This window comes from Pseudonocardia spirodelae (assembly GCF_037727765.1).
GTDB classification, from domain to species: Bacteria; Actinomycetota; Actinomycetes; order Mycobacteriales; family Pseudonocardiaceae; genus Pseudonocardia; species Pseudonocardia spirodelae.
In genome coordinates this window covers 1-56926 of record NZ_JBBJUP010000014.1, presented here as the reverse complement: position 1 = coordinate 56926, position 56926 = coordinate 1, and the positions used below count along the sequence as shown (strand labels likewise).

Here is a 56926-nt window from a genome sequence, read left to right as displayed (position 1 = left end):
GCCTGGCTCGACGACGGCGGTCTGGACACCCCCGGCCCCGGCCGCGGGTGGATCCGGATGCGGGTGCCGCTCGTCGAGGGCGAGGAGCCCAGTCCCGCGCAGCGCCTGATGGTCGCCGCGGACTGCGCGAACGGGCTCGCCGCCCCGCTGGACGTCACCCGCTGGCTGTTCGTCAACACCGAGCTCACCGTGCACCTGCACCGCGCGCCCGCCGGGGAGTGGGTCGGCGTCGACGCCGCCACCGTGATCGGGCCGGACGGGCTCGGGACGTGCTCGGCGACCCTGTTCGACGACGCCGGCCACACCGGCCGCGTCGCCCAGGCCCTCACCGTCCGCGCCCGCTGACCCCGGACCGCACACGACGGCGGCCCGCCACCCGGGTGTCCGGGGGCGGGCCGCCGTGTGGGGAACGGACGCTCGTCAGTGGCCGTGGCCGTTGACCGTCATCGCGCGGCAGGAGCGGATCTCCGAGGTCAGGATCGCGGTCGCGCCGATCTCGGCGAGCCGGTCCATGACCCGGTTGGTCTCCTTGGTGCGCACCATGGTCCGCACCGCGACCCAGCCCTTCTTCGACAGCGGCGACACCGTGGGCGCCTGCAGGCCCGGTGCGACCTTCTCCGCCGCCGGGAGCAGCTCCTCGGGGCAGTCGAAGTCCATCATCAGGTACTCGCGGGCCACGACGACGCCCTGCAGCCGGTCGGCGAAGACCTTCTTGACGCGGGTGGTCTCGGCGTCCTCGGTGCGGTCGTGACGCTTCTCCCGCTCGATCAGGGTGGCCTGCGAGGTCGCGATGGCCTCCCCGATGATCTGCAGGCCGTGCTGGCGCAGGGTGCGCCCGGAGGACACGACGTCGGCGATGGCGTCGGCCAGACCGAGCTGGATCGAGATCTCCACGGCGCCGTCGAGCTTCACGATCTCGGCGCCGATCCGCTTGCCGGACAGGTAGGACCGGACCAGCCGCGGGTAGGAGGTCGCGATCTTGCGGCCGTCGAGGTCCTCGAGCTTCCAGTCGGCGTCGGACGGGGCCGCGAAGTGGAACCGGGAGCGCCCGAAGCCCAGCGGGATGACCTCCTGGGTCTGGCTGCCCGACTCCTCCATGAGGTCGAAGCCGGTCACGCCCAGGTGCAGGTCGCCCTTGCCGACGTAGGTCGCGATGTCCTTGGGCCGCAGGTAGAAGAACTCGATCTCGTTCTCCTCGTCGACCACGCTGAGGTCGCGCGAGTCGGTCCGCTGGCGGTACCCGGCCTCGCGCATCATCGTCGCGGCGGGCTCGGCCAGGGTGCCCTTGTTCGGGAGTGCCACGCGGAGCATTTCCGCTCTCCTTGACGGTCGTCGTTCGGCGGTGGTGGTGGGCAGGTCGGCGGTGGCCGGCCTACAGGTGCTTGTACACGTCCTCGAGGGTGAGCCCGCGCTGGAGCATGATCACCTGCAGCCGGTACAGCAGCTGGGAGATCTCCTCCGCGAGCTCGTCGTCGCCCTGGTACTCGGCGGCGATCCAGACCTCACCGGCCTCCTCCAGGACCTTCTTGCCCTGGGCGTGGACCCCGGCGTCGAGCGCGGCGACGGTCCCCGAACCGGCGGGCCGCTCCTGGGCCTTGGCCTGCAGCTCGGCGAACAAGTCGTCGAATGTCTTCACGGGTACCAGTGTGAACGGTGACCCCCGCCGCACGTCGGCCGCACCCCGGCCCGTAAGCCGTGTGGGCAACCGACCGCGCCGGGTGGTTCACCCGGAGTGAGCAGGACCGGCGGGCGGTGCCGCTCGTCGCCGCGAAATGCCCGCTCACGCGCGAGTCAGCGGGCCCGTACCTCGGCGAGGACCGCGCCGAGCTCGGCCGGCCCGATCCCGGACAGCGTCGTGCGCTGCACCCGGCGCGGGCCGTCGGGCACCTCCAGCTCGCACGGCACGACCAGCACCGCGCAGCCGGCGCGCTCGGCCGACAGCGCACCCGTCGGCGAGTCCTCGACGGCGACGCAGTCGGCCGGGTCGACCCCGAGCAGCTCCGCGCCGCGCCGGTAGGGCTCCGGTCCCGGCTTCGGGTCGGCGACCTCGTCGCCGGGCACGACGGCGGTGAAGTGCTCGCGGCCCAGGGTCTCCAGCGCGCGCTCGACCAGCACCCGGATGGTGTTGGTGACCAGCGCGGCCGGGATCCCGGCCGCCCGCAGCGCGCCGAGCAGTTCGCGCGCCCCCGGACGCCACGGCACGCCGTGGGAGAACAGCTCCCCCGCGCGGTCGTAGAGCCACTCGCCGGTCTCGCGGTACTCGTCGGCCGGGACGTCGGCCGGGTCGCGCCCGGCCTCGCGGAAGCAGATCCGCAGCGAGGAGTCCAGCGACCCGCCGACGGACTCCCGCCGGGCGGCCGTGGACAGGGCGGGCGCCCCGAGGTGCTTCATGAGGTCGTTGAGCGCGACCTCCCACACCTTCTCCGAGTCGATGAGCGTGCCGTCCATGTCGAGCAGCACGCCGGCGGGCAGCGGTGCGGTCACGGGCTCAGGCATCGGGGGTGTACCCCAGGTTCGGGCGCAGCCACTTCTCGGCGACGGCGACCTCGACGCCGAGCCGCGACGCGTAGTCGCCGACCTGGTCGGGCCCGATCCGCCCGACGGTGAAGTACCGCGACGCGGGGTGGGCGAACATCATGCCGCTCACCGCCGCGGCCGGGGTCATGGCGTAGGACTCGGTGAGGCCCACGCCGGTCTCCTCGGCGCCCAGCAGGTCGAACAGCGGCCGCTTGAGCGTGTGGTCCGGGCAGGCCGGGTAGCCGAACGCCGGGCGGATGCCGCGGAACTTCTCCGCGAGCAGCTCCTCCAGCGGCTGCTCGGCACCGGGCTCGAACCACTCGGCGCGGGCCCGGCGGTGCGCGTACTCGGCGAAGGCCTCGGCGAGCCGGTCGGCCAGCGCCTTCACCATGATCGCGCGGTAGTCGTCGAGGGCGTCCTCGAACTCCTTCGCCATGTCCTCGGCGCCGTGGATCGACACCGCGAACGCGCCGAGGTGGTCGCCCTCGGGGGCGACGTAGTCGGCGAGGCTGCGGTTGGCGCGGCCCTCGGGCTTGCGGGTCTGCTGGCGCAGCATCGGCAGCCGGACGTCCCCGGCGGTGCCGTCCTCCCCGCCCGCCGTGATCACGATGTCCTCGCCGTCGGCGCGGGCCGGCCAGAAGCCGTAGACGCCCTTCGCGGTGAAGCGGTCCTCGGCGATGATCCGGTCGAGCATCGCGTTGGCGTCGTCGTAGAGCTCGCGGGCGACCGGGGAGTTGAGGATCTGCGGGTACTTGCCCTTCAGCTCCCAGGCCAGGAACAGGAACTGCCAGTCGATGAGCTCGCGCAGCTCGGCGATCGTCGGGGTGCAGGCGCGCACCCCGGTGAACTCCGGGACGGGCAGGTCGGTGAACTCGACGACCTCGCGGTTGGCGACGGCCTCGGCGAAGGGCAGCAGGGGCTTCGACTCGCGCCCGGCGTGCTGCTCGCGCAGCCGCTCCTGGTCGTCGTCGTTGCGCTTGGCCAGTGCCTCGGCGCGGTCGTCGTCGAGCAGGTCGGAGACCACCCCGACGACCCGGGAGGCGTCGAGGACGTGCAGCACGTTCCCCTGGTACTCCGGGGCGATCTTGACCGCGGTGTGCTGGCGGGAGGTCGTGGCCCCGCCGATGAGCAGCGGCAGCTTCAGCCCGCGGCGCTCCATCTCCGCGGCCACGCCGACCATCTCGTCGAGCGAGGGGGTGATGAGCCCGGACAGCCCGACGACGTCGGCGCCCTCGGCGACGGCGGTGTCGAGGATCGTCTGCGCGGGCACCATCACGCCGAGGTCGATGACCTCGTAGCTGTTGCAGCCGAGCACGACGCCGACGATGTTCTTGCCGATGTCGTGGACGTCGCCCTTCACCGTGGCCATGACGACCTTGCCGTTGCCGCGGGTGTCGATCTCGCCGCGCGCCTTGGCCTCGGCCTTCTCCTTCTCCATGAAGGGTTCGAGGTAGGCCACCGCGCGCTTCATCACGCGGGCGGACTTCACGACCTGGGGCAGGAACATCTTGCCGTCGCCGAACAGGTCGCCGACGACCTTCATGCCGTCCATCAGCGGGCCCTCGATGACGTCGAGGGGCCGGGCGGCCTGCGCGCGCGCCTCCTCGGTGTCGGCCTCGACGAAGTCGACGATGCCGTGCACCAGTGCGTGCGAGAGCCGGGCGCGCACGTCGTTCTCCCGCCAGGACAGGTCGACCTTGCGCCGGGTGCCCTCGCCCTTGAACCGGTCGGCGTTGTCCACGAGCCGGTCGGTGGCGTCGGGCCGGCGGTTGAACAGGACGTCCTCGACCATCTCCAGCAGGTCCGCGGGGATGTCCTGGTAGACCGCGAGCTGGCCGGCGTTGACGATGCCCATGTCCAGGCCGGCCCTGACGGCGTGGAACAGGAAGGCCGAGTCCATCGCCTCGCGCACGACGTTGTTGCCGCGGAAGGCGAAGGACAGGTTCGACACGCCACCGGAGATGTGCGCGCCCGGGCAGCGCTCCTTGATCCGCGGGCAGGCGTCGATGAACGCCCTGGCGTAGTCGGCGTGCTCCTCCATGCCGGTGGCGACGGCGAGGATGTTCGGGTCGAAGATGATGTCGTGCGGGTCGAGCCCGGCCTGCCCGACGAGCAGGTCGTAGGCGCGCCCGCAGATCTCGACCTTGCGGTCGGCGGTGTCGGCCTGCCCGGTCTCGTCGAACGCCATCACGACCACGCCCGCGCCGTAGGCCTTGACCATGCGGGCCTGCTCCAGGAAGGGCTCCTCGCCCTCCTTGAGGCTGATCGAGTTCACGACTCCCTTGCCCTGCACGCACTGCAGGCCGGCCTCGATCACCGACCAGCGCGAGCTGTCGATCATGATCGGCAGCCGGGCGACCTCGGGCTCGGTGGCGAGCAGGTTGAGGAAGGTGCGCATCTCGTCGGCGGACTCGAGCAGGTCGGCGTCCATGTTGACGTCGAGCATGTTCGCGCCGCCGCGGACCATGTCCAGCGCGACCTCGAGCGCGCCGTTGTAGTCCTTCGACTCGATGAGCCGGCGGAACCGCTTGGACCCGGTGACGTTGGTCCGCTCGCCGATCATCACGAACCCGGTGTCCGGGCCGATCTCGAAGCGCTCCAGGCCGGAGAAGCGGGTGCGGGTCGGCGCCGGCGCGGGCACGCGGGGCGCCAGCCCGGCGACCCGGTCGGCGATGTGGCGGATGTGCTCCGGCCCGGTGCCGCAGCAGCCGCCGACGATGTTGACGAGCCCGGACTCGGCGAACTCCTTGAGGAAGTCCGCGGTCTGCTCGGGCGTCTCGTCGTAGCCGCCGAAGGCGTTGGGCAGCCCGGCGTTGGGGTAGGTCGCGACGAAGGCGTCGCTGATCTCGGCGAGCGCGACGGCGTGCGGGCGCATCTCGTCGGCGCCCAGCGCGCAGTTGAGCCCGACGACCAGCGGCGCGGCGTGGCGCACCGAGGTCCAGAACGCGTCGACGGTCTGGCCGGACAGGGTGCGCCCGGAGCGGTCGACGATCGTCACCGAGATCCACACCGGCAGGTGCGGCGCGACGTCGTGCGCGGCCTGCAGCGCGGCCTTCGAGTTCAGCGTGTCGAAGATCGTCTCGATGAGCAGGATGTCGACGCCGCCCTCGTCGAGCGCGGCGATCTGCTCGGCGTAGGAGTCGTAGACCTGCCGGTAGGACACGGCGCGGTAGGCCGGGTCCTCGACCTTCGGCGACAGCGACAGCGTCACGTTCAGCGGGCCGATCGAGCCGGCGACCCACCTGGGCTCGCCGGTGGCGGCCTCCGCCTCGTCGGCGGCCTCGCGGGCCAGCCGCGCGGCGGCGGTGTTCATCTCGACGACCTTCGACTCGAGGCCGTAGTCGGCCTGGCCGATCGTGGTCGCGGTGAAGGTGTTGGTGGTGGTGAGGTCGGCGCCCGCGTCGAAGTAGTTGCGGTGCGCCTGCAGGATCAGGTCCGGACGGGTGAGGTTGAGCAGGTCCGGGTCGCCCGTGGTGTCCTTGTGGTGGCCCTCGAGCCAGTCCGCGGAGTAGTCGGCCGGGGTGAGGCCGAGGCCCTGGATGACGGTGCCCCACGCCCCGTCGATGACGCCGATGCGCCGGCCCAGCAGCTCCGTCAGCTGCTCGGTCCGCCGGGCCGCGCGCTCGACCCGGTCGGGGTCGACCGGGCGGGTCGTGCTGTCGTCGTCCGCAGAGGTGCCCACCGAGTGATCCGCTCCCGTCGTAGCTGACACGATCAACCACGGTACCTGGTGACGGGGAGGGAACCCGGCCGTGCGCCCGCGGGGTCGTAGGCTGGGGCGATGACCGACCGAGAGCCGAGCACCACGGGCGGCGACAGCACTCCGCACCTGGTCGACCCGGTCCTCATCGCGGCGTTCGAGGGCTGGAACGACGCCGGTGAGGCCGCGAGCACCGCGCTGGAGCACCTCGAGCTCAGCTGGGACGCGAAGCCGCTGACCTCGATCGATCCCGAGGAGTACTACGACTTCCAGGTCACCCGGCCGCACGTCAAGCTGGCCGACGGCGTCACGCGGCGCATCGAGTGGCAGACCACGCGGCTGTCGTGGGCGACGCTGCCGGGCACCGACCGGCATGTCGTGCTGGTGAACGGGATCGAGCCGAACCTGCGCTGGAAGACGTTCTGCGCGGAACTGGTGGGCCACGCCGAGCGGCTCGGAGTGACGAAGGTCATCACATTGGGGGCCCTGCTCACCGAGGTGCCCCACACCCGTCCGACCCCGGTGAACGGCACCTCCTGGGACGCGGAGTCGCAGAAGGCGATGGGCACCGAGCCGTCGAACTACGAGGGCCCCACCGGGATCGTCGCGGTGTTCCAGCAGGCCTGCGTGCAGGCCGGGATCCCGGCCGTCTCCTACTGGGCCGAGGTGCCGCACTACGTGTCGCAGGCCCAGGTGCCCAAGGCGGCGGTCGCGCTGCTGCACCGCATCGAGGAGTCCCTCGACGTCGAGGTGCCGCTCGGGGTGCTGCCCGAGAAGGCCGAGGAGTGGGAGCGGACGGTCTCGGAGATGGCCGACGCCGACGACGAGGTCCGCGAGTACGTGCGCCAGCTGGAGGAGCAGGCCTCGGAGACCGAGGACGAGGAGGCCCGCACCGAGCTGCGCGAGACCTCCGGGGACTCGATCGCCGCCGACTTCGAGCGCTACCTGCGCCGTCGCGGCCCGAACTCCTGACCGGCGGCGGCACGGTGGCGGCCCTGCGCCGCGCGGCGCTGTTCCTCGGCGCGTTCCTGGGCCCGTTCGGCGGGGGCCTGACGGCGGCGATGCTGCCCGAGCTCGGCGCCGACTTCGGCGTCCCGACGGCGACGGCGGCGGTGTCGATCACGGCCTACCTGCTGCCGTTCGCCGGACTGATGCTGGTGTCGGGCACCCTGGGCGACCGCTGGGGCCGGGCCCGCACCGTCGTGGCGGGGTACGGGCTCTACGTCGTCGCGTCGCTGGCCTGCGTGCTCGCGACGGCCTGGCCGGTGTTCCTGGCCGGGCGGGCGCTGCAGGGCGCCGCGAACGCCTTCACGACCCCGCTGCTGCTCGCGGCGCTGGCCGCCGCGGTCGAGCCGGACCGGCTGGGCCGCGCGCTGGGCTGGTTCGGGTCGCTGCAGGCGGCCGGGCAGACCTCGGCGCCGCTGTTCGGCGGGCTGGCCGCCGAGGTCGACTGGCGGTGGGCGTTCTGGGGCGCGGCCGGCGTCGCGCTGCTGCTCGGCCTCGTCGGGGTCCCCGGCGGGTCGGTCCGGGCCACCGGCGACGCCCGGCCCCGGCTGCGCTCGGCGTGGACCGGGCCGGTGCTGCGGCTCGGGCTGGTCGCGGCGATCGGCTGGGGCTGCCTGGCCGGGCTGAACTTCCTGCTCGCCCTGCGCTTGGAGGAGGAGTTCGGGCTGGGCGCGGGCCCGCGCGGGCTGGTGCTGACCGCGCTCGGCGTGGCCGGGATCCTCACCGCCCGCCTCATCGGCGGCGCGGTGGACCGGCTCGGGGCGCGTCGCTGCGTGCTGGCCGGCGCCGTCGGGGGCGGTGTGCTCGTCGCCCTGATCGGCGTGGTGCCGGTGCTGGGCGTCGTCGTCGGGCTGTGGGCGGTCGGCGGGGTGTGCAGCCAGCTGATCCTGGTCGGGGTGAACGCGCTGGTCCTGGGCCCGGCCGGTGGCGGGGGCGGCGGTGCGGTGTCGGTGGTGCAGGCCGTGCGCTTCGCCGGGACCGCGGCGTCGCCGGTCGCGCTGACACCGGTCTACCACGCCGACCCGCTGGCGGCGTTCCTCGCGCCGGCGGCGCTGCTGGCCGCGGGCGTCCCCGCCGTGCTGGCGCTGGACCGGCCCCGCGCGCGGCCCTGGACCTGAAGCCGGGTCCAGGGTGCACGCTCGTCGCGGGTGACCGGGAGGAGCGGACGATGCAGGCGATCGTGGTGGAGCGGCTCGGCGGGCCGGAGGTGCTGGCGCTGCGGGACGTGCCGGACCCGGTGCCGGGCGACGGCGAGGTGCTGGTCGACGTCGAGGCGGCCGGGGTCTTCTGGCTGGACACCCGGATCCGGCGCGGCCAGGGTCCGCCCCGGCACGCGGCGGCGCCGCCGTACGTCCCGGGCGGCACGGTCGCCGGGACGGTGACGGCGATCGGCGCGCACGTCGACCCGGCGCTGCTGGGGACCCGGGTCGCGGGCCGCGGCCGCGACGGCGGCTACGCCGAGCGGGTCGCGGCGGCCGCGGCCGACCTGGTGCCGGTGCCCGACGGGCTCGACGCGGGCGCCGCCGTCGCCCTGTTCGGGGACGGCAACACCGCACTCGCGCTGCTGGAGTCCACCCCGGTGCGACGCGGCGAGCACGTGCTGGTCCTGCCGGCCGCCGGTGGCGCGGGGAGCCTGCTGGTGCAGCTCGTGGCGGCGGCGGGCGGCCGGGTGACCGGCCTCGTGCGCGGCGCGGAGCGCGGGGCGCTGGTGCTCGGGCTGGGCGCCGAACACGTCGTCGACCACGTCGTCGAACACGGGGCCGACCACGGGGCCGGCCACGGGTCCGACGGGTGGGTCGAGCAGGTGCACGCGCTGGTCCCGGCCGGCCCGGCGGTGGTGTTCGACGGCGTCGGTGGCCCGGCCGGGCGGTCCGCGGCCTGGCTCGTCGCCGACGGCGGCCGCTACACCTCCTACGGCGTGGCCGGCGGCCCGCCGCCGCTGCTGGGCGCCGTCGAGGCCCGGGCGCGGCGGCTGACGGTGACCGGGATGGACCGCCTCGCCGGGTTCGCCGCGGACCGGCCCCGGCGGGCGCGCGAGCTGTTCGCCCGCGCCGCCGCCGGGGAGCTGCGGCCGCTGATCGGCGCCGAGTACCCGCTGCCGGATGCGGCCCGGGCGCACGCCGACCTGGAGCGGCGCCGGTCGACCGGCACGCTCGTCCTCAGACCCTGACGGGGCCGGGGGCCGAGCTCAGAGCCGGACGCCGAGCAGCGCGTCCAGCGCGGTGCGGACCTGCTGCGGCGCCCCGGGGTCGGTGCCGCGGCGGGTCAGCGCCTCGCCGGCCCAGGCGTCGACGGCCGCCAGCGCACCGGGGGTGTCGAGGTCGTCGGCCAGGTGGGCGCGCAGCTTCGCGACCAGCTCGGCCGCGTCTGGGCCGGTGTCGAGGCCGACGGCCTCGCGCCAGCGCGCGACCCGCTCCTCCCCCGTCGCGTGCACCTCGTCGGTCCACGCGCGGTCGGTGCGGTAGTGCCCGTCGAGCAGCGCGACCCGGACGACGTTCGGGTCCACGCCGGCGTTGCGCAGCTTGGAGACGAAGACCAGGTTGCCCTTGGACTTCGACATCTTCTCGCCGTCGAGCCCGATCATCCCGGTGTGCACGTAGTGCCGGGCGAACGGGTGCTCGCCGGTCAGGGACTCCGCGTGCAGGGCGCCGCACTCGTGGTGCGGGAAGATCAGGTCCGAACCGCCGCCGTTGAGGTCGATCTGCGGGCCCAGCCGGTTGAGGCCGATCGCGGCGCACTCGACGTGCCAGCCGGGGCGGCCGCGACCGAGACCGGAGTCCCAGGCCGGCTCGCCCGGCCGGGCCGTGCGCCACAGCAGCGGGTCGAGGCGGTTGCGCTTGCCGGGGCGGTCCGGGTCCCCGCCGCGCTCGGCGGAGAAGCGCAGCATCGTCTCGAGGTCGTAGTTCGACTCGTAGCCGAAGTGCCCGGTGGCGGTGACGTCGTGGTAGACGTCGGGGTGCTCCGGGTCGTCGATCCGGTACGCCGCCCCGGACGCGACGAGCTTCTCCACGAGCTCGGCGATCTCCGGGATCGCCTCGACCGCGCCGACGAACTGGCGCGGCGGCAGGACCCGCAGCGCCTCCATGTCCTCGCGGAACAGCGCGGTCTCGCGCAGGCCGAGCACGACCCAGTCGTCCTGGTCGCGCTCGGCCCGCTCGAGCAGCGGCTCGTCGATGTCGGTCACGTTCTGCACGTAGTGCACGTCGTGGCCGAGGTCGCGCCAGTAGCGGTTCACCAGGTCGAACGCCAGGTACGTGGCCGCGTGGCCGAGGTGCGTGGCGTCGTAGGGGGTGATGCCGCAGACGTACATCGTCGCGACCGGACCGGGCGCGGTGGGCCGGACCCGGCCGGTGGCGGTGTCGTAGAGGCGCAGCGGCGGGCCGCTGCCCTCCAGTGCCGGGACGTCGGTCGGGGCCCAGGTCTCCATGGGTGTCGAACCTACCTGTGTGTCGGGGATGCTCACGCACCCGAACGCGCGGCGTCCGCCGCGGATTCCGGCGCGGGAGCGGCCGGGTGCCGCAGCGAGAGCAGCAGGCCGAGCACCACGGTGATGACCAGCCCGATCGCGGTGTACCAGGTGAACCCGACCAGCTTCGGCGCGAGCAGGAACAGCGAGGCCATCACCGCGACCGCGACCGCGAACCCGATGATCGCGTCGGTCTGGCGGGCCCGGCGCACGAACAGCCCGAGCGCGAAGGCGCCGAGCAGGCCGCCGTAGGTGATCCCGGCGACGGACAGGCCGAGCTCGACGACCGGGTTGTCGGTGGAGGTGAACAGGTTCGCGAACACGATGAACACCAGGCCCCAGACCAGGGTGGTGAACCGCGACAGCCGCATGCCCTGCGCGCCGGTGAGCTCCCGGCCGGACACGGTCTGCACCAGGTCCACGACGGTCGAGGACGACAGGGCCGACAGCGACGAGCTCAGCGTGGACATCGCCGCCGCGAGGATGCCGGCGAGCAGCAGCCCCGAGACCCCGGCGGGCAGGCCCTCGACGATGAAGCGCGGGAAGATCTCGTCGCCGGTCTGCAGGCCCATCTCCTGCGGGCTGCGTCCCCGGTAGTAGCCCCACAGGAACAGCCCGACCACCAGGAACAGCGCGAACTGCACGCCGACGACGACCGCGGAGAAGATGAGCGCCTTCTGGCCGTCGCGCACCGACCGGCAGGAGAGCAGGCGCTGGACGATGATCTGGTCGACCCCGTGGCTGGCCATCGACAGCAGCGCGCCGCCGACGACGGCGGTCACGAACGCGTAGGGGGCGGAGATCGGGCTGGAGGTGAAGTCCAGCAGCTGGGTCTTGCCCGCGGCGGCGGCGTCGGCCCAGAAGCCGGGCGGCAGCTGCGGGCCGATGACGGCCAGCGCCACGATCCCGCCGGCGAGGTAGAGCCCCATCTGCATGACGTCGGTCCACACGACGGCCTTGATCCCGCCGACGTAGGTGTAGGCCACGGTCACCAGCGACAGCACGACGATGATCCAGAAGAACGACACGTCGATGCCGAGCCCGGCCAGGATGACCTTGACCGGGATGGCGGCGGCGAACATCCGCACGCCGTCGGCGAGCAGGCGGGTCAGCAGGAACGCGACCGAGGCGGTGCCCTGCATCCCCCGGCCGAACCGCTGCCCCAGGAAGCCGTAGGCGGTCGTGAGCCGGCCCGCGGCGTAGCGCGGCAGCAGCACGAACGCGACGACGATCCGGCCGAGCAGGTAGCCCAGCGCCAGCTGCAGGTAGGTCAGCGACCCGAGGTAGGCGACGGTGGGCACGCTGATCACCGTCAGCGCCGAGGTCTCGGTCGCGACGACCGACAGCGAGATCGCCCACCACGGCATCTCGCGGCCACCGAGGAAGTAGTCCTCGTTCGATCTCTGCCGTCCGGACATCCACAGTCCGATGCCCAGTGAGACCACCAGGTAGGCGACGATGACGATCAGGTCGAGGGTGCGCAGCACGGCGGCTCCCGGGGTGTTCTGGCCGGCGGCTCTGCCGGCCGGGGTGGGGGTGGGTGGGTCGGGTCAGGCGACGACGCGCAGCCGCGAGGGCGGCGGTGCGGGGTCGGGCAGGCGCAGCGGGCCTTCGCCGGGGGTGATGCGCCCGGCGAGGGTGGGCCGGCGGGCCCCGGTGCAGGACGGCAGGGTGGCGGGCACGCCGTGCCAGGTGAGCAGCCCGAGCAGCGCGAACAGCAGGGCCTCCTTGCCGTCCGGCGGGAGACCGGCCGCCCCGACCCCGACCGGCGGGGCGGAGAGCCGGCGGCCCAGCGCCGCGACCAGCGCCGGGTTGCGGGCACCGCCGCCGGACACGAGGACCTCGCCCGGCGCGTAGGGGGCCAGCGCGTCGGCGACGGTGACGGCGGTGAGCTCGACCAGGGTGGCGAGCAGGTCGTCGAGGCGGCCGAGCAGCGGGTGCCCGGCGCCCAGCACGCGGGCGACGTGGTGGGCGTCGAACAGCTCCTTGCCGGTGCTCTTGGGCGCGGGCGCCGCGTAGTACGGCTCGGCGAGCAGCCGCGCCAGCGCCGCCTCGTCGACCGTGCCGCGGGCGGCCCGGACGCCGCCCGTGTCGGCGTGCCCGCCGGTGGCGGCGCGGACGGCCGCGTCGAGCAGGGCGTTGGCCGGGCCGGTGTCGAAGGCGACCGGGTCGCCGTCGGCGGGCACCACGGTCACGTTCGCGATCCCGCCGAGGTTGAGCGCGGCCGCCGCGGTCCCGGGGGCGGTGCGCCCGCGCAGCAGCAGGACGTCCAGGACGCAGGCCAGCGGCGCGCCCTGCCCGCCCGCGGCGACGTCGCGGGCACGCAGGTCCGACACGACCGGCAGCCCGGTGGCCTCGGCGATCCAGGCGGGCTGGCCGAGCTGCAGGGTGCCGTGCACGCGGCCGTCCTCGACCCAGTGGAACAGGGTCTGCCCGTGCGAGGCGACGAGGTCGGCGCGGCCCCCGGCCAGCTCCACCCCGGTGCGGGCCGCGTCGGCGAAGGCCCGGCCGAGACCGGTGTCGATGCGCGCGACCGCCTCCAGGGTGGTGGGTGCGGGCGGCAGGGCGTCGAGGACGGCGGCGCGCAGGCCCGGCTCGAACGCGACCTCGGTGTGGCCCAGCGTCCGCAGCACGACCTCGGGTCCGTCGAGGGTCAGCTCGGCGGCGGCGACGTCGATGCCGTCGACCGAGGTCCCCGACGAGAGCCCGACGACGATCACCGTGCCGCTCCGGCGGCTCCGGCGGCTCCGGCGGCTCCGGCAGCGACGGCGGCCGACACCCGGCCGTCCGCGGCGGTGAGCAGGGCGCTCGCGCCGGCGGCGTCGACCCCGGCGAGCAGCGCGACGATCGCGGTCTTGGCGTGCCCGCCGGCGTCGGTGAGCGCGGCCCGCACGGCGTCCGGGGTGGCACCGGTGGCCTCACCGACGATCCGTTCCGCGCGTACCCGCAACTTCAGGTTGGTGGCGGCGACGTCGACCATGAGGTTGCCGTGCACCTTGCCCAGCCGGACCATCACCGCCGTCGACAGCGCGGTCAGGGTCATCTTCTGGCTGGTCCCGGCCTTCATCCGGGTCGAGCCCGCGACGATCTCCGGGCCGGTGCGCAGGGTGATCGCGACGTCGGCGAGCGCGGCGACCGGGCCACCGGGGTTGTTGACGACGCAGGCCGTGGCCGCCCCGGCCGCCCGGGCCGCCTCCAGCAGCGCGCGGGCCCAGGGGGTGCGGCCCGAGGCGCTGATCGCGACGACGACGTCGTCCGGGCCGGGGCGCAGCGCGGCCAGGTCGGCGCGGGCGGCGGCCGTGTCGTCCTCGGCGCCCTCGACCGCCTCGGTCATCGCACCGCGGCCGCCGGCGAGCAGCGCGACGACCCGGTCCTCGCCGACGCCGTAGGTCGGGGCCAGCTCGGTCGCGTCGAGCACGGCGAGCCGCCCGGCGGTGCCGGCGCCGCCGTAGACCAGGCGCCCGCCGCGCGCGAGCCGCTCCACGGCGAGTTCGGCGACGGCGGCGATCCGCGGCGCCTCGGCCCGGACCGCGGCGACGACGGCGGCGTCCTCGGCGGTGATGAGGTCGACGATCCGCCGGGTGGACCACTGGTCCAGGTCGGCGAGGTCGGGCCGGGAGCGCTCGGTGTCCAGGGCGCCCAGGTCCTCGGCCGGGCGGCCGGGCGCGGTCACGGGGCCACCGCCGGCAGCGGGACGAGCAGGGCGTGGTGGGGCACGGTCGGGTCCTCCAGGAGCAGGCGGGCGCCGTCGAGGGCGTCGCCGAGCGGTGCGGTGCGGGTCAGCCGGCGGGCGGCGAGCGCCGCGTCCAGCGGGTCGGTCAGGACGGCACCCGCGGCGAGCAGGCCGCCGCCGCAGGCCACCGGCCGGTCGGGGCCCCCGGCCGGGTCGCCGGTCCTGTCGCCGGTGCGGTCGCCGGTGGTGGCGGGTGCCAGCCGGTCGCGGGCGGCCGCGGCGGTGGTGGCGAGGTCGTCGGCGGCACGGGCGACCAGTGCCACGGCCTCGGGCAGGCCGTCGGCGGCCGCGGCGAGCACGTCGCGGGCGAAGGCGGCGACCGCGCGGGCCGGGTTGTCCGCGCCGTGCACCCGCGCGGGCAGGCGGTCCGGGTCGCCGTAGCGGTCCCGGGCGCGGGCCAGCAGGCCGGGCGACCCGCCGGGACGGCCGTCGTGGGCGCGCAGCGCCGCGGCCAGCCCGGCGCGGCCCAGGGCGTGGCCGCTGCCGTCGTCGCCGAGCAGCGGGCCCCAGCCGTCGACCCGGGCGGTGGCGCCGTCCGGGCCGACGGCGAGCGCGACGGTCCCGGTGCCGGCCGCCAGCACGACGCCCGGGGCGCCGCCCAGGGCTCCGGCGTGCCAGGTGGTCATGTCGCTGGTCAGCAGCACCCGCAGGTCCGCGCCGAGGCGGTCGTACAGCCCGGCGGCGAACGCGGCGCCCCGCCCGGGCGCGGTCGCCAGCCCCGCCAGCCCCGCGGCGACGGCGACCGGACGCAGCTCCCCCGCCGGGCCCGGGGCGGCCAGCGTGCCCAGCACGGCGTCGACGGCGGCCAGGGCGCGCGCGACGCCGTCGCGGTCGGCGAGCCCGCCCGAGCCGGGCCCCTCGGCCCGGGCGACGACGGCGCCGCCCGGCTCGGCCAGTGCGGCCCGGCAGCCGGTCTTGCCCAGGTCGAGCAGCAGCAGGCGGGTCATCGCGCTCCCCCGGCCGGGACCGGCACGGGCACCGGCGCGATCTCGGTCTCGATGCGGTAGCGGTCCCCGCGGTAGACGGCCCGGACGAACTCCAGCACGCGGCCGCCGTCGTCGCGGGTGGTGCGCTCGAACAGCAGGGCCGGGCTGTGCACCGGCACCCCGAGCAGCGCGGACTCCGCGGCGTCGGTGACCGTCGGCTCGATCGACTGCCGCCCGCCCGCGACGGCGTGGCCGTACCCGGCGAGCAGCTCGTAGTACGACGCGCCGGCCAGCGTGGCCTCGTCCAGGCCGGGTACGAGGTCGCCCGGCACGTGCAGGGTCTCCAGGGCCATCGGCTCGCCGTCGGCCAGGCGCAGCCGCAGCGCGCGGACCACCGGCGCGTCCGGGGAGAGCTCCAGGCGGCGGCCCAGCCGCGGGCCCGCGACGCCGGTCTCGAACTCCACGATCCGGGTGACCGGCTCCATCCCCCGGGCCCGCATGTCGGCGGAGAACGAGGTCGCGGTGAGCGCCTGCCCGATCCGCGGGCCGACGGCGAACACCCCCGCGCCCTGACGGCGGCGCAACCGCCCGGCCGCGACGAGCTCGTCCACGGCCCGGCGCAGGGTGGTGCGCGAGACGCCGACCTCGCGGGCGAGCTCGCGCTCGGGCGGCAGGGGCTCCCCCGCCGCCATCGCGTCGACGCGCTCACGCAGCTCGTCGTGCAACCGCCGGTACTTCATCGACCCTCCCGGTTCAAAGCTGGACCAGTGGTACAGTTTTGCGCGCCGGATCGCAAGCCCCTTCGTCGGGAGGAACACCGTGCCGGAGCCCGTACCGGGTGCCCTGATGGCCGCCGAGATCGCCGAGCAGCCCGCTGCGTGGAGCCGTCTGCTCGACGGCGCCGGGCGCGACGGCGCGTCCGGGCTGGACCGGGCCGCCGCGCTGGTGCGCGAGCACTCGCCCCGCTTCGTGCTGCTGGCCGCGCGCGGCACCAGCGACCACGCGGCGCTCTACGCCAAGTACCTCGTGGAGATCCGGCTCGGCCTGCCGGCGGGGCTGGTGTCGCCCTCGACGCTGACCGCCTACCGGGCCCGCCCGGACCTGCGCGACGTGCTGCTGGTCGCCGTCAGCCAGTCCGGCGGGTCGCCGGACCTGCTGGCCTGCGTGCAGACCGCCCGCGAGCAGGGCGCGCTGACCGTCGCCGTCACCAACGCGGCGGCCTCCCCCCTCGCCCGGGCCGCGCACGCCCACGTCGACGTGCTGGCCGGGCCGGAGCGTGCGGTCGCCGCCACCAAGACCTACACCGCCCAGCTGCTGGCACTGCACCTGCTGCTGGCCCGGGTGCTCGGAGAGACCGGCGACGCCGCGGCCGCGCTGCCCGGCCTCGGCGCCGAGGTGCTCGAGGCCGCACCCGGCCCGGTGTCGGAGCTCGCCACCCGCTTCCGGTTCGTCCAGCGTCTGGTCACCACCGGGCGCGGCTACGCCTACCCCACCGCCCGCGAGGCCGCCCTGAAGCTCATGGAGACCGCCTACGTCTCCGCGCAGGCGTTCTCCGGGGCGGACCTGCTCCACGGACCGCTGGCGCTGGTCGACCCGCTGGTCCCGGTGCTGGCGGTGGCCTCACCGGGCGCGGGCGGCGACGCGATGGTCCCCGTGCTGGAGTCGCTGGCCGCCCGGCACGCCGACGTCGCCCGGATCGGCGGCGACGGCGCGGCCGTCCCGCTGCCCCCGGTACCCGACGAGGCCCTCGCGCCGCTGCTGGAGATCCTGCCGCTGCAGCTGCTCGCCCACGACGTCGCCGTCGCCCGGGGCGGGGACCCGGACGCGCCCCGCGGCCTGGCCAAGGTGACGGAGACCCTGTGAGCCTGCTCGTCGCGGCGGCGGAGCTGGTCACCGGCCCGGACGCGATGCCCGGCCCCGGCTGGGCCGAGCTCGACGGCGGGCGCGTCGTCGCCACCGGCGCCGGGCGGCCGCCGCGGGCCCCGGACGCCGAGGCGGCCGTGGTCGTGCCGGGGTTCGTGGACCTGCACTGCCACGGCGGCGGCGGCGCCGCGTTCGGCGCCGACCCCGAGGAGTCCGCCCGGGCCGCGTCCTTCCACGCGGCGCACGGCACCACCACCCAGCTCGCGTCGCTGGTGACCCTGGCCCCGGACGCGCTGGCCGCCGCCGTCGCCGGGCTCGCCCCGCTCGTGGCCGACGGGGTGCTCGCCGGCGTGCACCTGGAGGGGCCGTGGCTCGCGCACGCCCGGTGCGGCGCGCACGACCCCGCGCTGCTGCGCGACCCCGAGCCGCGTGAGCTGGAGGCGCTGCTCGGCTCCGGCGCCGTCGCGATGGTCACCCTCGCCCCCGAGCTGCCCGGCGGTCTCGACGCGGTCGCCCGGGTCGCCGCGTCCGGCGCGCTGGCCGCGGTCGGACACACCACGGCGGGCCTCGACCTGACCCGCCGCGCGCTGGACGCCGGCGCCCGGGTCGGCACCCACCTGTTCAACGCGATGGACCCGCTGCACCACCGCGAGCCGGGCCCCGTCGCGGCGCTGCTCACCGACCCGCGGGCCACCGTCGAGCTGATCACCGACGGGGTGCACGTGCACCCGGCGCTGTGGGAACTCGTCGCGGCCGCCGCGCCGGGCCGGGTCGCCGCCGTCACCGACGCGATGGCCGCCGCCGGCATGCCCGACGGCGGCTACCGGCTCGGCGCGCTGGACGTCCGCGTCGACGGCGGCGTCGCACGGCTGCCCGGCGGCACCATCGCCGGGTCCACCGCGACCGCCGACGCACTGTTCCGCCGGATCGTCGCGGCGCACCCCGGCGACCGCGCGCAGGCGCTGCGCCGGGCCGTGGCCTGGACCGCGACCACCCCCGCCGGGCTGCTCGGGCTCGACGACGCCGGGCACCTGCGCCCCGGGGCGCGGGCCGACGCGGTGCTGCTCGACGGCGACCTGGCCGTCACCGGGGTGCTGCGCCGGGGGGTTCAGACCCGGCGGTAGCCCGGGTGCACGCCGGGCGTCAGGCCCTGCTGCCCGGCGACCCGGGCCAGCAGCTCCCGCAGGGTCTCGCGCTCGGTCGCGTCGAGGCCGGCGAGCAGCTCGTCGTCGTGCGCGCGGGCCACCTCGCCGATGCGCCCGAGCATCCGCTCCCCCTCGGCGGTCGGGTGCAGCGCGTGCAGCCTGCGGTCGTCGGGGTTGCGCCGGCGCTCCAGCAGCCCACGCGCGGCCAGCCCGTCGACCAGCGCGACCAGCCGGCTCGGCGGCATCCCGAGGTACCCGGCCAGCTCCTGCTGGGACCGTCCGGGCCCGGTCGCGACCGCGCGGAGCAGTCCGGTCTGCGGCGGGGTGAGGTCGAGCTCGGCCACCCGCTCGGCGAACCGGGCCGCGGCGTGGGCACCGAGCTGGGCCAGCAGGAACGCGGAACCGGCCCGCGGGATCGTCGCCACGGCGGAACCGTATCACTTGACAAACGGTGTACACAGATAATCGTTCGCACTTGTAACGATTACAGGAGTCACCGATGACCTCCACGACGCACACCGTGCGCGGCGGCCCGCCGTTGCTCGTCCCGGCGGCCGCGTTCACCCTGCTCACCGCGGGCGCCGCGCTGACCGGCGCGGCCGGGCCCCGCCCGGACTCCGCCCCCACCGCCGTCCTCGCCGACGCACTGGCCCGCCCCGGGGCCATCGCCCTGGGCGCGGCGCTGCTGCTCGGATCGGGGATCCCGCTTGTCGTCTACGCGGCCACCGCGCTGCGCCGCATCGAGGGCGCCGGGCTCGCCGTACCGGGACCGGTGATGGGGTTCGCCGGCGCCGTACTGGCCGCCGGGTCGCTGTCGGTCTCGGCGCTCGCCGGGTGGGCGGGCGCCGCCGTCGCCCCGCTGGGCGACCCGGTCCTGGCCCGCCTGCTGGCGACGCTGTGGTTCGGCGCGGGCGGGCCGGGGTTCGTCGCGCCGCTGGGGCTGCTGCTGCTCGGCCTGTCCGTCCCCGTCCTGCTCGGCGGGCTCGCCCCGCGGTGGGTCGGCTGGGCCGGCGTCGTCGTCGGGGGGTGCGCGCTGCTGAGCGTGTTCGCGCTGGCCACGCCGGTGCTCTACCCGCTGCTGCCGGTGGGGCGCTTCGGCGGGCTGCTCGTGCTGCTCGCCCTCGCCGCCACGCTGCGCCCGGCACCCCGCGGGGTCCCGTCGTGACCCGGCCGTTCCGCTTCGGGGTGGTCGCCGCGGCGTACGGCACCGGCGAGGACTGGGTGCGCCGGGCCCGCCGGGTGGCCGAGCTCGGCTTCGCCACCCTGCTCACCCCCGACACGCTGTCGACACACGCCCCGCTGCCGGCGCTCGCCGCCGCGGCGGCCGCGGTCCCGGGGCTGGGCGTGTGCCCGTTCGTGCTGGCCGCGCCGCTGCGGGCACCCGGTCTCCTCGCCTGGGAGGCGCGGTCGATGGCCGCGCTCACCGGCGGACGGTTCGAGCTGGGCCTGGGCACCGGACGTCCGGACGCCCGCGCCGACGCCGAGCGGCTCGGCGTCGCCTGGGGCACCGGCCCGCAGCGGCTCGACGCCGTGCGGGCCACCGTCGCGGCGCTGCGGGCCGGCGAGGCGGCGGCGGGCGCGGCGCGGACCCCGGTGCTCGTCGCCGCGTCCGGGCCGCGGGCGCTCGCCGCGGCCGCCGCCGACGCCGACACGGTCGTGCTCGCCGCGCGTCCCACCGCCTCGCGCGACCGGGTCGGGGCGATGGCCGCGGCGCTGCGCGGGCACGACGTGGAGATCGCGACGAACCTCTTCGCCGTCGGCGACGACCTCCCGCCCCTCACCGCGCGCTGGGCCGGCCCGGACGGCGAGCGCCTGCTGCGCGAGCCGGGGTGCCCGGCGCGGCTGCGCGGCTCGGTCACCGGGATGGCCGACGAGCTGCGCCGGCGCCGCGACGAGTGGGGGCTGAGCTACGTCGCGGTCGGCGAGCGGTACGCGCCCGCGCTCGCCCCGGTCGTCGCCGCGCTGGCCGGCACCTGAGGCGCGGCGGCGCGGGTCACCACCACTCGACGTCGAGCTTGGACTCGATGTCGCGGACGTGGCGGCGCGCGCACGCCGGGCACAGCCGGCTCTCGCGGCCCCGCTCGTCGCGGTCGGTGGCCCAGCCCGCGACGGCCGCCGTCCCGGCGTCGTCCGGACCGGGGGTGCCACAGAGCCGGCAGGCGGTCGTCACGCCCGCGATGGTGCCCCGTCGGGCGCCCCGGCGTCGAGGTGCGCGCGACGCCGGCCCCACCGTGCCGCGATCGCCGCGCAGGCCATGAGCTGCACCTGGTGGAACAGCATCAGCGGCAGGACGACCAGGGCGGCGGCCGGGCCGCCGAACAGCACGCCCGCGATCGGCAGGCCGCTGGCCAGCGACTTCTTCGACCCGCAGAACACGATCGCGATGCGGTCGGCGTCGTCGAACCCGAGAGCCCGCGCCCCGAGCGCGGTCACCGCGAGGACCACCGCGAGCAGCAGCACGCAGACCCCCAGCAGCACCAGCAGCGACAGCGGGGTGAGCCGGCCCCAGATGCCGGCGACCACGCCCTCGCTGAACGCGGCGTACACGACCAGCAGGATCGACCCGCGGTCCACCAGCGCCAGCCGCGTCCGGTGACGGGCGACGAACCCGCCGATCAGCGGCCGGGCCGCCTGCCCGGCCAGGAACGGCACCAGCAGCCGCAGCGCGATGTCGCCGAAGCCCGAGGCGTCGACGCCCCCGTCGGTCGCCAGCAGCAGCGCGGCCAGGACCGGGGTGAGGAACACGCCCAGCACATTCGACACCGACGCCGCCACGATGGCGGCCGGCACGTTGCCGCGGGCGATGCCGGTGAACGCGATCGAGGACTGCACGGTCGAGGGCAGGCAGCACAGGAAGACCACGCCGACCGCGAGCGGGCGGGGCAGCACCGGCTCGGGCAGCAGCAGCGCCGTCAGCCCCAGCAGCGGGAACACCACGAACGTCGCGGCGAGCACGGTGGAGTGCAGCCGCCAGTTCCGCAGCCCGCCCAGCGCCTCACCGGTCGACAGCCGCGCGCCGTAGAGGAAGAACAGCAGCGCGATCGCGGCGGTGACCGCGCCGTCGACGACCCCGACGGCCGCGCCGCGGGCCGGGACCAGCGACGCGACGCCGACGGTCAGGAGCAGCAGGACGAGGAACGGGTCGGGACGTACGCGCACGACCCCATCGTCGCCGCCGCCGGCCCATCGGGAAAGCGACTGACCGCGGACACTGTGTGCGCGTCCTATGATGACCGCGTGCTGGACCCGGTGCTGCTGCGCTCGTTCTGCGCGGTCGCGCGCGCCCGCAGCTTCACCCGTGCCGCGGCCGCCCTGTCCCTCGGCCAGTCCACGGTCAGCCAGCACGTGCGCCGCCTCGAGGGCGTCGCCGGGCGGCCCCTGCTCGACCGCGACACGCACTCGGTCGCGCTCACCGCCGACGGCGAGGCGATGCTCGAGTTCGCCGCCACGATCCTCGACGCCGGGGACCGGGCGCTGGCCCACTTCCGCGCCGCCCGGGTGCACGGCCGGGTCCGCGTCGGTGTCTCGGAGGACCTCGTCCTCACCCGGCTGCCCGCGGTGCTCGCCGACTTCCGCCGCCGCCACCCCGAGGTCGACCTGGAGCTGACCGTCAGCCCGGCGTGCGGGCTGGAGCGCCGCCTCGACGCCGGCGCGCTGGACCTGGTGTTCGCCAAGCGCCTGCCCGGCCCGGACGACGGCCGGCTCGTCCTGCGCCGCGACCACTTCGTCTGGGTGGGGGCGCCGGGCCTGGTCCCGGCCGCGGACGCGCCCGTCCCGCTCGTGGCCTACCCGCCGCCGAGCCTGTCGCGCACCGCCGCCGTCGGGGCGCTGGAGGCGGTGGGACGGCCGTGGCGGATGGCCTGCACCAGCGGCAGCCTGTCCGGGCTGCGCGCCGCCGCGCTCGCCGGGCTCGGGGTGCTCGCGCACGCCTCGACCCTCGTCCCGGACGGCCTCGAGGCCGTCGGTGAGCGGGCCGGGCTGCCGGCGCTGGGCCCGGTGGAGGTCGTGCTCGCGCACGGGCGGCGCCGGACCGAGCCGGCCGAGGCGCTGGCCCGCAGCATCCGCGCCGCCGACCTCCGTCCGGAGCCGTGACCGCTGCGCCACCCGGCGGGCTAGGGTCCGCCCGTGCGCCTGCTGACCGTCCTGCTGCTCGCCGTGCTGGCCGCCGGGTGCGGCGCCGCCCCCGCACCGTCCGCGCCGCCGTCCGGCTCGCCCGCGCTGGAGCGGATCGCCGCGACGCAGGTGCTGCGGGTCTGCTCGACCGGTGACTACCGGCCGCTGACCCACCTCGCCGCGGACGGGACGTGGTCCGGCATCGACGTCGACATGGCCCGCGACCTGGCCGCCGAGCTCGGTGCCCGGGCCGAGCTGGTCCGCACGACGTGGGCGACCCTGCTCGACGACGTCGTCGCCGGCCGCTGCGACATCGCCGTCGGCGGGGTGTCGGTCACCCCCGACCGCGCCGCGCGGGCCGCGTTCACCGAGTCCTACCTGCGGGACGGGAAGACACCGATCGTGCGCTGCCCCGACGTCGCCCGGTACGGCACCGTCGGGGACATCGACCGCCCCGGCGTGCGGGTCGTGGTCAACCCGGGCGGGACCAACGAGCGCTTCGCCCGGCAGACCTTCACCCGCGCCACGATCGTCGACCACCCGGAGAACACCACGATCTTCGACGAGATCGTCGCCGGCCGGGCCGACGTCATGGTCACCGACGCGATCGAGACCCGCTGGCAGGCCGCGCAGCACCCGGGTGTGCTCTGCTCGGTGCACCCCGACGCACCCTTCACCGACTCGGAGAAGGCCTACCTGACCCCGGCCGGCGACCCGGGGTTCACCGGGCGCGTGAACGACTGGCTGCGCACCGCGCGCGCCGACGGCACCTGGGACCGCCTCGCCCGCCCCTGGCTCGGCTGAGTCCACACCCCCTGTCGGGCGGCCACACCCGGTGCGACCGGTGTGACCACCGGTGAACGGGTGTGGCGGCCGGGCCCGGCCGCGGCGCACCGCCGCACGGCAGGCGTCGGGTCGCGCCGCGGTCAGCCGGTGCGGCGGCGCAGGTAGTCCGAGACCACCTCGGCGCCGAGGCCGTCGAGGTCGGGCTGCACCACCCGCCCCCCGGCGCGGCGGGCGAGCCGGTTCACGAACGACAGCAGCCCGGGGTCGTCGCCGAGCACGAAGAACGTGAACGCCGCGTCCATCCCGATCAGCCGGTCCAGCCCGTCGACGGTCGCCCGCAGCGTGTGCGGGCTCGGCGGGTAGTCGAAGAACGCCTCGCCGTCGCGCTCCAGGTGCGCGGTCGGCTCGCCGTCGGTCACCACCAGCACCACCGGCGTCGCGTCGGGCCGGCGGGCGAGGCGCTCGCGGGCCAGCAGCAGGGCGTGGTGCAGGTTGGTGCCCTGCATGTACACGCCCTCCAGCCCGATCAGCTCGGCCAGGTCCACGGTCCGGGCGTGGCGCCCGAAGGTGATCAGCGACAGGTCGTCGCCGCGGAACCGGGTGGAGACGAGCTGGTGCAGCGCCAGCGCGGTGCGCTTCATCGGCACCCAGCGGCCCTCGGCGACCATCGACCACGACGTGTCGACCAGCAGGGTCACCGCGGCCCGGGTGCGCTGCTCGGTCTCGACGATCTCGACGTCGGACACGTCCAGCGCCCGGTCGTCGCCCCCGGCCCGGCGCAGCTGCGCGTTGAGCAGGGTGCGCGGCACCGACCAGGCCTGGGTGTCGCCGAACTCCCACGGCCGGGTCGCGCCGGTCGCGTCGCCCGCCGCCCCGGCGCGGCGGGTGTCGCGCTGCCCCTGGCGTCCGGCGATCCGGTCGGCGACGTCGCGCAGCACCGACTGCCCGAGCGTCCGCAGCGCCTTGGGCGAGAGCAGCAGCGACCCGTCGGGTGCGCGGCGGAACAGGTCCTGGCGCTGGAGCTCGCGTTCCAGCTCGGCCAGGGTCCGGGCGTCGGCGGCGGCCTCCGGGCCGAGCATCCCGGTGAGCGCGTCGAGGTCGATGTCCTCCATCCGCGCGCCGGGGTAGCTCTGCGCGAGCTGTTCGGCCAGGGCGTCGAGCTGCCCGAGCTCCTCCATCGCGCGGGTCGCCTCGCCCATGCCCATCGGGTTCTCGCCGCGGAAGTTCCCCTCCCCCGACCAGTCCTCGCCCGGGCGCAGGCCCTGCAGCCGGGCGTCGAGCCGGGCCAGCGACTGCGCCAGCCGCGGGTCGCCGAACGCCTGCTGGGCCAGCTCGGCCAGCTCGGCGCGCTGCTCGGCCGACATCGAGTTCATCATCCGCGCCGCCGCGGCGGACCGGGCGGCGAGCGCGTCGACCAGCTCCTCGGTGTTCTGCGGGTTCTCCGGGAAGTGCTCGCCGTGCTTGCCCATGAACTCGGCGAACTGCTCGGTGGTGTCCTCGCCGCGGGCGTGGCGGTCGAGCAGGTCGTTGAGGTCGTCGAGCATGGCGTTGATCCGCTCGACGTCGGCGGGGGTGGCGTTCTGCATCGCCTGCTTCATGCCCTCGAAGCGCTGGTCGAGCATCTCCCGGCCGAGCAGGTCGCGGATCTCCTGGTACGCCTCGCGGGCGTCGGAGGACCGCCAGTCGTAGGAGTTCAGCTCCCGCACCGCTCCGCCGGTGTCGGGCGGCAGGGCGTCGAGCTGCATCTCGCGGAACCGCGCGTCGTCGGAGTCCTCGTTGCCCAGCGCCTCCCGCTCGGCGTCCAGCGCCCGCGCCAGCAGCTCGCGGACCTCCTGCAGCGTCCCGTCGATGCGGTTGTCGCGCTGCAGGTCCCGACGCCGCTCCCACACCCGGCGGGTGAGGTCGTCGAGCCCGCGACGCCCGTCGAGGCCGCGGCGCAGCAGCTCCTGCAGCGCCTGGCGCGGCGAGGAGCCCTCCATGACGTCGCGGCCGATCTGGTCCATCGCCGCCCGGATGTCGTACGGCGGCGCCAGCGGGTCGGGCCCGCCGGCGTAGGGGCCGTAGGCGTACCGGCGGCGCCGGCGCCGGGGATCAGCCATAGGACACCGTGTCCCCGTCGTCGCTCTCGTCCTTGGCCAGCTTGCGGGTCAGGAACAGGTACTCCAGCGCCAGCTCCGCGGCCGAGGCCATCGGGCCGGGGTCCTCGGTGCCCTCGGCCCCGAGCCGGGCCGCGATCTCGGTGAGGGCGCCGACCTGCGGCAGCGCCGCGACGACGTCGCGCGCCGGGATGCGCTCGCCGGTCCGGACCGGGCGGGTGGAGACCTCCACGGCCAGCTCGTCGAGGTCGACGCCGCGCAGCGCGAAGCGGGCGGTGTCGGCGGTCGCGCGTCGCAGCAGGTGCTCGAGCACCTCGTCCTCGCGGCCCTCCTCCCCCGACGCGAACTCGATCTTGCCGCGGAGCACGGAGGGGACCGACTCCAGGTCGACGGGCCGGGCGTAGGGGGTCTCCTCGCCGGTCAGCGCGGCACGGCGCAGCGCCGCGGCGGCGACGGTCTCGGCGGCGGCGACGGCGAACCGGGCCGAGACGCCGGAGCCCTGGTCGACCGCGGAGGAGTCGCGCAGGTGCCGGGTGAACCGGGCGACGACCTCCAGCAGGTGCCGCGGCACCTCGGCGACGAGGTCGGCCTCCTGCGCGACGAGGGCGACCTCGGGGGCCAGCTCCAGCGGGTAGTGGGTGCGGATCTCGGCGCCGAAGCGGTCCTTGAGCGGGGTGATGATCCGCCCGCGGTTGGTGTAGTCCTCCGGGTTGGCGCTCGCGACCAGCAGCACGTCCAGCGGCAGCCGCAGCGTGTAGCCGCGGACCTGGATGTCGCGCTCCTCCATCACGTTGAGCAGCGCGACCTGGATGCGCTCGGCGAGGTCGGGCAGCTCGTTGATCGCCACGATCCCGCGGTGCGCCCGCGGGACGAGGCCGAAGTGGATGGTCTCGGGGTCGCCCAGTGAGCGGCCCTCGGCGACCTTGACCGGGTCGACGTCGCCGATCAGGTCGGCGACCGAGGTGTCGGGGGTGGCGAGCTTCTCGGTGTAGCGCTGCGAGCGGTGCACCCAGGCGACGGGCAGGTCGTCGCCGAGCTCGGCGGCGCGGCGGATCGTCGCGGGGGCGATCGGCTCGAAGGGGTGCTCACCGATCTCGGAGCCCTCGACGACCGGGGTCCACTCGTCGAGCAGGCCGGCCAGTGCGCGCAGCAGGCGGGTCTTGCCCTGGCCCCGCTCACCGAGCAGGACGAGGTCGTGGCCGGCGATCAGGGCGCGTTCCAGCTGCGGGACGACGGTGTCCTCGAAGCCGACGATCCCCGGCCAGGGATCGCGCCCCTCGCGCAGGGCGGTCAGCAGGTTGTCGCGGATCTCGTGCTTCACCGGTCGTGCGGTGTGACCGGACGCGCGCAGCGCGCCGACGGTACGGGGGAGGTCTGGTGTGACGGGCACGATTTCCACGCTACGCCCGGTCCGGGCGGGCAGCGCGCGGTCGACGCGGTCCGGGCGCGCCCGGTCGCGGGGTCAGGGTGCGACGAGCAGCCACACCGGCACGACGACGAGCGCGACCGCGACCAGCCGGATCAGCCAGTGCACCGGGCGCGGCAGCGGCGGCGGCGGGTCGGTGATCCGGTCGATGCGGGCCTCCAGCGCGTCGGTGAACGACGACAGCGCCGCCGCCGGCGCCGACCCCCCGACCGCCTTGAGCGCGGTGGCCAGCTCGACGGGCTCGCACAGCCGGCGGGCGACGTCGTCGGCCCGCATCTCGATCAGCCGCGCCACCGCGAGCTGGGCGTGCACCATCCCGCGCACGAACGGCGCCGTCGCACCCCACGCCACGAACGGCAGCACCACCAGGTCGTGGCGTTCCCGCAGGTGGGCGCGCTCGTGGGCGAGCACCGCGACGACACCGGGGATGTCGAGGGCGTCGAGCACCCCGGCCGAGACGACCAGGCGCGAGCTGCGCCCGGGCAGGCAGTACGCGACCGGCACCGGGTGGTCGAGCACGCGGGTACCCGAGGCGTAGGGCCACGGGGTGGCGAGCACGTCGAGCAGGTCGCGGTGGCGACGGCGGGCCCGCAGGGTCCGCACCATGGTGATCGCCAGCACCGACAGCAGCCGCAGCAGCACCCCGAGCGCGATCAGCAGCGCCCCGACGTGCAGCGGGTCCATCTGCGGCGGCCAGCGCCCCGCCGACAGCGCCGTGCCGAACGCGGCGGCCGCCACCGGCAGGCTCCCGCCCATCGGGGACAGCCCGTAGGCCAGGCCGGCGCCGAACAGCGAGACGCCCCCGCCGAGGCCGACGGCCTGCCACAGCAGCAGCGCGCCGACCGGGTCGCGTCCGGGCCAGCGGGCGCGGGCGAGCGCACGGCTGACCGGCTCGGCGAGCACCACGCCGAGCAGTCCGAGGCCGAGCGCGGTCAGCTGCATCGCGTCACATCGTCGCGGAGACGGCGCCGCGGCGCCGCATCACCCCCGCACACGGACAGGGCGACGGCTCAGCCGAGCAGGTCACGCAGCCGCGACCGCTCCTCCTCCGACATGGACCCGAGGAACCGCGCGAGTGCGGCACCGCGGTCGGACGCGTCGTCGAGCGCGTCGGTCATCAGCTCGGCCACGTGGTCCTCGCGGCTGGCCACGGGACGGTAGTGGTGGGCGCGCCCGTCGCGGATGCGGTGCACCAACTGCTTGCGCTCCAGCCGCCCGAGGACGGTGAGCACGGTCGTCGTCGCCAGGTCGCGGTCGGCGAGCTGGTCCTGCACCTCACGCGCGGTCATGTCCCGGTCGGTCTCCCACAGGACGTTCATGACCGCCCGCTCCAGCTCCCCCAGACTCGTCACGTCCGTCATCGTACGCGAGCCGTTCTACCCGGCGTAGAAGCCCCGGGGGACGTCGGTCACAGGCCGGTCGCGGTCAGTGCACCTGCACCTGGTCGCCGACCTGGAGGTAGTCGAACCAGCGCTGCGCGTCGGCCTCGCCCAGCTTGACGCAGCCGGCCGACGGCTCGTCCAGGTCGCCCTGATGGAAGGCCACCCCGCCGTCGGCGAAGAACACCGACCACGGCATCTGGGTGAGCCGCTCGCGGCTGGTCCACTGCTCGGCCTTCCACTGCACCGCGAAGGTCCCGGTCGGCGTGGGGGCCTCCGGGGGTCCGGGGCGCATCGGGACCGGGCCGGCTGCGAACTTCCCGTCCTCGAACAGCCAGGCCCGCCGGGTGGCCAGGTCGACGCAGGCCCGGGCGGAGCTGGTGCACGGGGTGCCCGCGACGAGGTCCCCGGTGGCGGGGGCCGGTGCGACGGTGGCGGCGGGCTCGCCGGACGGCTCGGTGGACGGCTCGGCGGAGGGGTCCGCGGTGGGCTCCGCGGCGGCGTCCCCGCCCGGCTCCGGGGTGGGCTCGGCGGCCGGGGGCTCGGCGGTGGCGTCGGTCCCCGGCTCGGGCCGCGCCGGGGACGACGCCGTCGCGGGCGCCGGGTCGGCGGGGTCGGCCGCGGCCACGCCCGCACCGGCCAGCGCCGCGCAGGCGGTCACCGCCGCCAGGATCGCCGTCCACCGGCCCCGTGCCCGTCCCGCCATGCGTCCGCGACCTCCTGCTCCGGCCCCGGCGGGCTCCGTGGTCCGGCCCGCCCGGGGCGTCGACCGGCACACGCGGCGTGTCACCGTCCGTGCCCGGAGAGTAGCGAGAAGTGATCTTGGGCTGAACGGGTGAGTCCGCTGCGGCGTCCGGCGGTGCGCGGGGCGCGCCGGACGGTCCGCGGCCGTCAGCGACCCGTCGGCGGGGCCCGTCAGCGCCCGCGGAATGCGGGGGTGCGCTTCTCCTGGCGGGCGGCGCGGCCCTCCGCGATGTCCTCGGCCGCCCAGCAGCCCTCGAACCCGGCGGTGAGTGCGGCGAGCACCTCGGGGTCGGTGTGCCCGCCCCGGCCGAACGCGTCGACGGCGCGCTTGTTGTAGGCCAGCGTCAGCGGGGCCATCGTGGCGATGTCGGCGGCGAGGGCGAGCGCGGCGTCGCGGTCGCCGAGGGTGTCGGCGAGACCGCGGGCGTGCGCGGTCGTCGCGTCGACCCCGGCGCAGGCCAGCAGCAGGCTGCGGGCGGTGCCGCCGCCGGCGATCTGCACCAGGCGCTCGATGGTCCAGGGGTCCACGGCCAGCCCGAGCCGGGCGGTGGGCAGGGCGAACACGGCTTCCGGCGCGGCGACGCGCAGGTCGCAGGCCAGCGCGAGCTGCAGCCCGCCGCCGATGGCGGGCCCGGTCACCGCGGCGACGGTCGGCATCGGCAGGTCGGCGACGGCGTGCAGCGCGGTGTAGAGGGCGTCGAGGAACTCCGCGGTGTACACCTCGCCGAAGTCCGCGCCCGAGCAGAACGCCGGCCCGTTCCCGGCGACGACGACCGCGCGCGCCCCGTCCGCGCGGACCCGCTCCGCGGCCTCGACCAGCTGCCGGCAGGTCGCGATGTCCAGGGCGTTGCGCCGCTCCGGGCGGTTCAGCTCGATCAGCCCGACGTCGTCGTGGGTGCTCACGGTGATCACGGCGCGGACCCTAACCCGCGGCGGCGGCCCCCGACCCGTCCGCGTGACCGGCGCCGCGCCCCGCGGGCGGCGGCCCGTCCCAGCGGCCGCCGCACAGCTCGCGCGCCAGCCCGACGGCGAGCTGGTCGACCCGGCGCAGCAGCCGGGCCGCGGCCAGGCGCCGGGTGCGGTCCCCGTCCCCGGGCACCGTCCGCGACGCCGCGTCGGCCTCCGCGGCGTCGAGCAGGTCCTCCGCGGACTCGACGCCGTAGTCGGCGGGCGCGGCGCCGGGGCCGTGCTCGCGCCGGGCGACCGGGCCCCAGCCGTCGTCGAGGATGCGGCGCAGGCCGTCGACGTTGGCCCGCACCCGGTCGGTGGCGGGGTCCAGGGTCGAGGCCCACCCGGGCACGTGCGCCGTCGCGGCCTGGGCGGCGAGCAGCCGGGTGTAGTGGTCGATCGCACCGACCACCCGCACCGTGTGGTGCACCCCGCGGCGCAGCGGGCGGCGGGCGACCGGGTGCTCCAGCGGCACCGCGCGCTGGCGGACGGTCGCGACGGCGGCGTCGACCGCGCGGGCCTTCTCCAGCGGCGCGCCGGACCGCCCGAGTGCGGCGTCGACCGAGGTGCGCAACGAGACGTCGACCGCCGTGAGCGCCGCGTCGAGGGCCTCGGCGAAGGCCGTGCGCGAGCGGGTGGGCAGCACCAGGTAGGCCGCGAGCATCCCCAGCGCGCCCCCGACGACGGTCTCCTCGACCCGCAGCACCATCGTGGCCACGCTGAACTGGCCGATCACGCCGTAGAGCAGCGCCAGCACCGCGGTGATCCAGAACGCCATCATCGCCTGGGAGATGCGCACCAGGTACAGGGCCAGGAACACGCACGCGAACAGCAGCACCAGGCTGGCGACCACGTCACCGGCCACGACCAGCGCCAGCAGCATCCCCGCGACGACGCCGCCCGCGGTGCCGACCGCGCGGGCCCAGCCGCGGCTCAGCACGTCGCCGCGGCTCGCGGTGCCCGCGAACACGACGAACGCCGCGATCACCGCCCAGTACCAGCGGGCCGGGGAGATCAGCTCCCCCACCACGATCGCCAGGCTCGTCGCGACGCCGACCTGCACGGCCTGGCGGGTGTGCAGCGCGAGCCCGTCGAAGCGGTCCCCGCCGGCCGGTGCGTCCGCGTCCGGCGGCCCGTCCCCCGACGCGGTGGGCGGTGGCTCCTCCGCTCCCCCGGCGGTGCGGTCGTCACCGGCGCGGTGCACCGCGATCCGCCGGCGGGCCTGCTCGACCGTCGTCTCCATCGCGTCGGCCAGCCGCACCACCGCGAACGCGATCCGCTGCTCGCGGGCGGCGGGCCCGGTCCCCGGCGGCCGCTCCACCCGCTCCGCGACGGCGGCGCGGGCGGCGGTGTAGAGCCGGGCGGCGATCGGGCCCGGGGTGCCGACGGCGGTCGCCGCGGCGAGCGCCCGCAGCCCGTCGGCCAGCGCCTCCCGGTCGGCCCCGGCCAGCGGGTCGTGGTGCTCCACCGAGCGGCGCAGCGACATCGCGACCCGCTCCGCGGCCAGCTCGGAGTCCACGATCCACTGCCGGATCCCGGCGGAGCCGGGCGGGTCGCCCGCCTCGTCGAGCCGGTCGCCGACCAGCAGCGCGGTCTCGTTCAGCCGGGCCTGGGCGCGCAGCAGCGGGTCCAGGTCGGGATCGGCCCGGTCGCCGCCGGGGACGAGCACCTCGACGGCCTCGACGAGCAGCGCGTGCAGCCGCGCCTCGAACGCCCGGAACAGCGCGTCGAGCACGGCCTCGGTGCGGCGGGTGAACACCACGCAGCGCAGCAGGAAGGTGGACCCGATCCCGATCACCACGCCGGCCAGCAGGTAGGGCAGCTCACCGGGCCCGGCGTGCAGGAACTGCACGAAGAAGAACGGCATGAACGCCGCCATGCCCAGCGCCATGCCGCGCGGGCCGTACCGCCGCACCGCGACGGCGACCATCATGACCAGCACGAACACGACGTCGGCGGCGACCCGGTCGCCCGACAGCAGCGCGGAGACCGTGGCCGAGGCCCCGGCGGGCAGCACCATCAGCGCGGTGGTGACCCGCCGGCGGCCCAGTACGGACTCGTTGACCGCCAGGTTGCTGATCATCGCCAGGACGACGGCGAACAGCACGATCGTGACCGGCTGCCCGGTCAGCGCCCGCATCCCGCTCGCGACCAGCGCCGCGAGCACCATCGACGCCGTCGCCACCGACGCCAGGTGCAGCCGGGTGTGCCCGGGGTCCACCGCGGCCGCCCAGGTGCGCAGCTCGGCCCAGCGGACCGCGAGCGGCGGGCCCGCCCGCACCGGCGTGTCGGTCACGGTGCGAGTCTGGCACGCACCGTCGGCGACGCGCGGCGGGTCAGTTCGCGGCGCGCGGCGGGAGCACCCCGGTCGGCACCGGGTTGGTCGCGCCCGGGACCGGCTGCGACACCGGGCGGGCCACGCCGATGCCCAGGACGTCACCGGCGGCCGCGGCCATGGCGCGCATGCCCTGGGCGTTCGGGTGGACCGGCGCGGCCGGCGAGGTCGGGACGAGGCCCTCGACCCACTTCACGCCGGGCAGGGTGCAGGCGTCGTGACCGATGGTCGGGGTGTAGGTGTCGACGAAGTCGACACCCGCCTCGCGCGCCTGGTCGGCCAGCATCGCGTTGAGCTTCTTCTCGGTCTCGCGCAGGTAGGCGGTGTCCCCGGCGCTGAACGGGATGACCGGGTAGCAGCCCGGACCGGTGTCCGGGAGGATCGACGGGTACCCGACGACGGCGACCCGCGCGGCCGGGGACCGGTCGCGGATGCCCTCCAGCACGTCGGCCACCTTCGGTGCGGTGTCGTCGATGCGCGCGGCGAGCTGGTCCTCCCCGCCCGCGGTGTAGAAGTCCTTGCAGGCCGCGCCGAGCAGGTTCGCCGACGAGCGCTTCACGCACTCGGAGATGATCCCGGAGAAGCCGATGTCGTTGCCGCCGATGGTGAGCGTGACCAGCGACTCCGAGCCGTCGAGGCCGTCGAGCTGCGGCGGGTTCGGGCCGAGCTGCACGTCCTGCGGCGCGGTCATGTCCTCGGTGGTCGCGCCGCTGCAGGACACGTCGGTGAACGCGCCGATGCCGGCCGAGCGGGCCAGCACCGACGGGTAGTTGGCGTCCGAGCGCAGGCAGCCGGCCGGCTGGCCGTGCTGCACCGGGATCAGCGGGCCGGCGGCGTAGGAGTCGCCGAGGGCCACGAACCGCCCGACCGGCGGGGTGTCGAGGTTGCGGGCCGACAGCGTCGTCTCGGCGAACGTCGTCGGGGCCTCGGCCTGCGCGGGCGCGAGGGCGCTCATGCCCGCGGAGGTCAGCAGGGTCATGGACGCCACGGCGAGCCACCGGGACGGACGGGGACGGCGCACGAGCTCTCGGACCTCCGGTCGGGGACGTCTCCGGCGCGCACGCGCCGGTCCTGCCCCGCCCAACGATCATCGTCACGGCCGGTTACGCCCCGATCGGCGCACGTGACGGGCCCGGGTCGCCCCGGGCCCGTCACGGGGGCGCTCAGCCGGCCGGCGCGTCGGTGAGGCGGCGCAGCGACAGCGGCGCGACCAGCCGGTGGCGCAGCGCGGTCTCGTCCCACAGCTCCGGGCGCGACGGCATCGACGCCAGGCGGGCCGCGGCGACCCCGCCCGGGTCGGCCATCGGCTCGCGGACCCCGGCGAGGAAGGCCCACTCGTGCTCCTCGCAGCCGATGTAGACCCCGCGCCCGCCGGTCTCGCCGAACACCGCGGCGAAGCGCTGCCAGGCCGAGCGCAGGGTCGCGTCGCGCCACACGGCGGGGCTGCCGGCCTGGAACACCAGCACCCCGCCCGGGGTCAGGCGCTGCGCGCAGGCCCGGACGAACTCCTCCTCGTAGAGGCGGTTGATCTGGGCCTCGGGCTCGTCGGGGCGCTCGTCGGGCAGGTCGACGACCACGAGGTCCCAGTGCTCCCCGGAGTCCAGGACGAACCGGCGGCCGTCGCCGTAGGTCAGGTGCACCGGGCCGTCGCCGCGCTCGGCAGCGGCCAGGGTCTCGGGGGTGTAGCCGTAGGGCAGGTGCTCGGCGCAGATCCGCACGGCCTCGGCGTCGATGTCGACGTGGTCGACCCGGGTCGCCCCCGCGGCGACGGCCATCTCCGAGGCCACCCCCTCCGACGACCCGACGATCAGGACCCGGTCCAGCTCGCGGGCCAGCAGCGCGCCCGGCCACACCAGCGCCTCGTGGTAGGTGAGCTGGGTGTGCTCGGTGGACTGGCGCTCGTCGTCGCAGAACAGGGTCACGCCGTGCGCGGTGTCGGCGACGACGACCTTCTGGAAGCCGGTGTGCGCGACGTGGTGCACCCGGCCGAGCTCCCAGCGCCGGGTCAGGCCGGGCGAGATCGGCTCGGTGACCGTGCGCGGGGCACCGCCGCGGTCGACGACCTGCAGCGCGGTGTCGCCGGCGCCGACGCGCTCGGCGAGGCGGTGCACGGCGTCGACCGGGTCGGCGCTGTCCCCGCAGGTGAACACGTCGACGTGCATGCCGCCGTGCTCGGGCCAGGTGTGGATCGAGGCGTGCGACTCGGCCAGCACCGCGACGACCGTCGCGCCCTGCGGCTCGAACCGCTCGACCACGACCTGGCGGACCTGCGCGCCGGCCCCGGTCAGCGCGGCGGTGAGGTCGCCGCGCAGCTGCTCGCAGTCGTCGAGGACGTCGGGGGCGATCCCGCCGAGCTCGGCGAGCACGTGCCGCCCGACCGGGCTGGACGTGCTGGGCAGCGCCGGGGTCCCCGACCCGGCGTGGGCCAGGGCCGGATGGAGCTCGCCGGCGGCCCCGGTGGGCGGGGCCGGCGCGGGCGTCGGGGTCGGCGGGGTCATGGAGGGTACGGATGACACGTGGGCCCACGTTAACCGGGAAGGCCGCCCGACGCCCCCTCCTGGGGGAGGACCACCCGCAGCGGTCCGAACCCGTTGAACGCGACCGAGGCGTAGCTGGAGGTGTAGGCGCCCGCGGTGAGCAGGTCGACGACGTCGCCGGCGGCCAGGTCCAGCGGCAGCGCGACCGGGGTGCGCCGGTAGACGACGTCGTCGCCGTCACAGGTCGGGCCGGCGAGCACGACCGGGCCGCACGGGCCGTCGCGGCCCGGGACGCGCACCGGGTAGCCGATGGCCTCCCCCTCGGTCTCGGCGAGCCCCTGGTAGCGGCCCACGTCGAGGTAGACCCAGCGGCGGTGGTCGATGCCCGGCCGCCGCGAGACCCGCAGCACCCGGGCGCGCAGCACCCCGGCCGGCGCGGCCAGCGCCCGGCCCGGCTCCAGCAGCAGCGTCGCGCCGTCGACGTCGCCGGCCGCGACCGCGCCGGCGACGGCGGCGCGCACCGCGGCCGCGTAGTCCGCCGGCGGCGGGACGGCGGCCCGGTAGGCGACCGGCCACCCGCCGCCGAGGTCCAGCTCGGGACGGCGCAGCCCGCCGGCCCCGGCCACCCGCAGCGCGACGGCGACCGCCGCGGCGTAGGTGCCGGGACGGGACTGCTGCGAGCCCGCGTGGAAGGTCACCCCGGCCGCGCGCAGCCCCGACGCGGCGACCCGGCGCAGCAGCGCGACGGCCTCGCCGGGCAGCGCCCCGAACTTGCCGTGGAAGGGGGTGGCCGAGCCCGTGTCGTCGACCGAGAGCCGCACCTGGACCCGGGCGCCGGGGACCTCGGCGGCCAGCGCGTCGACGTCCTCGGCGCTGTCGGTGACGAACCGGGTGACCCCGGCCGCCGCGGCGCGGGCCGCCGCGCCGGGGCCCCGGACCGGGTTGCCGTGCTGCAGCAGCGCCGGGTCGGCCCCGGCCGCCAGGCACAGGTCGATCTCGGCCTGGGAGGCGACGTCGAACCCGGCGCCGCAGGACACCAGCGCCCGCAGCACCGCGGGCTCCGGGCAGGCCTTGACGGCGTAGAGGACCCGGGCGTCGCCGAACGCCGCGGTCAGTGCGCGGTAGCGCTCCCGTACGACCTGCGGGTCCAGCGCCAGGTACGGCGTGGGCCGGTCGGTGGCGAGCAGCTTCTCCAGTCCGGGCGACAGCACGGCCACGATCGTGCCCGGCGTGTCCGCGGGGGCCGGGATCACCCCCGCCCGCCCGCCGGTGCGGAGGTTAGGTTCACGACCATGACCGCACCGAAGCCGCAACGCCGCGCCCGGAAGATCGCCATGACCCCCGACGAGGTCACGACGTTCCTGGAGTCCGAGCGGACCTGCCGGGTCGCCACCAACGGCGCGGGCGGCCCGCACGCCACCCCGCTCTGGTACGTCTGGGACGGCGCCGACGGCGCGCTGTGGCTGACCTCGCTGGCGCGCTCGCAGCGCTGGACCGACCTCGAGCGGGACCCGCGGATCGCCGTCGTCGTCGACGCCGGGCACGACTACACCGAGCTGCGCGGCGTGGAGCTGCGCGGCTCGGTGCAGGTCGTCGGCGAGGTGCCCCGCACCGGCGAGCCGCACCCGGAGCTCGACCGGGTCGAGCAGGCCTTCGCGGACCGCTACACCGGCGGCCACGTGGTGATCGACGGCCGGCACGCCTGGCTGCGGCTGCGCCCGGAGAAGATCACCAGCTGGGACTTCCGCAAGATCCCCACGGGCTGAGCCCGGGTCAGGGCCGCCCGGTCACCAGCGGCCACAGCCCGTCGGCGCCGGCGTCCAGGGCGGCGGCGCCGACACGGTCGTTCCAGAACGCCTCGTCGCCGTCCTCGTCGCGCCAGGCCCAGAGCCGGGTGGTGGTCAGGCGCAGCGCGTGCTCGCGGGTGAACCCGATCGCCCCGTGCACCTGGTGCGCGATCCGCGCGACGGCACCCGCGGCCTCCGAGCAGCGGGCCTTGGCCGCGGCGACGGCGAACGCCGCCGCCGGGGCCGCGAAGCCCTCGCGCTGCGCGGTCGCGGTGGCCGCCGCCGACGCCGCCGACGCCGCGGCGACCTCCGAGCCGGCCTCGGCGAGCATCTGCTGCACCGCCTGGAAGCGGCCGATGGCCCGGCCGAACTGGTTGCGCTCACCGGCGTAGGCGATCGAGCGGGCCAGTGCGCCGCGGGCGGCACCGGCGAGCAGCAGGGCGCGGGCCAGCGCCGCGCGCAGGACGAGCTCCTGCGCCGCGCCGGGCGGGGCGGCCCCGGTGGCGAGCGGGGTCACCGCGTCGAGGCGGAGCCCGTCGCGCGGCTCCTCGGCCAGGTTCGCGCCCTCGGTGACGGTCGCGGCGCCGGCGTCGAGCACGAGCACCCGTCCGCCGTCGAGGACGACGACGGCCGACAGCGCCCGCCCCCACGGCACCCGCACGAGGTCCGCGGTGACGGTCGCGCCGTCGCCGGTCACGGTGCCCCCCGGTGTCCCCGCGGGCCGCGGGTCGCCAGTCGGGCCGGTGACCACGACGGCGAGCGGCCCGTCCGGCACGTCCAGCCCGGCCGCGCGGGCCAGCCACCCGGCGAGCAGGTCGGTCTCGGCCAGCGGCACCCGCGCCGCCCACGCCCCGGCCGCCTCGAGCAGCACCGCGGCGTCGTCGAGGGAGCCGCCGGTGTCCGGCGCGGTCAGCGTGGTCAGGCCGGCCTCGTCGCAGGCCTTCCAGGCGGCCCGGTCCAGTCCGGCCGCGGCCACGTCCCAGGAGTCGGCGAAGATCGACTCGGCCAGCTCGGCGAGCTCGGCGTTGCGGGCCATCAGCGCAGTCCCATCCCCCGCGCGACGATGCCGCGCAGGACCTCGTTGGTGCCGCCGCGCAGGGTGAACCCGGGCGCGTGCAGCACGGCGTCGGCGAGCAGGCGGGCGAAGCCGGACTCCGCACCGGGGTCCGGCGGGACGTCCACCAGCAGCCGGGCGGCGTCGACGATCTCGTTCTCGTAGCGAGTGCCGAGGTCCTTGACCAGCGCGGCGGCCAGCTCGGGGGCCCGGCCGGACTGCAGCGCCCCGGCGACGGCCAGCGACATCGAGCGCAGCGTCCACAGCCGCGACACCAGCGAACCGATCCGCCGGCGAGTCCCCGCGTCGACGTCGCCGGCCGCGGTCAGCTCCCCGACCAGCGACGCGAGCAGCGGGTAGGTCGACAGGAACCGCTCCGGACCGGACCGCTCGAACGCCAGCTCCCCGGTGACCTGGGCCCAGCCGTTGCCGAGCTCGCCGAACACCCGCGAGTCCGGGATGAACACGTCGTCGAAGCGGACCTCGTTGAAGTGGTGCGCCCCGGTGAGCAGCGGGATCGGGCGGATCTCCACACCGGGCGAGTCCAGCTCGACCAGGAACTGCGACAGGCCCGCGTGCCGGTTCGACTCGTCGCGGGGCTCGGTGCGCACCAGCGCGAAGAACGCGTGCGCGTGGTGCGCCCCGGACGTCCAGACCTTGGTGCCCGACAGCCGCCACCCGCCGTCGACGCGGGTCGCGCGGGTCCGGACCGACGCCAGGTCCGAGCCCGAGTCCGGCTCGGACATGCCGATGCCGAAGTACACCTCTCCGCGGGCGATGCCGGGCAGGAACGCGCGGCGCTGCTCCTCGGTGCCGTGCCGCAGCAGCGACGGCCCGATCTGGCGGTCGGCGATCCAGTGCGCGGCGACCGGCGCGCCGGCCGCGAGCAGCTCCTCGGTGACCACGTAGCGCTCCAGCGCGGTGCGGCCGTGGCCGCCGTACTCGACCGGGACGGTCATCCCCAGCCAGCCGCGCTCACCCAGGCGCCGGGAGAAGTCCTCGTCCCAGCCGGAGAGCCACACGTCCGCGCGGGGGGTCCAGCGCCCGGCCGCGCGCTCGTCGTCCAGGAAGGACCGGACCTCGGACCGCAGGCCCGCGAGCTCCTCGGGGAGCTCGACGGGATCGGGGACCAGCTCCGGCAGTCTCGTCGTCGATGCAGCTGCCACGGGCTCATCATGACCCAGGCCGCGGGCACGGCGCCGGTGTCTATGGGACGACTCACCGGGGTACGTTCCGACCATGACCACCAATGCTGACGAGCGCAGGGTGCTGGATGCCGTCCCCACCGGCCTGTTCATCGGCGGGAAGTGGCGGCAGGCGGAGAACGGCGCGACCGCGAAGGTGGAGGACCCGGCCACCGGTCAGGTGCTGACCGAGGTCGCCGACGCCACCCCCGCCGACGGCATGGACGCCCTCGCCGCCGCGCACGCCGCGCAGCCGACGATCGCCGCGATGCCCCCGCGCGAGCGCAGCGAGATCCTGCGCCGCGCCTACGACCTGCTCCACGAGCGGATCGACGACCTGGCCCTGCTGATGACCATGGAGATGGGCAAGCCCGTCGCCGAGGCCAGGGGCGAGGTCGTCTACGCCTCGGAGTTCCTGCGCTGGTTCTCCGAGGAGGCCGTGCGCATCGACGGCGGCTACCAGGTCGCGCCCAACGGCCAGACCCGCTTCCTCACGATCCGCCAGCCGGTCGGGGTCTGCGTGTTCGTCACGCCGTGGAACTTCCCCCTCGCCATGGGGACCCGCAAGATCGCCCCGGCGGTCGCCGCCGGCTGCGCGTCGGTGATCAAGCCGGCCCCGCAGACTCCGCTGACCATGCTGGCGTTCGCGCAGGTCCTGGCCGATGCCGGCCTGCCCGACGGCGCGCTCAACGTCATCAACGCCACCGACGCCGGCGCGGTGATGGAGCCTATCCTGCGGGACGGCCGCGCCCGCAAGATGTCCTTCACCGGTTCCACCCCGGTCGGCAAGCTCCTGCTGGGCCAGGCCGCGGACAAGGTCATGCGCTCGTCGCTGGAGCTGGGCGGCAACGCCTCGTTCGTCGTGCTCGACGACGCCGACGTCGACGCCGCCGTCGAGGGCGCCATGGTCGCCAAGATGCGCAACATGGGCGAGGCGTGCACCGCGGCGAACCGCTTCTACGTGCAGCGCGGCGTCGCCGAGGAGTTCACCCGCAAGCTCGCCGAGCGGATGGGCGCGCTCAAGGTCGGCCGCGGCACCGAGGAGGGCGTGAACGTCGGCCCGCTGATCGACGCCAAGGGCCGGGACAAGGTGACCGACCTGGTCGCCGACGCCGTGGCCAACGGCGCGACCGTCGCCATCGGCGGCACGGCCCAGGACGGCCCGGGCTACTTCTACCCGCCGACCGTGCTCACCGACGTCCCGGCGGACTCCCGGCTCAACCACGAGGAGATCTTCGGGCCGGTCGCCCCGATCACCGTCGTCGACACCGCCGACGAGGCGCTCGACGCGGCCAACGCGACCGAGTTCGGCCTGGTCAACTACGTCTACACGCGTGACCTGAACCGGGCCCTGCACATCGCGGAGAACCTCGAGAGCGGCATGATCGGGCTCAACACCGGCCTGGTGTCGAACCCGGCGGCCCCCTTCGGCGGGGTCAAGGAGTCCGGCCTGGGCCGTGAGGGCGGCATGGTCGGCATCGACGAGTTCCTCGAGACCAAGTACGTGGCGATCGGCTACTCCGGCTGACCCGCCCCGCGGGACGCGACGAGCCCCGGCGCCGACGGCGCCGGGGCTCGGTCGTGTCGCGGGTCAGTTCGCCGGCGCCGCCGGGGCCGCGGGTGCCGCCGGGGCGGCGGGCTGCCCACCGGCCGGGGCGACCGGGACGGCCGGGTCCTGGCCGGGCAGCGGCTCCGCCGGGGCGGTGACGTCGGTCTGGCCGCCGGACACGAGCTGCACGAGCTCGATGCCGCCGTTGAGGGTCAGCATCACGACCACCAGCAGCACCGACCCGGCGGCGGCCAGGGTGAGCCCGCGCTGGGCGGATCCGCCGGTGGCCAGGCGGCCCCGGTTGGTCTCCACGACCCACGCCCGTGCCCCGAACACGGCGAGCATCAGGCCGAACGTCAGCCAGGTCAGGACGAATCCGTTCACGGGTTGGCCACCTCCCCACCGGCCGCCGGGGCGGGCGCGGTGTCCGGAGCCGGCACGGCCGGGGCCGGCAGCGGCTCGTTGCGCACGAGGATGGCGTTGAAGCCGTTCTCGTAGGTCGCGCGGTACTGGCCGGAGGCGATCAGCTGGTTGCGGATGTCGATCGTCCAGTTCGGCGCGCGGTCGTTGAGCACGACGCCCTGCTTCTCGATCGCCGGGTAGAACAGGATCGTCTGCGGCTGGACCTGGTCGATGCAGCGGAACGGGTCCGCCGCGAGCACCGAGCAGCCCTGCCCGCCGGAGGCCATGTTGTTGTTCTCGCCGACACCCTCCAGGGCGTACGGGCCGACCGTCGACAGCGGCTGCACCGTGGCGCCGGGGGGCGCCTCGTCGTAGGCCTTGCGGGTCATCTGGACGTCCTCGGTCGTGACGTCCTGGTAGGCGTCGTTGCCGCCGCGGATGAACACCAGCAGCCCGAACACGACGACCATGCCGGCGGCGAGCAGGCGCTCGCGGCGGCGGTCCACCCGCGCGAACGCACGCAGCGCGTCGACCGCGAGGATCGTCAGGATCGGCAGGCCGAACAGCAGGATCCGCAGGAACAGCTCGCCGCCGTAGCTCTGCACCGCGGCCATCCCCATCGGGATGACGGCGAGCAGGATCGGCACGAGGTCGCGGCGGCGCTTCCAGTACACCCAGGCCCCGGCGAACCCGATGAGGTAGATCATCGCGGTCATGCCGGCCCGGAAGCCCTTGCCGACGAGCTGGCCCAGGTCGCCCTGGAAGCGGTCGGCCACACCGGCCTGCAGGGCGCTGCCGTCGTCGCCGCTGCCGATGATCATGCTGATCTGGTTCATCCAGAAGTCGCGGGCACCGATCAGCACGAACACCGTCACGGCCGCGACGGCGACGATCACGAGGCCGCGCCCGCGGAAGCGGCCCACGACCGCGAGCACCACGAGCTGGCCGATGATCGCGAACGGGGTCAGCTGGTGGGCCGGGGCGACGGCGATGACGCACAGCGCCGCGCAGAAGTAGATGAGCAGCAGCTGGCGGGCGGGCAGCGTCGGGCTGTTCGGCGGGGTGAGCGCGCTGACCAGCCAGCGCCGCCAGCGCGGCAGCGGCGGGGAGCCGCGGTGCGCCCGCGGCCAGCCGGGGACGCCCGCGTTGTCGACCCGGCGGGTCGCCAGCGGGCCGAGCGCGAAGGTCAGCACCGTCAGCAGCAGCACGATCGCCGTCGCCTGCGGGGAGAAGTAGTCCTGCTCGATCCAGTTCAGGCCGATGAACAGCCAGGCCGCGACCCACGGCGCGCGGGTGCCCCCGAGCATCGAGCGGGCCAGCGCGTAGACGCCGATCGCCCAGACCGCGGTGACGGCGGGCGGGTACCAGCGCAGGATCGTGTCCAGCTGGTCGGCGCCGGCCGCGTCGCGGATCCAGGCCCACTGGGCGAAGAACGCGGGCCAGTAGAACCGCGCGTCGACACCGGTGGGCGGGACGCCGTTGTTGACCGACACGGCGTCGACGAAGCCGGAGATCAGCCAGGCGGTGGTGAACCGGGCCTGCGGCTGCACGACCGAGGGGAGCCCGGTGGAGCACAGCAGCAGCACGCCGGTCGCCGCGCCCAGCATCGGGATGCGCGGGCGGCGCGACCAGAGCTCGACGACGCAGGCGCCGATGGCGAGCAGCAGCGCGACCCACGCGAACGGGCTCAGCGCGGGCGCCAGGCCCCAGCCGCCGAGGTCGGTGAGGTCGGTGGTCGCGGCCGCGATCGGCAGCAGCAGCACCGCGAGGACGGCGAGCGCCGGGGCGCCCCACACCCACAGCGGCGACAGCGGCTCGGAGGTCTCCGGCGCGGGTGGCGGGGGCGGCGGTCCGTCGCCTGCGGGGCGCGGCACCGGGCCGCGCACCGCCGTGGTCGGCGAGTCCGGACCCGGCGGGGTCACGAACTGGGTCCGCTCGCTCGCGCTCTCCTCCGCGACGCGGGTCCGGGCCACGGCGGGCTCCTCGCCGCGGCGGCGGTCGCGGGTCGACGGGTCGGGGCCGCCCGTCCGGCGGGTCTCCGACGTCACGACTTCACCTCCGGGGTGGTCCGGCGGTTCCACGCCGGGACGAATCTGAGTGCCAGCGCGCAGAGGAGCTGCGCGCCGACGTAGCCGAGCACGACCGGCAGCATCATCATGCTGACCGACGCGGTACCGGGGTCCGGCAGCGGGACGAGGCCCGCGAAGGCCACGACCAGACCGGTGTTGAGCAGCTGGATCTTCGCGTAGCCCATGCCGTCGCCGTCGGCCTGGCGGCGGGCGAGCTCGAAGACGACGACGAGCCGGAACAGCAGTCCGACCATCAGCACGGCCAGCGCGGGGGCGCCGGGGGCGTAGCCCTCGCCGAGCAGCGACAGCACCGGGTAGCCCAGCGCGGCGCCCAGCGCGAGGGCCGGGACGAACAGGATCAGCATCCGGCGCCGCGCGGTGCGGGCGAACTCCTCGGCGCGGTGCGGCTCGCGGGCGGTCTGCACGGCCAGCGAGTTCGTGAAGAACGTCGCCGCCAGGTCGATGACGGTGACCGCCTGCCAGCAGATGAAGAAGACCGCGCCGACCTCGTTGCCCATCCGGAAGTTCGCGAACAGCGGCACCTGGTTGTAGAGCAGCGCGTTGCCGCACTGCGCCAGCGCCGTCGGCGCCAGGAACGCGATCATCTCCGGGCGCGACGGCAGCGTCCCCGGGCCGCCGGACCGGGCGTAGCGGCGCACCATGAACCACAGCACGACGGTGCCCGCGGCGACCCACAGCACGACCGGGATCGCCCAGGACAGCACCAGCGCCTCGGAGGCGAGCCAGCCGCCCAGCGCGAGCAGCAGCACGATCCGGGTGACCGCGAACGTGCCGTTGCGCCACACCGCGACCCACGGCCGCCCGATGGCGACCATCACGAAGTCGTGGACGACGAACACGCCCCACCCGGCGCAGGTCAGCACCAGCACCAGCAGGCCGAGCCCGAACGAGCCGCCCCCGGCCGCCTCGGCGACCCGGGGCACGAGCGAGCCGTAGACCAGGCCGATCAGGCCGGACAGCGGCATGATCAGCAACAGCGCACCGAAGGTCAGCCGCACCGAGCGCCGGCCGGCGCCGGGCAGCCAGCGCATGAGCGCCAGACCCAGGTTCAGCTGCGCGACCCCGCCGATGAGCTGGAACGCCGAGACGAACTCCGAGGCCCGCCCGACCTCCTCCTGCGGCATGATCCGGGTCGCGATCAGCACGCCGAGCAGCCCGGCGACCGAGCCGAAGCCCGAGCACAGGGTCAGCGCGATGCCGTCGCCGATGCCGCCGTTGCGGTCGTGGCCGCCGCCGTCACCGCCGGCGCCGCCGTCACCGCCGCCGGGCGGCGGGTCCGCGGGCGGCGGAGGGGTCTCCCCCGGTCCGCGCAGCCCGATCACCGGGAGGAACTCGGTGTGCTGCTCGGCGTTGTGTCGCGAGCGCACGCGGGCGTGCGCGGCGGCGAGGCGCTGGGTCGGGGCGTCGACGTCCACCGCGGGCGTCGCCCGGGTGGCGTCGGGCGGGGTCGGGCCGGGCCCCGGCGCAGCCGCTCCGTCGCGGGTGCGCGCCGGCCCGACCGGCCTCACCGGCGCGTCCCGCTCACTGGGCGACCACCGCGTGGCGCAGCAGGAACGGGACCGACAGGAGCGTGACGACGAACAGGGCGACGCCCGGGTACCAGAGGCCGAGGCTGACCATGAGCTGGCCGCCGATGAGCGTGACGGCGGTGCCGACCCCGAGGGTCAGCAGCCACACGTGCGCGGCGGGCGCGCGGCGCAGGAAGCCCGCCGCGGCCCAGCCCGGACCGAGCAGCAGGAAGCCGATGGTGACCAGCAGGCGGAACTCGCCCAGGGCGCCACCGCTGATCCCGGCGAGGTTCATCCCGCAGGCGATGACGCCGGCGACCACGAGGAGGATCGCCACGTACCGTCGCGCGGTCCTCGCCCGGGTCAGCTCTGCTGCGGACTGCACGCTCACCGCGGCTCACTCCTCTGTCTCGGTGGTCGGCCGGCACGGGGCGCCCGCGGGGCGCCGCGCCGGTGGGGGCGGGACCGGCCGGAGCCGGCCGGGGGCGTCAGGACGCCTCTTCCCCCCATGCGTACCGCACGCCGGTCCGCTCGGGACGGCCGGTCCCCTCGCGGTCGGAGCCGCGGTCCGCGCCGACGGACTCGCGCGGGGCCTGCGGCGCCACGGGCTGCGACACCGGCGGGACCGGCGGCGTGGCGGGGCGCGCCGGCTGCTGCGGGCGGTGCGGCGGCAGGGTCGGCGCGTCGCCGTGCGCGGGGCGCGGCGTCGGGCGCGGGCGCTCCGGGGCGGGCGGGACCGGCGGGACGGCCGGCGTGGCCGGGTGCCCGGCCGGCGGCACGACGGCGGCCGGGCCGGCGACGGCGGGCCGGTCGTCGCGACCGGCGCGGCGCCGCTCGGCGGCCAGGGTCCGCAGCACGCGGGTGCCGTCGGCGAAGGTCCGCAGGTTCGTCTCGCCGAACATGCGCTCCTTCTCCACCGAGGGGACCTCGGTGATGGCGAGCCCGGCGGCGGCGACGCGGCAGTTCAGCACGGTCTCGATCTCGAAGCCGTCGCCCCAGTACATCCCGCCGTCCGGGTGCGGGGGCATGTCGACGGCCGGGAGCTCCAGCAGCGGCAGGATGTCGGCCCAGAAGGCGTTGTAGCCGTAGCAGAGGTCGCTGTAGCGGGTGCCGAACAGCGTGTTCGCGATCAGGTTCAGACCGGCGTTGCCACCCTTGCGCAGCAGCGTGATGTCGTCGCTGCCGCCCCCCTTGGTGAACCGGCTGCCCTTGGCGAAGTCGGCGCCCTCGAGCAGCGCCTGCACGAACCGCGGGATCTCCTGCGGGTCGGCGGAGCCGTCGGCGTCGAACATGACGACGACGTCGCCCTCGGCCGCGGCGAAGCCGCAGGCCATCGCGTTGCCCTTGCCCTTGCGGGTCTGGCGGACGATGCGCACGCCCGGCAGGACGCGGCGGGCGGTCTCGACGGTGCCGTCCTTGGAGTCGCCGTCGACGACGATCACCTCGTGCACGGCGGGCCGTACCGCGGCGATGGCCGGCAGGACCACCTCGAGGTTCCGGGCCTCGTTGCGGGTCGGCACGATCACCGACACCCTCGGTCGGCTCGGACGTCGTGGTCCGTGCTCAGGGCGCTTGTTCACCGGTCTCTCCCCCGATTCGATCGGTCCTGGCGCGCGGTTCGGCGAGCAGTACGTGTCCGGTCGTGCCGACGGAGCCGACGACGACCGATCCCGTTACCCCACAACGGGGGTCATTCGGCATATCTCCGCCGCCGTCGCTCGCGTTACGTGACCCGCACCGCAGAGGGCGTCACCCGTACGGGTGACCCGTCGCCGGACTCCCGTTCCGCGGTCCGCCCCCGTGGTCCGGGACGGTCACGTGGACACCCGTCGGATAGTACGGACGCCGCCGCGGCCCCCGCGGTGCGGGACCGCCCGCCCGCCCGTCCCACCCCTCCCGCCCGCTGCACGCCCGGGGGTCGCCCGACGAGCGGTGATCATCGGGCGGCGAGCGGCCCCGGGAACGGCCGGCCGTCACCGTCCGTATCCGTTCCGTCCGGATCGTCGCGACCGTCCCCCGATGGTCCGCGCCGCCGACCACGCCCGTGTGGCGGGCGGGTAGCGTGGGGCGCCGCCCGCTCCGGCGGTGTCCGATCCGACGTCCGATCCGATCCGTCCCTGCGAGGTACCCGATGAGGCCCGGCGGCTTTGTGCCCAGCGTGTCCGTCTGCATCCCGGTCTACAACGGCGAGGCCTACCTCGCCGAGACCATCCGCAGCGTGCTGGAGCAGACCTGGCGGGACTTCGAGCTCGTCCTGCTGGAGAACGACAGCTCCGACGCCAGCTGGGAGATCGCGACCTCGTTCCGCGACCCGCGGATCCGGGTCGAGCGCAACCGCCAGACCCTGCCCCAGGGCGACAACTGGAACCGTGCCGTCGAGCTGTGCCGCGCGCCGCTGGTGAAGCTGGTGTGCGCCGACGACCTGCTCCACCCGCGCTGCCTGGAGCTGCAGGTGCCGCCGATGCGCGACGACCCGTCGCTGTCGGTCGTCGCCTCGCGCCGGCACATGATCGACGAGCAGAGCCGGGTCATCGTGCCGCGCCGCGGCCTGGGCGGCGGCCTGGTCGGGCTGCACTCGGGCAGCGAGGTCGCGCGCCGGGTGATCCGCAACGGCGCCAACCCGATCGGCGAGCCGGGCAACGTGCTGTTCCGCCGCGAGCAGTTCGTGACCGCGGGTGGCTGGCGGCCCGAGCGGCGCTTCATCATGGACCTCGACCTCTGGATGCGCCTGCTGCAGTACGGCGACTTCCTCGGCGTCCCCGAGACGCTGGCCGCCTTCCGGATCGCCCGCGGCTCGGTCTCCGCGGAGTTCGAGCAGCAGATCTCCGACGAGCAGCAGCTGCTGTTCGACGAGCTGGGCGACTCCGGGGTGTTCGACGTGCGCCCCATCGACGTGCGGATCGGCCGGCTGGCGCTGCCGCTGGGCCGCGCCCGGCGCAAGGCGCTGTTCACGGTCTCCCGCATCGCCGCCCGCAAGGACGACAAGCTGCTCGCCGAGCGCGACGAGGCCGAGGCCGCCGAGGCCCGCTGACCCACCGGCCGGGCCACGGCTGCCCGATCGGACGGGGATCTTCCGGACATTCACGACATGCGGTCCGGTTTCTGCTGCCAGCTCTTGGCGGCAGCACGCCACTCGCGTTGAATTCCCTCACCCGGCCGGGTGGCGGCCGGACGTGATCCGGGTCGAGGGGGCGTGATGCACACGCACGCGGTCGCCATGCACATGAGCGACGGGCTGGTGAACGGTCCGACGGCGCTGCTGTTCGCCGTCGTGGCGGGGGTCGCGCTCGCGGTCGCGCTGGTGCGCGCCCGCGCCGACCTCGACGACCGGACCGCACCGATGGCCGGGCTGGTCACGGCGTTCGTCTTCGCCGTCCAGATGATCAACTTCCCGATCCTGCCGGGCGCCAGCGGGCACCTGCTGGGCGGGGCGCTGGTCGCGATCCTCGTCGGTCCCTGGGTGGGGATCGTCTCGATCTCCATCGTGCTGGTCGTGCAGGCCCTGCTCTTCGCCGACGGCGGCATCACCGCGCTCGGGCTGAACATCACGAACATGGCCGTGATCGGTGTGCTCGTCGGCTGGCTCGTGGCCCGGTCGCTGCGCCGGCTCGCGGTGCGCTCGAAGGGCGGGCTGGTCGCCGTCGCGTTCGTGTCCGCGCTGGTCAACACCGTCATCGCCGCGATGGGCTTCGTCCTGGAGTACGCGATCGGCGGCGCGGGCGGCGCCACGACCGGCACCGTGTTCGCCCTGATGGGCGGGCTGCACGTGCTCATCGGGATCGGCGAGGGCGTCATCACCGCGGCCACCGTCGGCGCCGTCGCCGCCGCGCGGCCCGACCTGGTGTACCTGCTCAGGGGGACCGGCACCCCGCTGGCCCGCCGTTCCGCGACCGAGGGGATCGTCCGGTGAGCACCTCCACCCGCCGCCGTCCGCTGCTGTTCTTCGCCGGGTTCCTGATCGTCTCGCTGCTCGTGGCCGGCCTGGTGTCCTACCTGGCCTCCCCCGACCCCGACGGGCTCGACACCGTCGCGCGCAACGGGTGCACCGCGGTGACCGGCGCCGGCGGCGAGGAGGAGCTGCAGGGCACCTGCATCGCCCGCAACGAGACCGACCACGCCATGAGCTCCGGGCCGCTCGCCGGGTACGCCGTCGGAGGCGCCGAGGGCACCACCGGGGTCGCGGGCGTCGCCGGGGTGCTGGTCACCGTCGTCGTCGCGGGCGGGGTGTTCCTGCTGCTGCGCCGCCGGGACGGCTGATGGGGGCCGGGCACTCCCACCCGCTGTACCTGCACCGCGAGTCCCCCGTCCACCGCCTCCCGCCCGAGGTCAAGATCGTCTCGGCGTTCCTGGTCGTGGTGTGCGTGGTCGCCACCCCGCGCGAGGCGTTCGCGGTGTTCGGCGGCTACGCGCTGCTGCTCGCCGCGGTGTGGCTGCTCGCCGGCATCCGGATCGGCTGGATCCTGCGCCGCTCGGTGATCGAGCTGCCGTTCGTCGTCCTGGCCGTGCTGCTGCCGTTCACCGGACCGGCCCCGACCCTGGACTGGCTCGGGCTCACCCTGTCCGAGCCCGGGCTGCTCGGCGCCTGGAACATCCTGGTCAAGGGCACGCTGGGCGTGCTGACCTCGCTCACGCTGGCCGCGACCACGCCGATGCGCGACCTGCTCGTCGGGCTGCAGCGCCTGCACGCCCCCGCGCTGGTCACCACGATCGCGACCCTGATGCTGCGCTACGCCGACGTCATCGCCGGCGAGGCCCGCCGGATGCGGCTGTCGCGGATCTCCCGCGGCCACGACCCGCGCTTCCTGTGGCAGGCCGGGGCCACCGCACGCGGGGTCGGCTCGCTGTTCGTGCGCTCCTACGAGCGCGGCGAGCGGGTCCACCTGGCGATGCTGTCGCGCGGCTGGACCGGGGCCATGCCGCCCTCCGGTGACGCCCCGACGACGTCGCGGCAGTGGCTGGCCGGGCTGTCCGCGGCCGCCGTCGCGCTGCTGCTGGCGGGGTCGGGTTGGATCGTGGCATGAGCACGCCGGCGCCGTCCCTGCGCTGCACCGACCTCGCGTTCGCCTACCCCGACGGGCACCAGGCCCTGTTCGGCGTCGACCTCACACTCGCCCCCGGCGAGCGGGTCGCACTGCTCGGCCCCAACGGGGCCGGCAAGACGACGCTGGTCCTGCACCTCAACGGCATCCTCACCGGAGGCGAGGGGTCGGTCGAGGTCGGCGGCCTGCCGGTGGCGAAGGAGAACCTGCGCGAGATCCGGCGCCGCGTCGGGATCGTCTTCCAGGACCCCGACGACCAGCTGTTCATGCCGACAGTCGCCGAGGACGTCGCGTTCGGTCCGGCGAACTTCGGGCTGCGCGGCGCCGCCCTGCGCGACCGCGTCCGCGACGCGCTGGACGCCGTCGGCATGGCGGGCTTCGCCGACCGCTCCCCGCTGCACCTGTCGGGCGGGCAGCGGCGCCGGGTCGCGCTGGCCACGGTGCTGGCGTGCGACCCGGAGATCCTGGTCCTCGACGAGCCGTCGTCGAACCTGGACCCGGTGGCGCGCCGGGAGCTGGCGCAGGTGCTGCTCGGGCTGGACCGGACGATGCTGATGGTCACCCACGACCTGCCCTACGCCCTGCAGCTGTGCCCGCGCAGCGTCGTGCTCGACGGCGGCACGGTCGTCGCCGACGGGGCGACCCGCGAGCTGCTCGCCGACGACGACCTGCTGTCGCGGCACCGCCTGGAGCTCCCCTACGGCTTCGTCCTGGCCTGAACCGTCCCGGCACCGGACGCCGACGGCGGCCGGCCCCGGGGTCGGGACCGGCCGCCGTCGCGGAGGGTCGTGCGGCTCAGCCGCGCTGCTCCTGCCCGTTGGGCTGCGGGGTGGTGCCCAGGCCCGGGACCTGCCGGGACGTCTCGAGCTGCTGCGGTGCGGCGTCGCCGTTGACCGCGGGGCGCTCCCCCACCGGCGGCACCTCCTTCTGCGCCGCGGCGGTGGCCTCGGCGACCTGGCGGGCGATCTCCGGGTCGGTGGAGGTGTCGAACCAGTCCTTCACCGACTCGTCGTCGTCGGTCGGACGGGAGACGGCACCGTCGTCCGGGCTCGGGGTGTAGCGGAACACCCCGTCCTCGCCCGGGGCGCCCAGCATCCGGGTGAAGCCCTCCAGGGCCTTGCCGAAGTCGCTCGGGACGACCCACATCTTGCTGGCCTCGCCCTGGGCCATCTCCGGCAGCGTCTGCAGGTACTCGTAGGCGAGCAGCTCCGGCGTGGGCCGGCCGGCCTTGATCGCGGCGAACTTCTTCTCGATCGCCTTCGCCTCGCCCTGGGCCTCCAGGTACGCGGCCGCCCGGCGGCCCTGCGCCCGCAGGATCTCCGACTGCCGCTCGGCCTCGGCGCCGAGGATCGCGGCCTGCTTGGCGCCCTCCGCGGTGAGGATCTGGGACTGCTTCTGGCCCTCGGCGCTGCGGATGGCCGACTCCCGCTGCCCCTCCGCGTTGAGGATCATCGCCCGCTTCTCGCGGTCGGCCTTCATCTGCCGCTCCATCGACTCCTGGATCGAGGGCGGCGGGTCGATGGCCTTGATCTCGACGCGGGCGACGCGGATGCCCCACCGCTCGGTGGCCTCGTCGAGCTCACCGCGCAGCATCGTGTTGATCCGGTCGCGGGAGGTGAGCGTCTGCTCCAGGGTCATGCCGCCGACCACGTTGCGCAGCGTCGTGGTGGTGATCTGCTCGACACCGGCGATGTAGTTCGCGATCTCGTACACCGCGGACTTCGCGTCGTTGACCTTGAAGTAGACGACCGTGTCGATGTTGACGGTCAGGTTGTCCTGGGTGATGACCGGCTGCGGCGGGAAGGACACGACCTGCTCGCGCAGGTCGACCCGCTCGCGGGTGCGGTCCACGAACGGCACCAGGATGGCGGGGCCGCCCTCCCGGGTGCTGTGGTAGCGGCCGAGCCGCTCGATGATGTACGCCCACTCCTGCGGGACGATCACGATCGACTTCACGACGATCGTCACCACCAGCACGAGCAGGACGATCCCGATGATGAGACCGGCGTCCATTGCTCTCCCCTCGCCGAGCGCCGGGGTCACCGGCGCCGTGTGCGCCCCGGGCCGTCCCGGGGCGGTTCGCCGACCTGTCCGAGTCCGGTCAGGCCGGCGGCAGTTCCCCCCGACCGGTGACGAGCACCGCCGCCCCGGTCACCTGCAGGATCGTGACGGTGGCGCCCTCCTCGAGGACCTCCAGCCCGTCCATGGACCTGGCCGACCAGACCTCGCGCCCGATCCGCACCCGGCCGCGTTCGCCGTCGACGCGCTGCACGACCTCGGCCGTCGCGCCGACGAAGCGGTCCTGGTGGCGTTCCAGGCTGCCCATGTGCTCCTGCAGCCGCCGCTTGGCGACCGGGCGCACCGCGAGCAGCAGCAGGACCGAGACGACGGCGAACACCCCGGCCGCCGGCAGCAGCGTCAGGCCGAGCGCGGCCCCGGCCGCCGCGGCGAGCGCACCGCCACCGAGCATGACGAGGAACAGCTCCCCGGACACGACCTCGCTGCCGATCAGCACGAGACCGATCAGCAGCCAGATCAGAGCCGGATCCATGGCACCAGGGTGCCAGAATGTCCGATTCCCCGACGGGGATTCGCCGGGAAGGTCCACCCCGCTCGACCAGATCGTTACCGACCGGGGACGGGTGTGTCCGGAACGTGCCGGGGCGTCCGGACCTGCTGCGGCGCAGTCAGGGCGCGGGGTCCTCCACCGCGGTGACGAAGTCGATGAGGCGCTCCACCGCACCGATCATCGGCGTCTCCAGGTCGCGGTAGCTGCGGACCGCGCCGAGCACGCGGCGGGCCCCGTCGGCGGGCTCGCCCCACCGCAGGGCGGCACAGACGCCGGTCTTCCAGTCGGTGCCGCGCGGGATCGTCGGCCACTCCCGGATGCCGACCACCGACGGCTTCACCGCCTGCCACACGTCGACGTAGGGGTGGCCGGTCACGAGCACGTGCTGCTGCGCGGCGCGGGTGGCGCGGTAGGCCTCGCGGGCCTGGCGGGTCTCCTTGGTCCCCTCGACCAGGTGGTCCACGAGGATGCCCAGGCGGCGGTGCGGGCCCGGGTCGAAGTCGCGGACGGCGGCGGCGAGGTCGTCGACGCCGTGCAGCGGCTCCACCACGATGCCCTCGACGCGCAGGTCGTGGCCCCACACCTGCTCGACGAGCGTCGCGTCGTGCAGGCCCTCGACCCAGATCCGGGCGGCCCGCGCGGTGCGTGCCTGCAGGTTGGCGACGTGCACCGACCCGGATGCGGAGAGCCGGCGCCCGGCCGGGGCGGCCTGCGGGCGGACCAGCGTGGCCGGGCGGCCCTCGTGCAGGAAGGCGGCCGGGCGCAGCGGGAAGATCCGCCGGCCGCCGAAGCGGTCCTCCAGCGTCACGTCCGACGCGGTGACGGTGACGACCGCGCCGCAGAAGCCGCTGGCCGGGTCCTCGACCACGAGCCCCGGCTCGGCGGGGACCTCGGCGACCCGGCTGGGCCGCGCGGCGCGGGTCCCGGCGCCGTCGAACAGACCGCGGTAGTCGTGGGTCCGGCTCATGCCCGGAGTATCCGCCGGTGCCCGGTGGTGACCGGGGCACGACACGCCCACCCGATCGTGGTCACGCTGAGCGCGTCGCCGATCGCGGTGCGTCACCCGCGTGCCGGGTGTGTGGCGGACGGGTGGCCGTTAACCTGACCGCCGTGTCCTGTGCCTCCGCGACCCTGGCCGTGTGGGCCTCGGCCTGGCTGGCCGGGTCCGCCGCCCCCGACGACGTCCTCGACGCGCTCGCCCCGTGGTCGGAGGCGCACGACGTGCTGGCCGCCGACGGCGCCGCCGTCGGCGTGACCGGGCTGCCCGGCCCGGCGGCCGCACCGACCTCGACGGCGATGCTGCTCGCCGCGGTGCGGCGCGGGTCACCGCGCGGCCAGGCCCGGCTCGTGCTGCCCGCTCCCGGCGACGTCCGGGGGCTGCCCGGCCCCGGCCCGTTCTCCGACGCCGCGATCACCGCGGGCGAGGGCGTGCTGTTCCCCGACGCCGGGTTCGGCGTCGTCCCCTCACCGGTCGCCGAGGGCGTCGTGCGCTGGACGGTGTACGCGGTGCCCGACCCCGGCCCGGTGCCGGAGTACGTGGCCCTCAACGAGGCCGAACGGGAGCTGCGCGGTCAGGTCCGCGCCGCGGCCGCCGCCCTGACCGACCTCGGCGTCGCCCGGCACCGGCCGGGGGTGCGCGAGGAGATCGCCGCGTCGCTGCGGCGCCGGCCGCAGGCGTTGTGGCCCGGCGGGATGCCGCCGCAGGCGCTGCGGGTGCTGCAGCAGGCCGACGAGGTGGACGCGATCCTGTCCGCCGCGTCCGGTGACGAGCCCGGCGGGGCGCTGTCGGCGTCGGCGGCGATCGCCCGCTCCGACGCGCTGCGGCCGATCGCGGCCGCCGTGCGGGTGGCCCGGCGGGCCGCGGTCGCCGAGGCCGTACGGGTGCTGGTGTCGGTCCCCCGCACCTGAGCGGCTCAGACCCGCTGCAGCAGGGCCGCCAGCAGGGCCCGCGCGGCCGGTCCGGACGGTCCCCCGCCGCGCCACACCAGGTACAGCCGGGTGCGGACCTCCGGGTCGAGCGGCACCGCAACCGGCGGTCGCTCCAGCGCCCGCACCCCGGCCGCACCGAACGCGGGCTCCGGCACGACCGCGACGCCGGCCCCGCGGGCCGCCAGGCGCAGCAGCAGGGTCATGGCACCGGACTCGAACCCGACCCGGCCGGTGAGCCCGTGCGCGGCCAGCGCCGCGTCCAGCGCGGTGCGCAGCCCGTGCCCGCGCGGCAGGCAGATCAGCGGCCGGGTGACCAGCTCGGCCAGCGGGAGGGCCGCGCGACCGGCGAACTCGTCGTCGGGCGCGACGGCCGCGACCAGCGCGGACTCGACGAGCACCCGTCCCGACAGGCCGTCGGGCGGGCCGGTGGGGAACCCGGCGACGGCGACGTCGAGCCCCCCGCTGCGCAGCGCGTCGACGAGCTCGTCGGTGGTGCCCTCGCGCAGCACGACCTCCAGCTGCGGGTGCCCGGCGGCGAAGTCGCCGACCGGGTCGGCCAGGACCGTGTCCGGCAGCGAGGTCGCCATGCCGACCGCGACCCGCCCGCGCAGCAGCCCGTTCAGCGCCGCGACGGCGTCGCGCGCGGCGTCGACGGAGGCCAGCGCGGCCCGCGCGTGCTCCAGCACCGCCCGGCCGACCTCGGTCGGTGTGACCGACCTCGGCCCGCGCTCGAGCAGGGTCGCGCCCAGCTCGCGTTCCAGCTGCCGCAGCTGCGCGCTGACCCCCGGCTGCGCGACGTGCAGCGCGGCCGCGGCCGCGGTCACGGTCCCCTCGTCGACGGCGGCCACGAGGTAGCGCAGCTGACGCAGCTCCATAAGCAGCGATGCTAGCCGGTAGACGAACCAGGTCTTCGACTTATGGCGGCGGGCGGCGCAGGCTCGGTGCCATGACCACCACGCGCAGCTTCCAGACCGGACTGGTCCACGCCCCCACCGTCGTCATCGCCGCCACCGGGCCCGGCGACGTCGCCGCCGCCCTGGCCCTCGCCCGCCGCGACGGCCTGGAGGTCACCGTGCACTCCACGGGCCACGGCCTGTGCCGCCCGTGCCGCGGGGGCCTGCTGCTCGACACCGCGGCGATGGACGCTGTCGCGGTCGACCCGCGCACCGCCACCGTCCGCGCCGGGGCCGGCGCGACCTGGGCCGACGTCACCGCCGCGGCCGCACCGCACGGCCTGCGCCCGCCCTCGGGCAGCGCCCCGTCGGTCGGGGTCGTCGGCTACCTCGCCGGCGGCGGGCTCGGCCTCACGGCGCGTACCGACGGCTGGGCGGCCGACCACGTGCGCGCCGTCGAGCTCGTCGACGGCGGCGGGCCGCGCCGGGTCACCGCGGGGTCGGACCCCGCGGCCTTCGCCCGGCTGCGCGGCACCGGGCCGGAGCCCGGCGAGGTCGTCACCGCCGTCGAGGTCGGGCTGCTGCCCGCGGCCGGGCTCGTCGGCGGCGGGCTGGTGCGGGTGCTCGGCCCGTCCGACGCCCCCGGTGACCCCGCCGCCCTGCACGCCTGGGCGGCGTGGACCGCGGACCTGCCCGGAGCCGTCACGTCCGGGGTGTCGGTCGTGCCCTACCCCGACGCCCCGTTCCTGCCCGCCCACCTGCGCGGACGGCGGGTGCTGCGGGTGGGTGTCGTCAGCACCGCGGGGGCCGGCACCGACGCGCTGCTCGCCCCGCTGCGCGCCGCCGTCGCCTGGGACGACGACACCGTCGGGCCGCTGGACCCGCGCGACACCGCCCGGGTGTACGCCGAGCCGGACTTCCCGCACGCCTACCTGGGCGACGACGTCCTGGTCGGGTCCCTGGACCCGGCCGGGCTGGACGCGGTCGCGGCGCGGACCGGGCCGATGGCCGTCACCGGGATCCGGCACCTGGGCGGCGCGGCCGGGCGGGCACCGGCCGTCGCCGACACCGTCCGCGGCCGGGACGCGGCGTTCCTGGTGAACGTCCTCGCCCCGTTCGACGGCGACGGCGACGGCGACGGCACCGTCGGCGCCGACCGGGCGTGGGCCGCGGTCGACGGGCTCCTCGACGGGTTCGCCGGGCGCGCCGCCGCCGGGGCGGGGCATCCGTCGTTCCGCTACGGGCCGCCGCGCGCGGTCTCCCACCGGCGGTGATCCCCCGGCGTCGTCGACCGGCGGCGCCGGCTGCGCCCGGTCGTCCGGGTCCGCGGTGGCCGGGACGTGGGTCCTCACCGTCGCCACACCGATCCGGCGGCCCGCGCCGGGCTCGAGCGCGACGGCGCGCCGCCGTCCGCCCGCCGGCCCCGACCCGACCGCTGTCCGCGCAGGTCACCGGCTCGTAGGCTCTCGACCCATGACGCCCGCCGCCGCGTACCCGGAGCCGCGCCTGCGGGCGTGGGAGGCCCGCACCGACGTCCCGCTCACGGTGCTCTCGGCCGGGTTCCTGGTCCTCTACGCCTGCGAGGTGCTGCTCACGCGGCCCGGGTCGCCGCTGTGGCAGGGACTGGAGACGGTGCTCTGGGTGCTGTGGGCGGTGTTCGTCGCCGACGTGGCGGTGCGGCTGTGGCTGGCCCGCGACCGGCGGCGCTTCGTCCTGGACAACCCGCTGGACCTGCTGGTCGTGCTGGCGCCGTTCCTGCGGTTCCTGCGCCTGGTCCGGCTGGTCGGCGCGGTGTCGGTGCTGACCCGGACCCTGCGCGACGACCTGCGCGGGCGGGTCAGCAGCTACCTGGTGGTGACGGTGACGCTGCTCGGCTTCGTGGCCGCCCTCGGCGTCTACGAGGCCGAGCGCGACGCCCCCGACGCCACGATCACGACCTTCGGCGACGCCCTGTGGTGGGTCCTGACGACGATCACCACCGTCGGCTACGGCGACCGCTACCCGGTCACGCTGGAGGGACGGCTCGTCGCGGCCGGGCTGATGCTCGCCGGGATCGCCGTGCTGGGCACGGTCACGGCGACGATCGCGAGCTGGTTCACCGAGCAGATCGAGCAGTCACGGGCCCGGGCCGCCCGCGAGGAGCGCGCCGCGGCCCCCGGCGCCCCCGACCCGCAGACGTGGGTCGAGCTGCTGACCGAGATGCGACGGCTGCGGGCCCGGCTCGACGAGCTGGAGCCCGGCCCCGGGCGCCCGCGCGACTAGG

54 protein-coding genes (1 of these 54 cut by a window edge) are annotated in these 56926 nt (G+C 75.9%); 20 read left to right on the top strand and 34 right to left on the bottom strand.

All coding sequences use genetic code 11. From position 1 onward, the window contains the following. A protein-coding gene (locus WJX68_RS17440; RefSeq protein WP_422785722.1) for a thioesterase family protein crosses the window boundary here: on the top strand, window positions 1–345 show its 3' end. 501 nt of this gene lie to the left of the window's left edge; only the last 345 of its 846 coding nucleotides appear in the window; its start codon lies beyond the left edge, outside the window; it ends in the stop codon at window positions 343–345. A 75-nt stretch (window positions 346–420) separates the two neighbouring features. Here the strand turns inward: WJX68_RS17440 and hisG are convergent, their stop codons facing one another. The 4 genes from hisG to metH all read right to left on the bottom strand — a co-directional run bounded on the left by hisG (window position 421) and on the right by metH (window position 6199). Next, entirely contained in the window at window positions 421–1311 is an 891-nt protein-coding gene (hisG, locus tag WJX68_RS17435; protein ID WP_340292196.1) for an ATP phosphoribosyltransferase, read from the bottom strand. Between the two features lie 61 nt (window positions 1312–1372). After that, the gene (locus WJX68_RS17430) at window positions 1373–1636 is read right to left on the bottom strand and encodes a phosphoribosyl-ATP diphosphatase (protein ID WP_062395155.1); all 264 of its coding nucleotides are present in this window, start codon (window positions 1634–1636) and stop codon (window positions 1373–1375) included. A gap of 155 nt (window positions 1637–1791) precedes the next feature. Further along, window positions 1792–2496, bottom strand: coding sequence for an HAD family hydrolase (locus WJX68_RS17425; RefSeq protein WP_340292190.1), 705 nt, complete (start codon window positions 2494–2496; stop codon window positions 1792–1794). Further along, a complete protein-coding gene (gene metH / locus WJX68_RS17420) occupies window positions 2489–6199 on the bottom strand; it encodes a methionine synthase (protein ID WP_340292188.1) in 3711 nt (1236 codons plus the stop codon). The genes WJX68_RS17425 and metH overlap by 8 nt, the downstream gene beginning before the upstream one ends. Window positions 6200–6298: 99 nt before the next feature. Between metH and WJX68_RS17415 the strand changes: the two genes are divergently transcribed. The 3 genes from WJX68_RS17415 to WJX68_RS17405 are packed head-to-tail and all read left to right on the top strand — an operon-like array spanning window position 6299 to window position 9392. Next, on the top strand, window positions 6299–7189 hold the full coding sequence (locus tag WJX68_RS17415; RefSeq protein ID WP_340292186.1) for a PAC2 family protein: 891 nt from the start codon (window positions 6299–6301) through the stop codon (window positions 7187–7189). Between the two features lie 14 nt (window positions 7190–7203). Next, window positions 7204–8340 carry an MFS transporter gene (locus tag WJX68_RS17410; RefSeq protein WP_340292184.1) on the top strand — a complete coding sequence of 379 codons (1137 nt, stop codon included), beginning with the start codon at window positions 7204–7206 and terminating at the stop codon, window positions 8338–8340. A 50-nt stretch (window positions 8341–8390) separates the two neighbouring features. Then, the gene (locus tag WJX68_RS17405; protein ID WP_340292182.1) at window positions 8391–9392 is read left to right on the top strand and encodes a quinone oxidoreductase family protein; all 1002 of its coding nucleotides are present in this window, start codon (window positions 8391–8393) and stop codon (window positions 9390–9392) included. A gap of 18 nt (window positions 9393–9410) precedes the next feature. On the opposite strand, the gene mshC is transcribed toward WJX68_RS17405, so the two are convergent. The 6 genes from mshC to WJX68_RS17375 form a co-directional block, all read right to left on the bottom strand. Then, on the bottom strand, window positions 9411–10649 hold the full coding sequence (gene mshC, locus WJX68_RS17400; RefSeq protein ID WP_340292180.1) for a cysteine--1-D-myo-inosityl 2-amino-2-deoxy-alpha-D-glucopyranoside ligase: 1239 nt from the start codon (window positions 10647–10649) through the stop codon (window positions 9411–9413). A 32-nt stretch (window positions 10650–10681) separates the two neighbouring features. After that, window positions 10682–12172: a sodium:solute symporter gene (locus WJX68_RS17395; protein WP_340292413.1), complete on the bottom strand. Its 1491-nt coding sequence runs from the start codon at window positions 12170–12172 to the stop codon at window positions 10682–10684. Window positions 12173–12238: 66 nt separating this feature from the next. Next, window positions 12239–13408, bottom strand: a complete 1170-nt coding sequence (locus WJX68_RS17390; protein ID WP_340292178.1) for an anhydro-N-acetylmuramic acid kinase — start codon at window positions 13406–13408, stop codon at window positions 12239–12241. After that, complete coding sequence (locus WJX68_RS17385; RefSeq protein WP_340292176.1) at window positions 13405–14361, bottom strand: N-acetylmuramic acid 6-phosphate etherase; 957 nt, start codon at window positions 14359–14361, stop codon at window positions 13405–13407. Before WJX68_RS17385 ends, WJX68_RS17390 begins: the two co-directional genes overlap by 4 nt. Beyond that, entirely contained in the window at window positions 14358–15368 is a 1011-nt protein-coding gene (locus tag WJX68_RS17380) for a BadF/BadG/BcrA/BcrD ATPase family protein (RefSeq protein ID WP_340292174.1), read from the bottom strand. Before WJX68_RS17380 ends, WJX68_RS17385 begins: the two co-directional genes overlap by 4 nt. Beyond that, window positions 15365–16087: a GntR family transcriptional regulator gene (locus tag WJX68_RS17375; protein ID WP_340292172.1), complete on the bottom strand. Its 723-nt coding sequence runs from the start codon at window positions 16085–16087 to the stop codon at window positions 15365–15367. The genes WJX68_RS17380 and WJX68_RS17375 overlap by 4 nt, the downstream gene beginning before the upstream one ends. A gap of 106 nt (window positions 16088–16193) precedes the next feature. Between WJX68_RS17375 and WJX68_RS17370 the strand changes: the two genes are divergently transcribed. Both WJX68_RS17370 and WJX68_RS17365 read left to right on the top strand, forming a co-directional pair. Further along, a complete protein-coding gene (locus tag WJX68_RS17370; protein WP_340292170.1) occupies window positions 16194–17210 on the top strand; it encodes an SIS domain-containing protein in 1017 nt (338 codons plus the stop codon). Next, entirely contained in the window at window positions 17207–18334 is a 1128-nt protein-coding gene (locus WJX68_RS17365) for an N-acetylglucosamine-6-phosphate deacetylase (protein WP_340292168.1), read from the top strand. Before WJX68_RS17370 ends, WJX68_RS17365 begins: the two co-directional genes overlap by 4 nt. On the opposite strand, the gene WJX68_RS17360 is transcribed toward WJX68_RS17365, so the two are convergent. Beyond that, on the bottom strand, window positions 18319–18780 hold the full coding sequence (locus WJX68_RS17360; protein ID WP_340292166.1) for a MarR family winged helix-turn-helix transcriptional regulator: 462 nt from the start codon (window positions 18778–18780) through the stop codon (window positions 18319–18321). The genes WJX68_RS17365 and WJX68_RS17360 overlap by 16 nt on opposite strands. Window positions 18781–18854: 74 nt before the next feature. Here WJX68_RS17360 and WJX68_RS17355 point away from each other — a divergent pair, with 74 nt between their 5' ends. Next, window positions 18855–19520, top strand: a complete 666-nt coding sequence (locus tag WJX68_RS17355; RefSeq protein ID WP_340292164.1) for a DUF4386 domain-containing protein — start codon at window positions 18855–18857, stop codon at window positions 19518–19520. Next, window positions 19517–20332, top strand: coding sequence for an LLM class flavin-dependent oxidoreductase (locus WJX68_RS17350; protein ID WP_340292162.1), 816 nt, complete (start codon window positions 19517–19519; stop codon window positions 20330–20332). Before WJX68_RS17355 ends, WJX68_RS17350 begins: the two co-directional genes overlap by 4 nt. 16 nt (window positions 20333–20348) lie before the next feature. Here WJX68_RS17350 and WJX68_RS17345 read toward each other — a convergent pair whose 3' ends face one another. After that, window positions 20349–20525 (bottom strand): hypothetical protein, encoded by a 177-nt coding sequence (locus WJX68_RS17345; RefSeq protein WP_340292160.1) that lies wholly within the window; start codon window positions 20523–20525, stop codon window positions 20349–20351. Continuing rightward, window positions 20522–21514: a bile acid:sodium symporter family protein gene (locus WJX68_RS17340; protein WP_340292158.1), complete on the bottom strand. Its 993-nt coding sequence runs from the start codon at window positions 21512–21514 to the stop codon at window positions 20522–20524. The genes WJX68_RS17345 and WJX68_RS17340 overlap by 4 nt, the downstream gene beginning before the upstream one ends. A gap of 78 nt (window positions 21515–21592) precedes the next feature. Between WJX68_RS17340 and WJX68_RS17335 the strand changes: the two genes are divergently transcribed. Beyond that, window positions 21593–22447, top strand: a complete 855-nt coding sequence (locus WJX68_RS17335) for a LysR substrate-binding domain-containing protein (RefSeq protein WP_340292156.1) — start codon at window positions 21593–21595, stop codon at window positions 22445–22447. A 33-nt stretch (window positions 22448–22480) separates the two neighbouring features. After that, the gene (locus WJX68_RS17330; protein WP_340292154.1) at window positions 22481–23272 is read left to right on the top strand and encodes a transporter substrate-binding domain-containing protein; all 792 of its coding nucleotides are present in this window, start codon (window positions 22481–22483) and stop codon (window positions 23270–23272) included. Between the two features lie 122 nt (window positions 23273–23394). On the opposite strand, the gene WJX68_RS17325 is transcribed toward WJX68_RS17330, so the two are convergent. The 10 genes from WJX68_RS17325 to WJX68_RS17280 all read right to left on the bottom strand — a co-directional run bounded on the left by WJX68_RS17325 (window position 23395) and on the right by WJX68_RS17280 (window position 35870). Then, the gene (locus WJX68_RS17325; protein WP_340292151.1) at window positions 23395–25353 is read right to left on the bottom strand and encodes a vWA domain-containing protein; all 1959 of its coding nucleotides are present in this window, start codon (window positions 25351–25353) and stop codon (window positions 23395–23397) included. After that, window positions 25346–26740 (bottom strand): ATP-binding protein, encoded by a 1395-nt coding sequence (locus WJX68_RS17320; protein WP_340292149.1) that lies wholly within the window; start codon window positions 26738–26740, stop codon window positions 25346–25348. Before WJX68_RS17320 ends, WJX68_RS17325 begins: the two co-directional genes overlap by 8 nt. Before the next feature lie 72 nt (window positions 26741–26812). Next, a complete protein-coding gene (locus tag WJX68_RS17315; RefSeq protein WP_340292147.1) occupies window positions 26813–27718 on the bottom strand; it encodes a M56 family metallopeptidase in 906 nt (301 codons plus the stop codon). Window positions 27719–27786: 68 nt separating this feature from the next. Further along, complete coding sequence (locus tag WJX68_RS17310; protein WP_422785721.1) at window positions 27787–28128, bottom strand: BlaI/MecI/CopY family transcriptional regulator; 342 nt, start codon at window positions 28126–28128, stop codon at window positions 27787–27789. 73 nt (window positions 28129–28201) lie between these two features. Next, a complete protein-coding gene (locus WJX68_RS17305; protein ID WP_340292143.1) occupies window positions 28202–28861 on the bottom strand; it encodes a L,D-transpeptidase in 660 nt (219 codons plus the stop codon). Between the two features lie 209 nt (window positions 28862–29070). Next, entirely contained in the window at window positions 29071–29811 is a 741-nt protein-coding gene (locus WJX68_RS17300) for an enoyl-CoA hydratase (protein WP_340292141.1), read from the bottom strand. 10 nt (window positions 29812–29821) lie between these two features. Then, entirely contained in the window at window positions 29822–32143 is a 2322-nt protein-coding gene (locus WJX68_RS17295; protein WP_340292139.1) for an FUSC family protein, read from the bottom strand. Between the two features lie 40 nt (window positions 32144–32183). After that, entirely contained in the window at window positions 32184–33161 is a 978-nt protein-coding gene (locus WJX68_RS17290) for an SGNH/GDSL hydrolase family protein (RefSeq protein ID WP_340292137.1), read from the bottom strand. A 184-nt stretch (window positions 33162–33345) separates the two neighbouring features. Continuing rightward, entirely contained in the window at window positions 33346–34680 is a 1335-nt protein-coding gene (speD, locus tag WJX68_RS17285) for an adenosylmethionine decarboxylase (RefSeq protein WP_340292135.1), read from the bottom strand. 29 nt (window positions 34681–34709) lie between these two features. Continuing rightward, window positions 34710–35870, bottom strand: a complete 1161-nt coding sequence (locus WJX68_RS17280) for a type III PLP-dependent enzyme domain-containing protein (RefSeq protein ID WP_340292133.1) — start codon at window positions 35868–35870, stop codon at window positions 34710–34712. An 81-nt stretch (window positions 35871–35951) separates the two neighbouring features. Between WJX68_RS17280 and WJX68_RS17275 the strand changes: the two genes are divergently transcribed. Next, the gene (locus WJX68_RS17275) at window positions 35952–36425 is read left to right on the top strand and encodes a pyridoxamine 5'-phosphate oxidase family protein (protein ID WP_340292131.1); all 474 of its coding nucleotides are present in this window, start codon (window positions 35952–35954) and stop codon (window positions 36423–36425) included. A gap of 7 nt (window positions 36426–36432) precedes the next feature. Here WJX68_RS17275 and WJX68_RS17270 read toward each other — a convergent pair whose 3' ends face one another. Together WJX68_RS17270 and WJX68_RS17265 are read right to left on the bottom strand one after the other, a co-directional pair. Then, window positions 36433–37482 (bottom strand): acyl-CoA dehydrogenase family protein, encoded by a 1050-nt coding sequence (locus WJX68_RS17270; RefSeq protein ID WP_340292129.1) that lies wholly within the window; start codon window positions 37480–37482, stop codon window positions 36433–36435. Further along, complete coding sequence (locus tag WJX68_RS17265) at window positions 37482–38666, bottom strand: acyl-CoA dehydrogenase family protein (RefSeq protein ID WP_340292127.1); 1185 nt, start codon at window positions 38664–38666, stop codon at window positions 37482–37484. Before WJX68_RS17265 ends, WJX68_RS17270 begins: the two co-directional genes overlap by 1 nt. A 73-nt stretch (window positions 38667–38739) precedes the next feature. Between WJX68_RS17265 and WJX68_RS17260 the strand changes: the two genes are divergently transcribed. Continuing rightward, window positions 38740–40212, top strand: coding sequence for an NAD-dependent succinate-semialdehyde dehydrogenase (locus WJX68_RS17260; protein ID WP_340292125.1), 1473 nt, complete (start codon window positions 38740–38742; stop codon window positions 40210–40212). A gap of 63 nt (window positions 40213–40275) precedes the next feature. Here the strand turns inward: WJX68_RS17260 and WJX68_RS17255 are convergent, their stop codons facing one another. From WJX68_RS17255 to WJX68_RS17235, 5 genes are all read right to left on the bottom strand, one after another. Then, on the bottom strand, window positions 40276–40617 hold the full coding sequence (locus WJX68_RS17255) for a hypothetical protein (RefSeq protein ID WP_340292123.1): 342 nt from the start codon (window positions 40615–40617) through the stop codon (window positions 40276–40278). Then, a complete protein-coding gene (locus WJX68_RS17250) occupies window positions 40614–42683 on the bottom strand; it encodes a hypothetical protein (protein WP_340292121.1) in 2070 nt (689 codons plus the stop codon). The genes WJX68_RS17255 and WJX68_RS17250 overlap by 4 nt, the downstream gene beginning before the upstream one ends. Beyond that, window positions 42680–44140, bottom strand: coding sequence for a lipopolysaccharide biosynthesis protein (locus WJX68_RS17245; protein WP_340292119.1), 1461 nt, complete (start codon window positions 44138–44140; stop codon window positions 42680–42682). The genes WJX68_RS17250 and WJX68_RS17245 overlap by 4 nt, the downstream gene beginning before the upstream one ends. A 106-nt stretch (window positions 44141–44246) precedes the next feature. Next, window positions 44247–44570, bottom strand: a complete 324-nt coding sequence (locus WJX68_RS17240; RefSeq protein ID WP_340292117.1) for a hypothetical protein — start codon at window positions 44568–44570, stop codon at window positions 44247–44249. 151 nt (window positions 44571–44721) lie between these two features. Further along, window positions 44722–45759: a glycosyltransferase family 2 protein gene (locus WJX68_RS17235; protein ID WP_340292115.1), complete on the bottom strand. Its 1038-nt coding sequence runs from the start codon at window positions 45757–45759 to the stop codon at window positions 44722–44724. Between the two features lie 623 nt (window positions 45760–46382). On the opposite strand from WJX68_RS17235, the gene WJX68_RS17230 reads away from it, so the two are divergent. From WJX68_RS17230 to WJX68_RS17210, 5 genes are all read left to right on the top strand, one after another. Further along, a complete protein-coding gene (locus tag WJX68_RS17230; RefSeq protein ID WP_340292113.1) occupies window positions 46383–47264 on the top strand; it encodes a glycosyltransferase family 2 protein in 882 nt (293 codons plus the stop codon). A gap of 165 nt (window positions 47265–47429) precedes the next feature. Beyond that, complete coding sequence (locus WJX68_RS17225; RefSeq protein WP_340292111.1) at window positions 47430–48143, top strand: energy-coupling factor ABC transporter permease; 714 nt, start codon at window positions 47430–47432, stop codon at window positions 48141–48143. Beyond that, complete coding sequence (locus WJX68_RS17220) at window positions 48140–48490, top strand: PDGLE domain-containing protein (RefSeq protein WP_340292109.1); 351 nt, start codon at window positions 48140–48142, stop codon at window positions 48488–48490. Before WJX68_RS17225 ends, WJX68_RS17220 begins: the two co-directional genes overlap by 4 nt. After that, on the top strand, window positions 48490–49254 hold the full coding sequence (cbiQ, locus tag WJX68_RS17215) for a cobalt ECF transporter T component CbiQ (protein ID WP_340292107.1): 765 nt from the start codon (window positions 48490–48492) through the stop codon (window positions 49252–49254). Before WJX68_RS17220 ends, cbiQ begins: the two co-directional genes overlap by 1 nt. Next, window positions 49251–49991, top strand: coding sequence for an energy-coupling factor ABC transporter ATP-binding protein (locus WJX68_RS17210; protein ID WP_340292105.1), 741 nt, complete (start codon window positions 49251–49253; stop codon window positions 49989–49991). Before cbiQ ends, WJX68_RS17210 begins: the two co-directional genes overlap by 4 nt. Before the next feature lie 76 nt (window positions 49992–50067). Here WJX68_RS17210 and WJX68_RS17205 read toward each other — a convergent pair whose 3' ends face one another. The 3 genes from WJX68_RS17205 to WJX68_RS17195 all read right to left on the bottom strand — a co-directional run bounded on the left by WJX68_RS17205 (window position 50068) and on the right by WJX68_RS17195 (window position 52808). After that, window positions 50068–51285 (bottom strand): SPFH domain-containing protein, encoded by a 1218-nt coding sequence (locus tag WJX68_RS17205; protein ID WP_340292104.1) that lies wholly within the window; start codon window positions 51283–51285, stop codon window positions 50068–50070. A gap of 88 nt (window positions 51286–51373) precedes the next feature. After that, window positions 51374–51823: an NfeD family protein gene (locus WJX68_RS17200; protein WP_340292102.1), complete on the bottom strand. Its 450-nt coding sequence runs from the start codon at window positions 51821–51823 to the stop codon at window positions 51374–51376. A 136-nt stretch (window positions 51824–51959) separates the two neighbouring features. Then, window positions 51960–52808: a DUF3097 domain-containing protein gene (locus WJX68_RS17195; RefSeq protein WP_340292100.1), complete on the bottom strand. Its 849-nt coding sequence runs from the start codon at window positions 52806–52808 to the stop codon at window positions 51960–51962. A 143-nt stretch (window positions 52809–52951) separates the two neighbouring features. On the opposite strand from WJX68_RS17195, the gene WJX68_RS17190 reads away from it, so the two are divergent. Continuing rightward, a complete protein-coding gene (locus WJX68_RS17190; RefSeq protein ID WP_340292098.1) occupies window positions 52952–53749 on the top strand; it encodes a hypothetical protein in 798 nt (265 codons plus the stop codon). A 5-nt stretch (window positions 53750–53754) separates the two neighbouring features. Here the strand turns inward: WJX68_RS17190 and WJX68_RS17185 are convergent, their stop codons facing one another. Then, entirely contained in the window at window positions 53755–54645 is an 891-nt protein-coding gene (locus tag WJX68_RS17185; RefSeq protein ID WP_340292096.1) for a LysR family transcriptional regulator, read from the bottom strand. Between the two features lie 71 nt (window positions 54646–54716). On the opposite strand from WJX68_RS17185, the gene WJX68_RS17180 reads away from it, so the two are divergent. Both WJX68_RS17180 and WJX68_RS17175 read left to right on the top strand, forming a co-directional pair. Then, complete coding sequence (locus WJX68_RS17180) at window positions 54717–55937, top strand: FAD-binding oxidoreductase (RefSeq protein WP_340292094.1); 1221 nt, start codon at window positions 54717–54719, stop codon at window positions 55935–55937. Between the two features lie 199 nt (window positions 55938–56136). Next, on the top strand, window positions 56137–56925 hold the full coding sequence (locus WJX68_RS17175; RefSeq protein ID WP_340292092.1) for a potassium channel family protein: 789 nt from the start codon (window positions 56137–56139) through the stop codon (window positions 56923–56925). Window position 56926: the final 1 nt, after the last annotated feature.

Bases quoted from the DNA above. Each gene is read 5' to 3' on its own strand.
- hisG (WP_340292196.1), bottom strand. From the start codon at position 1,311: ATGCTCCGCGTGGCACTCCCGAACAAGGGCACCCTGGCCGAGCCCGCC.
- WJX68_RS17425 (WP_340292190.1), bottom strand. From the start codon at position 2,496: ATGCCTGAGCCCGTGACCGCACCGCTGCCCGCCGGCGTGCTGCTCGAC.
- WJX68_RS17415 (WP_340292186.1), top strand. From the start codon at position 6,299: ATGACCGACCGAGAGCCGAGCACCACGGGCGGCGACAGCACTCCGCAC.
- WJX68_RS17405 (WP_340292182.1), top strand. From the start codon at position 8,391: ATGCAGGCGATCGTGGTGGAGCGGCTCGGCGGGCCGGAGGTGCTGGCG.
- mshC (WP_340292180.1), bottom strand. From the start codon at position 10,649: ATGGAGACCTGGGCCCCGACCGACGTCCCGGCACTGGAGGGCAGCGGC.
- WJX68_RS17380 (WP_340292174.1), bottom strand. From the start codon at position 15,368: ATGACCCGCCTGCTGCTGCTCGACCTGGGCAAGACCGGCTGCCGGGCC.
- WJX68_RS17375 (WP_340292172.1), bottom strand. From the start codon at position 16,087: ATGAAGTACCGGCGGTTGCACGACGAGCTGCGTGAGCGCGTCGACGCG.
- WJX68_RS17370 (WP_340292170.1), top strand. From the start codon at position 16,194: ATGGCCGCCGAGATCGCCGAGCAGCCCGCTGCGTGGAGCCGTCTGCTC.
- WJX68_RS17355 (WP_340292164.1), top strand. From the start codon at position 18,855: ATGACCTCCACGACGCACACCGTGCGCGGCGGCCCGCCGTTGCTCGTC.
- WJX68_RS17325 (WP_340292151.1), bottom strand. From the start codon at position 25,353: ATGGCTGATCCCCGGCGCCGGCGCCGCCGGTACGCCTACGGCCCCTAC.
- WJX68_RS17315 (WP_340292147.1), bottom strand. From the start codon at position 27,718: ATGCAGCTGACCGCGCTCGGCCTCGGACTGCTCGGCGTGGTGCTCGCC.
- WJX68_RS17305 (WP_340292143.1), bottom strand. From the start codon at position 28,861: ATGGCGGGACGGGCACGGGGCCGGTGGACGGCGATCCTGGCGGCGGTG.
- WJX68_RS17290 (WP_340292137.1), bottom strand. From the start codon at position 33,161: ATGACCCTGCTGACCTCCGCGGGCATGAGCGCCCTCGCGCCCGCGCAG.
- speD (WP_340292135.1), bottom strand. From the start codon at position 34,680: ATGACCCCGCCGACCCCGACGCCCGCGCCGGCCCCGCCCACCGGGGCC.
- WJX68_RS17275 (WP_340292131.1), top strand. From the start codon at position 35,952: ATGACCGCACCGAAGCCGCAACGCCGCGCCCGGAAGATCGCCATGACC.
- WJX68_RS17270 (WP_340292129.1), bottom strand. From the start codon at position 37,482: ATGGCCCGCAACGCCGAGCTCGCCGAGCTGGCCGAGTCGATCTTCGCC.
- WJX68_RS17260 (WP_340292125.1), top strand. From the start codon at position 38,740: ATGACCACCAATGCTGACGAGCGCAGGGTGCTGGATGCCGTCCCCACC.
- WJX68_RS17225 (WP_340292111.1), top strand. From the start codon at position 47,430: ATGCACACGCACGCGGTCGCCATGCACATGAGCGACGGGCTGGTGAAC.
- cbiQ (WP_340292107.1), top strand. From the start codon at position 48,490: ATGGGGGCCGGGCACTCCCACCCGCTGTACCTGCACCGCGAGTCCCCC.
- WJX68_RS17210 (WP_340292105.1), top strand. From the start codon at position 49,251: ATGAGCACGCCGGCGCCGTCCCTGCGCTGCACCGACCTCGCGTTCGCC.
- WJX68_RS17205 (WP_340292104.1), bottom strand. From the start codon at position 51,285: ATGGACGCCGGTCTCATCATCGGGATCGTCCTGCTCGTGCTGGTGGTG.
- WJX68_RS17200 (WP_340292102.1), bottom strand. From the start codon at position 51,823: ATGGATCCGGCTCTGATCTGGCTGCTGATCGGTCTCGTGCTGATCGGC.
- WJX68_RS17195 (WP_340292100.1), bottom strand. From the start codon at position 52,808: ATGAGCCGGACCCACGACTACCGCGGTCTGTTCGACGGCGCCGGGACC.
- WJX68_RS17185 (WP_340292096.1), bottom strand. From the start codon at position 54,645: ATGGAGCTGCGTCAGCTGCGCTACCTCGTGGCCGCCGTCGACGAGGGG.
- WJX68_RS17180 (WP_340292094.1), top strand. From the start codon at position 54,717: ATGACCACCACGCGCAGCTTCCAGACCGGACTGGTCCACGCCCCCACC.
- WJX68_RS17175 (WP_340292092.1), top strand. From the start codon at position 56,137: ATGACGCCCGCCGCCGCGTACCCGGAGCCGCGCCTGCGGGCGTGGGAG.